Source organism: Candidatus Pelagibacter sp. (assembly GCF_052049835.1).
Lineage (GTDB): Bacteria > Pseudomonadota > Alphaproteobacteria > Pelagibacterales > Pelagibacteraceae > Pelagibacter.
Map to the genome: position 1 here is coordinate 172394 of NZ_JBNGZF010000002.1, position 56772 is coordinate 229165.

65 protein-coding genes and 1 tRNA gene (2 of these 66 only partly in view) are annotated in these 56772 nt (G+C 29.1%); 30 read left to right on the top strand and 36 right to left on the bottom strand.

Annotated elements, in window-relative coordinates; all coding sequences use genetic code 11:
* The 6 genes in view from ACTT9R_RS02420 to hemC are tightly spaced (at most 16 nt apart) and all read right to left on the bottom strand, a layout consistent with a single transcriptional unit that may run on beyond the window.
* Nucleotides 1–15, bottom strand: partial view of an FkbM family methyltransferase gene (locus tag ACTT9R_RS02420; RefSeq protein ID WP_440926479.1) — the 5' end (the start) only. Its footprint begins 663 nt before the window's first position; 15 of the gene's 678 nt are visible here — the first part of the coding sequence; it begins with the start codon at nt 13–15; its stop codon lies beyond the left edge, outside the window.
* A gap of 16 nt (nt 16–31) precedes the next feature.
* The gene (locus tag ACTT9R_RS02425; RefSeq protein WP_440926480.1) at nt 32–877 is read right to left on the bottom strand and encodes a bifunctional 5,10-methylenetetrahydrofolate dehydrogenase/5,10-methenyltetrahydrofolate cyclohydrolase; all 846 of its coding nucleotides are present in this window, start codon (nt 875–877) and stop codon (nt 32–34) included.
* Nucleotides 878–886: 9 nt separating this feature from the next.
* On the bottom strand, nt 887–1177 hold the full coding sequence (locus ACTT9R_RS02430; protein ID WP_023854572.1) for a YggT family protein: 291 nt from the start codon (nt 1175–1177) through the stop codon (nt 887–889).
* The gene (locus ACTT9R_RS02435) at nt 1174–2259 is read right to left on the bottom strand and encodes a mechanosensitive ion channel family protein (RefSeq protein WP_440926481.1); all 1086 of its coding nucleotides are present in this window, start codon (nt 2257–2259) and stop codon (nt 1174–1176) included. The genes ACTT9R_RS02430 and ACTT9R_RS02435 overlap by 4 nt, the downstream gene beginning before the upstream one ends.
* A 2-nt stretch (nt 2260–2261) precedes the next feature.
* Complete coding sequence (locus ACTT9R_RS02440; protein ID WP_440926482.1) at nt 2262–2960, bottom strand: uroporphyrinogen-III synthase; 699 nt, start codon at nt 2958–2960, stop codon at nt 2262–2264.
* A 1-nt stretch (nt 2961) separates the two neighbouring features.
* Nucleotides 2962–3879: a hydroxymethylbilane synthase gene (hemC, locus tag ACTT9R_RS02445; RefSeq protein WP_440926483.1), complete on the bottom strand. Its 918-nt coding sequence runs from the start codon at nt 3877–3879 to the stop codon at nt 2962–2964.
* A 54-nt stretch (nt 3880–3933) separates the two neighbouring features.
* On the opposite strand from hemC, the gene tsaD reads away from it, so the two are divergent.
* The 3 genes from tsaD to acs are packed head-to-tail and all read left to right on the top strand — an operon-like array spanning nt 3934 to nt 7574.
* The gene (gene tsaD / locus ACTT9R_RS02450; RefSeq protein ID WP_440926484.1) at nt 3934–5007 is read left to right on the top strand and encodes a tRNA (adenosine(37)-N6)-threonylcarbamoyltransferase complex transferase subunit TsaD; all 1074 of its coding nucleotides are present in this window, start codon (nt 3934–3936) and stop codon (nt 5005–5007) included.
* Nucleotides 5007–5420 (top strand): EVE domain-containing protein, encoded by a 414-nt coding sequence (locus ACTT9R_RS02455; protein ID WP_440926485.1) that lies wholly within the window; start codon nt 5007–5009, stop codon nt 5418–5420. Before tsaD ends, ACTT9R_RS02455 begins: the two co-directional genes overlap by 1 nt.
* 15 nt (nt 5421–5435) lie before the next feature.
* Entirely contained in the window at nt 5436–7574 is a 2139-nt protein-coding gene (acs, locus tag ACTT9R_RS02460) for an acetate--CoA ligase (RefSeq protein WP_440926486.1), read from the top strand.
* Here acs and ACTT9R_RS02465 read toward each other — a convergent pair.
* Complete coding sequence (locus ACTT9R_RS02465) at nt 7571–8194, bottom strand: esterase (protein ID WP_440926487.1); 624 nt, start codon at nt 8192–8194, stop codon at nt 7571–7573. The two genes, acs and ACTT9R_RS02465, sit on opposite strands and share 4 nt — an antisense overlap.
* A gap of 135 nt (nt 8195–8329) precedes the next feature.
* On the opposite strand from ACTT9R_RS02465, the gene ACTT9R_RS02470 reads away from it, so the two are divergent.
* The 6 genes from ACTT9R_RS02470 (at nt 8330) to purH (ending at nt 14682) form a co-directional block, all read left to right on the top strand.
* Nucleotides 8330–8590 carry a DUF4212 domain-containing protein gene (locus ACTT9R_RS02470; protein ID WP_271560210.1) on the top strand — a complete coding sequence of 87 codons (261 nt, stop codon included), beginning with the start codon at nt 8330–8332 and terminating at the stop codon, nt 8588–8590.
* Entirely contained in the window at nt 8587–10401 is a 1815-nt protein-coding gene (locus tag ACTT9R_RS02475) for a sodium:solute symporter family protein (protein ID WP_440926611.1), read from the top strand. The genes ACTT9R_RS02470 and ACTT9R_RS02475 overlap by 4 nt, the downstream gene beginning before the upstream one ends.
* Before the next feature lie 68 nt (nt 10402–10469).
* Nucleotides 10470–10820, top strand: a complete 351-nt coding sequence (locus tag ACTT9R_RS02480) for a hypothetical protein (RefSeq protein ID WP_440908504.1) — start codon at nt 10470–10472, stop codon at nt 10818–10820.
* 34 nt (nt 10821–10854) lie between these two features.
* Entirely contained in the window at nt 10855–11514 is a 660-nt protein-coding gene (rpe, locus tag ACTT9R_RS02485; RefSeq protein ID WP_440926488.1) for a ribulose-phosphate 3-epimerase, read from the top strand.
* A 4-nt stretch (nt 11515–11518) separates the two neighbouring features.
* Nucleotides 11519–13144 carry a heparinase II/III family protein gene (locus tag ACTT9R_RS02490; protein WP_440926489.1) on the top strand — a complete coding sequence of 542 codons (1626 nt, stop codon included), beginning with the start codon at nt 11519–11521 and terminating at the stop codon, nt 13142–13144.
* Nucleotides 13144–14682 (top strand): bifunctional phosphoribosylaminoimidazolecarboxamide formyltransferase/IMP cyclohydrolase, encoded by a 1539-nt coding sequence (gene purH, locus ACTT9R_RS02495; protein WP_440926490.1) that lies wholly within the window; start codon nt 13144–13146, stop codon nt 14680–14682. Before ACTT9R_RS02490 ends, purH begins: the two co-directional genes overlap by 1 nt.
* On the opposite strand, the gene ACTT9R_RS02500 is transcribed toward purH, so the two are convergent.
* The gene (locus tag ACTT9R_RS02500; RefSeq protein WP_440926491.1) at nt 14672–15016 is read right to left on the bottom strand and encodes a 4a-hydroxytetrahydrobiopterin dehydratase; all 345 of its coding nucleotides are present in this window, start codon (nt 15014–15016) and stop codon (nt 14672–14674) included. The genes purH and ACTT9R_RS02500 overlap by 11 nt on opposite strands.
* Nucleotides 15017–15025: 9 nt before the next feature.
* Nucleotides 15026–15100 (bottom strand) — tRNA-Gly (locus tag ACTT9R_RS02505).
* A 137-nt stretch (nt 15101–15237) separates the two neighbouring features.
* On the opposite strand from ACTT9R_RS02505, the gene ACTT9R_RS02510 reads away from it, so the two are divergent.
* Complete coding sequence (locus tag ACTT9R_RS02510) at nt 15238–15882, top strand: LON peptidase substrate-binding domain-containing protein (RefSeq protein ID WP_440926492.1); 645 nt, start codon at nt 15238–15240, stop codon at nt 15880–15882.
* A 1-nt stretch (nt 15883) separates the two neighbouring features.
* Here ACTT9R_RS02510 and ACTT9R_RS02515 read toward each other — a convergent pair whose 3' ends face one another.
* Entirely contained in the window at nt 15884–16960 is a 1077-nt protein-coding gene (locus tag ACTT9R_RS02515) for an FAD-dependent monooxygenase (protein ID WP_440926493.1), read from the bottom strand.
* A gap of 62 nt (nt 16961–17022) precedes the next feature.
* Here ACTT9R_RS02515 and ACTT9R_RS02520 point away from each other — a divergent pair, with 62 nt between their 5' ends.
* On the top strand, nt 17023–19107 hold the full coding sequence (locus tag ACTT9R_RS02520) for a DNA translocase FtsK 4TM domain-containing protein (protein ID WP_440926494.1): 2085 nt from the start codon (nt 17023–17025) through the stop codon (nt 19105–19107).
* Entirely contained in the window at nt 19107–19655 is a 549-nt protein-coding gene (locus ACTT9R_RS02525; RefSeq protein ID WP_440926495.1) for a LolA family protein, read from the top strand. Before ACTT9R_RS02520 ends, ACTT9R_RS02525 begins: the two co-directional genes overlap by 1 nt.
* Here ACTT9R_RS02525 and ACTT9R_RS02530 read toward each other — a convergent pair.
* From ACTT9R_RS02530 to hisB, 7 genes are read right to left on the bottom strand one after another with little or no spacing between them, the layout of a single operon-like run.
* A complete protein-coding gene (locus tag ACTT9R_RS02530) occupies nt 19652–20155 on the bottom strand; it encodes a GNAT family N-acetyltransferase (protein ID WP_440926496.1) in 504 nt (167 codons plus the stop codon). The two genes, ACTT9R_RS02525 and ACTT9R_RS02530, sit on opposite strands and share 4 nt — an antisense overlap.
* Nucleotides 20152–20517, bottom strand: coding sequence for a histidine triad nucleotide-binding protein (locus ACTT9R_RS02535; protein ID WP_440926497.1), 366 nt, complete (start codon nt 20515–20517; stop codon nt 20152–20154). Before ACTT9R_RS02535 ends, ACTT9R_RS02530 begins: the two co-directional genes overlap by 4 nt.
* Entirely contained in the window at nt 20514–20786 is a 273-nt protein-coding gene (hisE, locus tag ACTT9R_RS02540; protein WP_440926498.1) for a phosphoribosyl-ATP diphosphatase, read from the bottom strand. The genes ACTT9R_RS02535 and hisE overlap by 4 nt, the downstream gene beginning before the upstream one ends.
* Before the next feature lies 1 nt (nt 20787).
* Nucleotides 20788–21543 carry an imidazole glycerol phosphate synthase subunit HisF gene (hisF, locus tag ACTT9R_RS02545; protein ID WP_440926499.1) on the bottom strand — a complete coding sequence of 252 codons (756 nt, stop codon included), beginning with the start codon at nt 21541–21543 and terminating at the stop codon, nt 20788–20790.
* A complete protein-coding gene (gene hisA, locus ACTT9R_RS02550; RefSeq protein WP_440926500.1) occupies nt 21536–22261 on the bottom strand; it encodes a 1-(5-phosphoribosyl)-5-[(5-phosphoribosylamino)methylideneamino]imidazole-4-carboxamide isomerase in 726 nt (241 codons plus the stop codon). Before hisA ends, hisF begins: the two co-directional genes overlap by 8 nt.
* Nucleotides 22262–22888: an imidazole glycerol phosphate synthase subunit HisH gene (hisH, locus tag ACTT9R_RS02555; RefSeq protein ID WP_440926501.1), complete on the bottom strand. Its 627-nt coding sequence runs from the start codon at nt 22886–22888 to the stop codon at nt 22262–22264.
* 5 nt (nt 22889–22893) lie between these two features.
* Entirely contained in the window at nt 22894–23484 is a 591-nt protein-coding gene (hisB, locus tag ACTT9R_RS02560; RefSeq protein WP_440926502.1) for an imidazoleglycerol-phosphate dehydratase HisB, read from the bottom strand.
* A gap of 89 nt (nt 23485–23573) precedes the next feature.
* Between hisB and hslV the strand changes: the two genes are divergently transcribed.
* Both hslV and hslU read left to right on the top strand, forming a co-directional pair.
* Nucleotides 23574–24089, top strand: a complete 516-nt coding sequence (hslV, locus tag ACTT9R_RS02565) for an ATP-dependent protease subunit HslV (RefSeq protein ID WP_440926503.1) — start codon at nt 23574–23576, stop codon at nt 24087–24089.
* Entirely contained in the window at nt 24089–25462 is a 1374-nt protein-coding gene (hslU, locus tag ACTT9R_RS02570; RefSeq protein WP_440926504.1) for an ATP-dependent protease ATPase subunit HslU, read from the top strand. Before hslV ends, hslU begins: the two co-directional genes overlap by 1 nt.
* Here hslU and ACTT9R_RS02575 read toward each other — a convergent pair.
* On the bottom strand, nt 25452–25874 hold the full coding sequence (locus tag ACTT9R_RS02575) for a Smr/MutS family protein (RefSeq protein WP_440926505.1): 423 nt from the start codon (nt 25872–25874) through the stop codon (nt 25452–25454). The genes hslU and ACTT9R_RS02575 overlap by 11 nt on opposite strands.
* The gene (locus ACTT9R_RS02580) at nt 25875–26471 is read right to left on the bottom strand and encodes a Tim44/TimA family putative adaptor protein (RefSeq protein WP_440926506.1); all 597 of its coding nucleotides are present in this window, start codon (nt 26469–26471) and stop codon (nt 25875–25877) included.
* Between the two features lie 58 nt (nt 26472–26529).
* Here ACTT9R_RS02580 and ACTT9R_RS02585 point away from each other — a divergent pair, with 58 nt between their 5' ends.
* Nucleotides 26530–26955, top strand: coding sequence for an FxsA family protein (locus ACTT9R_RS02585; RefSeq protein WP_440926507.1), 426 nt, complete (start codon nt 26530–26532; stop codon nt 26953–26955).
* Nucleotides 26939–27361, top strand: coding sequence for a protein-export chaperone SecB (locus ACTT9R_RS02590; RefSeq protein WP_440926508.1), 423 nt, complete (start codon nt 26939–26941; stop codon nt 27359–27361). The genes ACTT9R_RS02585 and ACTT9R_RS02590 overlap by 17 nt, the downstream gene beginning before the upstream one ends.
* On the opposite strand, the gene dnaQ is transcribed toward ACTT9R_RS02590, so the two are convergent.
* From dnaQ to ACTT9R_RS02615, 5 genes are read right to left on the bottom strand one after another with little or no spacing between them, the layout of a single operon-like run.
* Nucleotides 27354–28019 (bottom strand): DNA polymerase III subunit epsilon, encoded by a 666-nt coding sequence (gene dnaQ, locus ACTT9R_RS02595; protein WP_440926509.1) that lies wholly within the window; start codon nt 28017–28019, stop codon nt 27354–27356. The two genes, ACTT9R_RS02590 and dnaQ, sit on opposite strands and share 8 nt — an antisense overlap.
* A complete protein-coding gene (gene coaE / locus ACTT9R_RS02600; protein ID WP_440926510.1) occupies nt 28016–28588 on the bottom strand; it encodes a dephospho-CoA kinase in 573 nt (190 codons plus the stop codon). The genes dnaQ and coaE overlap by 4 nt, the downstream gene beginning before the upstream one ends.
* Nucleotides 28581–29387: a shikimate dehydrogenase gene (gene aroE, locus ACTT9R_RS02605; RefSeq protein WP_440926511.1), complete on the bottom strand. Its 807-nt coding sequence runs from the start codon at nt 29385–29387 to the stop codon at nt 28581–28583. Before aroE ends, coaE begins: the two co-directional genes overlap by 8 nt.
* Entirely contained in the window at nt 29377–29967 is a 591-nt protein-coding gene (locus ACTT9R_RS02610) for a Maf family protein (RefSeq protein WP_440926512.1), read from the bottom strand. Before ACTT9R_RS02610 ends, aroE begins: the two co-directional genes overlap by 11 nt.
* On the bottom strand, nt 29957–30784 hold the full coding sequence (locus tag ACTT9R_RS02615) for a pyruvate, water dikinase regulatory protein (RefSeq protein ID WP_440926513.1): 828 nt from the start codon (nt 30782–30784) through the stop codon (nt 29957–29959). Before ACTT9R_RS02615 ends, ACTT9R_RS02610 begins: the two co-directional genes overlap by 11 nt.
* A 267-nt stretch (nt 30785–31051) precedes the next feature.
* Here ACTT9R_RS02615 and hemE point away from each other — a divergent pair, with 267 nt between their 5' ends.
* From hemE to ACTT9R_RS02665, 10 genes are all read left to right on the top strand, one after another.
* Nucleotides 31052–32056, top strand: a complete 1005-nt coding sequence (gene hemE / locus ACTT9R_RS02620; protein ID WP_440926514.1) for a uroporphyrinogen decarboxylase — start codon at nt 31052–31054, stop codon at nt 32054–32056.
* Nucleotides 32053–33048, top strand: coding sequence for a ferrochelatase (gene hemH, locus ACTT9R_RS02625; protein ID WP_440926515.1), 996 nt, complete (start codon nt 32053–32055; stop codon nt 33046–33048). The genes hemE and hemH overlap by 4 nt, the downstream gene beginning before the upstream one ends.
* Nucleotides 33049–33051: 3 nt before the next feature.
* Nucleotides 33052–33486: a protoporphyrinogen oxidase HemJ gene (gene hemJ / locus ACTT9R_RS02630; protein ID WP_440926516.1), complete on the top strand. Its 435-nt coding sequence runs from the start codon at nt 33052–33054 to the stop codon at nt 33484–33486.
* A 65-nt stretch (nt 33487–33551) separates the two neighbouring features.
* Entirely contained in the window at nt 33552–34820 is a 1269-nt protein-coding gene (gene rho, locus ACTT9R_RS02635; protein ID WP_440908537.1) for a transcription termination factor Rho, read from the top strand.
* Between the two features lie 29 nt (nt 34821–34849).
* On the top strand, nt 34850–36436 hold the full coding sequence (locus ACTT9R_RS02640; protein ID WP_440926517.1) for a tetratricopeptide repeat-containing sulfotransferase family protein: 1587 nt from the start codon (nt 34850–34852) through the stop codon (nt 36434–36436).
* An 89-nt stretch (nt 36437–36525) separates the two neighbouring features.
* The gene (gene mnmE / locus ACTT9R_RS02645; RefSeq protein ID WP_440926518.1) at nt 36526–37857 is read left to right on the top strand and encodes a tRNA uridine-5-carboxymethylaminomethyl(34) synthesis GTPase MnmE; all 1332 of its coding nucleotides are present in this window, start codon (nt 36526–36528) and stop codon (nt 37855–37857) included.
* A gap of 117 nt (nt 37858–37974) precedes the next feature.
* The gene (gene mnmG, locus ACTT9R_RS02650) at nt 37975–39846 is read left to right on the top strand and encodes a tRNA uridine-5-carboxymethylaminomethyl(34) synthesis enzyme MnmG (protein WP_440926519.1); all 1872 of its coding nucleotides are present in this window, start codon (nt 37975–37977) and stop codon (nt 39844–39846) included.
* Nucleotides 39846–40490, top strand: coding sequence for a 16S rRNA (guanine(527)-N(7))-methyltransferase RsmG (locus ACTT9R_RS02655; RefSeq protein ID WP_440926520.1), 645 nt, complete (start codon nt 39846–39848; stop codon nt 40488–40490). The genes mnmG and ACTT9R_RS02655 overlap by 1 nt, the downstream gene beginning before the upstream one ends.
* Nucleotides 40491–41285 (top strand): ParA family protein, encoded by a 795-nt coding sequence (locus ACTT9R_RS02660; protein ID WP_440926521.1) that lies wholly within the window; start codon nt 40491–40493, stop codon nt 41283–41285.
* The gene (locus tag ACTT9R_RS02665; RefSeq protein ID WP_440926522.1) at nt 41285–42127 is read left to right on the top strand and encodes a ParB/RepB/Spo0J family partition protein; all 843 of its coding nucleotides are present in this window, start codon (nt 41285–41287) and stop codon (nt 42125–42127) included. Before ACTT9R_RS02660 ends, ACTT9R_RS02665 begins: the two co-directional genes overlap by 1 nt.
* Before the next feature lies 1 nt (nt 42128).
* Here the strand turns inward: ACTT9R_RS02665 and holA are convergent, their stop codons facing one another.
* Genes holA through ACTT9R_RS02685 form a run of 4 tightly spaced genes read right to left on the bottom strand, consistent with a single transcriptional unit; the run spans nt 42129 to nt 46704 of the window.
* Entirely contained in the window at nt 42129–43112 is a 984-nt protein-coding gene (holA, locus tag ACTT9R_RS02670) for a DNA polymerase III subunit delta (protein ID WP_440926523.1), read from the bottom strand.
* Entirely contained in the window at nt 43113–43565 is a 453-nt protein-coding gene (locus tag ACTT9R_RS02675) for a hypothetical protein (protein WP_440926524.1), read from the bottom strand. It abuts the gene before it with no gap.
* Nucleotides 43562–46102 (bottom strand): leucine--tRNA ligase, encoded by a 2541-nt coding sequence (gene leuS / locus ACTT9R_RS02680; protein WP_440926525.1) that lies wholly within the window; start codon nt 46100–46102, stop codon nt 43562–43564. Before leuS ends, ACTT9R_RS02675 begins: the two co-directional genes overlap by 4 nt.
* Before the next feature lie 17 nt (nt 46103–46119).
* Nucleotides 46120–46704, bottom strand: a complete 585-nt coding sequence (locus ACTT9R_RS02685; RefSeq protein WP_440926526.1) for a DUF3576 domain-containing protein — start codon at nt 46702–46704, stop codon at nt 46120–46122.
* Between the two features lie 209 nt (nt 46705–46913).
* On the opposite strand from ACTT9R_RS02685, the gene ACTT9R_RS02690 reads away from it, so the two are divergent.
* Entirely contained in the window at nt 46914–47825 is a 912-nt protein-coding gene (locus tag ACTT9R_RS02690; RefSeq protein WP_440926527.1) for a porin, read from the top strand.
* 21 nt (nt 47826–47846) lie between these two features.
* Here the strand turns inward: ACTT9R_RS02690 and ACTT9R_RS02695 are convergent, their stop codons facing one another.
* Nucleotides 47847–48401: a thiamine phosphate synthase gene (locus tag ACTT9R_RS02695; RefSeq protein WP_440926528.1), complete on the bottom strand. Its 555-nt coding sequence runs from the start codon at nt 48399–48401 to the stop codon at nt 47847–47849.
* Between ACTT9R_RS02695 and ACTT9R_RS02700 the strand changes: the two genes are divergently transcribed.
* Nucleotides 48396–49055 carry a YggS family pyridoxal phosphate-dependent enzyme gene (locus ACTT9R_RS02700; protein ID WP_440926529.1) on the top strand — a complete coding sequence of 220 codons (660 nt, stop codon included), beginning with the start codon at nt 48396–48398 and terminating at the stop codon, nt 49053–49055. The genes ACTT9R_RS02695 and ACTT9R_RS02700 overlap by 6 nt on opposite strands.
* Here ACTT9R_RS02700 and ACTT9R_RS02705 read toward each other — a convergent pair.
* Complete coding sequence (locus ACTT9R_RS02705; RefSeq protein ID WP_440926530.1) at nt 49052–49546, bottom strand: L,D-transpeptidase family protein; 495 nt, start codon at nt 49544–49546, stop codon at nt 49052–49054. The genes ACTT9R_RS02700 and ACTT9R_RS02705 overlap by 4 nt on opposite strands.
* A gap of 12 nt (nt 49547–49558) precedes the next feature.
* On the opposite strand from ACTT9R_RS02705, the gene ACTT9R_RS02710 reads away from it, so the two are divergent.
* Nucleotides 49559–50122 carry a response regulator transcription factor gene (locus ACTT9R_RS02710; RefSeq protein ID WP_440926531.1) on the top strand — a complete coding sequence of 188 codons (564 nt, stop codon included), beginning with the start codon at nt 49559–49561 and terminating at the stop codon, nt 50120–50122.
* Nucleotides 50123–50223: 101 nt separating this feature from the next.
* Here the strand turns inward: ACTT9R_RS02710 and ACTT9R_RS02715 are convergent, their stop codons facing one another.
* The 6 genes from ACTT9R_RS02715 to ACTT9R_RS02740 all read right to left on the bottom strand — a co-directional run bounded on the left by ACTT9R_RS02715 (nt 50224) and on the right by ACTT9R_RS02740 (nt 56420).
* Nucleotides 50224–51153 (bottom strand): adenosine kinase, encoded by a 930-nt coding sequence (locus ACTT9R_RS02715; RefSeq protein ID WP_440926532.1) that lies wholly within the window; start codon nt 51151–51153, stop codon nt 50224–50226.
* A gap of 1 nt (nt 51154) precedes the next feature.
* Entirely contained in the window at nt 51155–51808 is a 654-nt protein-coding gene (gene nth, locus ACTT9R_RS02720; RefSeq protein WP_440926533.1) for an endonuclease III, read from the bottom strand.
* Complete coding sequence (gene dapB, locus ACTT9R_RS02725; RefSeq protein ID WP_440926534.1) at nt 51808–52584, bottom strand: 4-hydroxy-tetrahydrodipicolinate reductase; 777 nt, start codon at nt 52582–52584, stop codon at nt 51808–51810. The genes nth and dapB overlap by 1 nt, the downstream gene beginning before the upstream one ends.
* A 36-nt stretch (nt 52585–52620) precedes the next feature.
* The gene (dnaJ, locus tag ACTT9R_RS02730; protein ID WP_440926535.1) at nt 52621–53748 is read right to left on the bottom strand and encodes a molecular chaperone DnaJ; all 1128 of its coding nucleotides are present in this window, start codon (nt 53746–53748) and stop codon (nt 52621–52623) included.
* 29 nt (nt 53749–53777) lie between these two features.
* Nucleotides 53778–55703, bottom strand: a complete 1926-nt coding sequence (gene dnaK / locus ACTT9R_RS02735; protein ID WP_440926536.1) for a molecular chaperone DnaK — start codon at nt 55701–55703, stop codon at nt 53778–53780.
* A gap of 63 nt (nt 55704–55766) precedes the next feature.
* Nucleotides 55767–56420: a nucleotide exchange factor GrpE gene (locus ACTT9R_RS02740; RefSeq protein WP_440926537.1), complete on the bottom strand. Its 654-nt coding sequence runs from the start codon at nt 56418–56420 to the stop codon at nt 55767–55769.
* A 36-nt stretch (nt 56421–56456) separates the two neighbouring features.
* Between ACTT9R_RS02740 and rdgB the strand changes: the two genes are divergently transcribed.
* Nucleotides 56457–56772, top strand: the 5' portion of a protein-coding gene (gene rdgB / locus ACTT9R_RS02745) for an RdgB/HAM1 family non-canonical purine NTP pyrophosphatase (RefSeq protein ID WP_440926538.1). 287 nt of this gene lie beyond the right edge of the window; the window shows 316 of its 603 coding nt (coding positions 1–316); it begins with the start codon at nt 56457–56459; its stop codon lies off the right edge, out of view.

Genomic DNA, 56772 nt, shown 5'->3' on the forward strand with positions numbered 1-56772 from the left:
AAGATTGCTTAACATTAAATAATGTCAAATATTATAATTGTGATCTTTTAAAACAGTCGATCGTATTTTTAAGCAAACAAGCAATTGTCATTGGACCTACACCTCCTGGAACTGGTGTAAGTGCTTTTGCATTTTTTGAAACTTCATCAAAATGAACGTCACCAACTATGCCTTTGTCAGTTTTATTTATACCAACATCAATAACAATAGCATTTTTCTTAACCCAATCTCCCCTAACAAGCTCGGGTATACCTACAGCCGCAACAATTATATCTGCCTCTAAACATTCAGCTTTTAAATCTTTAGTTTTTGAATGAGTTATAGTTACGGTACAATTTTCTTTTAAAAGAAGTTGTGTCATTGGTTTACCATTTAAATTTGATCTACCCACAACCACAGCTTTTTTACCACTTAAATTAGGTTCAATTTTTTTTATCAACAAATAACATCCAAGCGGAGTACAAGGTATCGAACTTTCATAACCAGATGAAAGATTGCCTACATTCATTGGATGAAATCCATCTACGTCTTTTGAGGGATCAATAGCTTCTATAACCTTCTGCTTATCAATATGCTTAGGTAAAGGAAGTTGAACTAAAATTCCTGAAACAGTTTCATCACTATTTAGCTCTTGAATTTTTTCTAGAACAGTCTTTTCTTCAACTGAGTCTGAATATTTAATAACTTCAGATTTTAATCCTACCTCATTTGCTGACTTCTCTTTATTTCTTACATAAATCTGACTAGGTGTTAAATCACCAATAAGTATAACTGTTAAACCTGGTACCTTGTTATGTTTTGATTTTAACTCTGCAACTTCTTCCTTTAACTCTGCTCTTAATTCTGCAGCTGCTTTTTTTCCATCAATTAAAATCATATTTCTCTTTTAAAAAATCATTGGTGCAATGTACAGCTTCATACACATTTCGATAAACCAAATCAATAAAAGAAGAATGATTGGAGAAATATCTAGTGAACCTAAATTTGGCAAAAAACGTCTAATTTTATTCAGGAAAGGCTCGGTTAATTTGTAACTCAACTCTAAAATTGCATACACAAACCTATTTTGAGTATTAAGAACGTTAAAAGCTATTAACCAACTTACAATAACATTGGCGATTACAACATAAGAATACAATTTTAAAATTTGTAAAACTAAATAAAAAATAGCTATCATTTTTTCTCAACGTAGATCGACTGACTTGGGAAAGCAAATGAAGCACCATTTTTTTCTACAATTTGTTTAATCGCAATTGCTAATCTTTCTTTTACATCAAGCCAATTATTCCAACTTCCTGTTTTTGTAAAGCATCTTACATACATGTCTATGGAACTATCAGAAAATTTATCAACTCTTACCGCAACACCAATTGAAGTGTTATAATCTTCGCTTGAATTAATATGACTTTCGATTTCATCTCTAATTTTTTTTAACTGATCTACGGTAGTGTCATATTGAAGTGTAATAATCCAACTAATTAACCAATTTGAAGTTTCACTTACATTTACAACTGCGTTTTCGGCAAATTGAAAATTTGGGATAATAGCAAGAGATTTGTCAAACTTTCTAATCGTTGTTGATCTAAATCCAATCTTTTCTACTACACCTTCAATAATACCCTCAACAGCTATCCAGTCTCCAATTTTAAATCTCTTTTCAACTAAAACTAAAATTCCTGATATTAAATTTTTAAATAAATCTTGTGCTCCTAATGCTACAGCAACACCAAACAATCCAAGACCTGCAATGATTGGACCTATTTTAATTCCCCACAATTCTAAAACTGCTGCTAAACCTAAAATAAAAATTAAAATTTTTAGCGATTTAATTATCCAGCCAATAAGTTCTCTTGTTAACAATTTGTCTAAACCACTTAGTATGTATGAAATTGGTTCTATGATTTGATGAATTACCCAAAAAATTAAAATAGTGATCAAAGTTCTATTAATTGTATCTACCACTTCTCTTCCTTCTAGTGAGAAAGTCATGTAGTAGCTTGCAATAAAAAATCCTAATACAATTGGTAAAAATCTTGCTGGACCTACAAGTGATTGAACAAAAGTATCATCTAATTTATTCGTTGTTCTTTTCGAGATAATTTCTAATTTTTTAATAACTAATTTACTTATTAGACCTCTAAAAATTAAGAATAGTAAAAATATTCCAATACCAATTAAGATTTGAAAGATATCAACACCAAGAATTCCTTTATTCCATACTGATAAAAATATTTCCGAAAAATTATTAATTAATTCCATTTCTAAATTTTATATAACAAAAACTCTTCTTCTCCAGGATTAAAAAGAAAAATCTTTTTCCATTTGATTTCGTTCAGTATTGACGAGGTTTTTTCGCCTATACACATCAAATTTGTATTCATCCATAAATTTTCGGTTTGGTAAATCTTTATGAAATTTAAGAAACTTGACGCACTATTTTGAGAGTAAACATAGACCATATCAGGCATATTTAATTTTAATTCATTAACAAATTTCTCATCAAATTTTTGATTATGATCTACTCTGTAATTAATAATTCTTTTTACGTTAAAACCTTCGCTTAATAACTGTTGATCTAAATCAACCGATATTGTTTCACCACTAAAATAAAGTAATTCTTTATTTTTGGACTCATAACTTTGTATAATTAACTCCTTTAAGTTTGTAACATTTCCTTCAGCCGCAATTGTATTTTGAAAACCAACACTTCTTGCTTTATTTTCTGTAGCATTTCCAACACAAAAGCATTTAATATTTTTATCTAATTTTACTGTATTTAAAAATTTTACTGCATTTGCACTAGTAAAAACAATTCCACCATATTCAGAAAAGTTAATTTCTTCATAATTAACCTTTTCAATTCTTACTAATGGAAGATGAGAAACTTGATGTCCTAATGATTGAAATTTTAATATCATTTCAGAACAATCCTCTAGTGGTCTAGTTAACAAAATATGCATATTATCTTTTATATGTATTATTTGATTTTGTTTTTAAAAGTATTCCAATCTCTTTACCAATTTCTTTAAACTCATTCAAATTACCAACTTTTTTTTCATAAAACCTTTGTTTACCATCTAAAGAAAAAAGTTCAGCCTCCACTGTAATCCTATCTCCATCAACCACTGAATGAGCACCAATTGCTGTTTCGCAGTCTCCATCTAAAACTTTTAAAATATTTCTCTCAAGGTGAGCTCTTTTATATGTCTCTTTATGATTAATTTTATTTAAAATAGAAATGGTCTCCTCATCATTATCTCTGCATTGTAGAGCAATTACACCTTGTCCTGCGCTAGGAATTATTTCTTCAACAGAAAAAATTTCTGAGATTTCATTTTCAAATTTTAAAAATTTGATACCTGCATAAGATAATATAATTGCATCGTACATTCCTTCATTTAATTTTCTAATTCTAGTATCTACATTTCCTCTTATTAATTTACAGTTTAAATCTTGTCTAATTTTTTTTATTTGAAATTCTCTTCTGTATGACGAGGTACCAACAATTGACTTTTGATCTAAGTCTTTAAGTTTTTTTTTGTTCTTTGTAATTAAAATCTCTCTAGGGTCATTTCTTTCAAGGAAAAAGTCTGTTATTAATCCTTTTGTTTCATGAGCAGGCATATCTTTCAGTGCATGGACTGCAATATCAATATTTTTTAACTGAAGTTCTTTTTCAATATTACTAGAAAACAAACCTTTGCCACCAAGCTCAGATAATCTTATATCCTGTACTTCGTCACCTTTAGTTGTAATTGATTTAATTAAAATATCATCATTACCAAGGTCGGTATTTTCAATAATCTTATCTTTAGCTTGTTGAGCATAAAGTAAGGCAAGCCTGCTACCCCTTGATCCAATTATTATTTTTTTTCTCATAAAAAATTATTTCTTACTTGTATAAAGATTGTACAATTATTAAAAACTATTTGAATGAGCAAAAAACCCTTAATTCTTGGAATAGAGTCTAGTTGTGATGAGACAGCAGCTTCTTTAATAACTGAAAATGAAGAAGGATTCCCAGTAGTTTTATCTAACATTGTTTCTAGCCAAGTGGAGGTTCATAAGGAGTTTGGTGGTGTAGTTCCTGAACTAGCAGCACGTTCACACATTGAAAAAATTGATTGGATTGTCAAAAAAGCTATTGATGAAAGTGGGAAAAAAATTGAAGAAATAGATGCGGTTGCTTCTACCGCTGGTCCTGGATTAATTGTTTGTTTATCAGTTGGGTTAAGTTTTGGTAAAGCTTTCGCAAAAGCAATGAATAAACCTTTTATTGCTGTTAATCATTTAGAGGGACATGCTTTAAGTCCAAAACTAAATACAAATTTAAATTATCCATATTTACTTCTTTTAATTTCAGGTGGGCACTCACAATATCTGAGTGTTCAGAACCTTGGTAAATATAAAAGATTAGGAACAACTATTGATGATGCATTAGGTGAGGCATTTGACAAAACGGCAAAGCTTTTAGGAATAGAATTTCCAGGAGGACCGCAAATAGAAATTTTAGCTAAAAAAGGTGATCCAGAAAAATATGATTTACCAAAACCAATTTTCAGCAAAGGAGGATGCAATCTTTCTTTTGCAGGTCTAAAAACTGCCGTGTTGAAGATAAGTAAAACAATTAAATCAGAACAAGATAAATATGATCTTGCAGCATCTTTTCAAAAAACAATTGAGGAAATTTTATATAAAAAAACAAAGATTGCTTTTACTGAATTTGAAAAAATAAATGAATTAAATGAAAAAATTTTTGTTGTTGCTGGAGGAGTTGCAGCAAATAAAAAAATTAGATCTATGTTAATTAATCTATGTGAAGAAAATAATTATAAAAGTATTTTTCCACCTATAGAGTTTTGTGGAGATAATGCAGCAATGATTGCAATGGTAGGTTTGGAAAAATTTAAAATAAATCAATTTGATGATTTAGATTATCCAGCAAAACCTAGATGGCCTTTAGATGAAGATGCAGCTTTTCTCAAAGGTGCCGGAGTTCAATTGTAATGAAATATTGGTTGATAAAATCTGAACCAGATGTTTGGTCAATTGACCAACAAAAAAAAGCTGGAATTAAAGGTGCACCTTGGGATGGTGTCAGAAATTATCAAGCTGCAAAAAATTTAAAAAGTATGAGTAAAGGAGATCTATGTTTTTTTTATCATTCAAACATAGGAAAAGAGATAGTTGGAATAGTAGAAGTTATTAAAGAATCGTATATAGATAAAACAGACAAAACAGGGAGATTTGTTGCCGTTACTGTTCAATTTAAGTCTAAATTTTCAAAGCCTATAACGCTCGAAAGTATTAAAAAAAATAAGGATTTAAGCCATTTAGCTCTGATAAAGCAAAGTAGGCTTTCTGTAATGCCTGTTGATTATAAAAGCTGGAAAATTATAAATAACATGAGTAAGATTTAAAAAAAAAATTGTCCTATGCCAAAAAAAAAGAAGAAGAAAAGCAAGGTAAGAAAAAAAAAGTCTAAAGTTAGAAAAAAAACCTCAAAAAAGGTGAAGAGAAAATCTAAAGTTAGAAAAAAAACCTCAAAAAAGGTGAAGAGAAAATCTAAAGTTAGAAAAAAATCTTCTAAAAAACCAAAAAAAAAAATTAAAGCAAAAAAGGAAAATGGAAATACACCTCCTGAAGTTATTATTAAAACAAAACCAGAATGGGTTAAAAGTAGCTTAGCAAACAAAAGTAAATACCAGCAAAAATATTCTCAATCTATAAAGAGTAATGATGAATTTTGGAGAAAAGAAGGAAAAAGAATTACTTGGATAAAACCTTATAAAAAAATTAAAGACGTAAAATACAGTACAAAAGAAGTAAAAATTAAATGGTTTGAAGATGGCACTCTAAATGCTTCTGCAAATTGCATTGATAGACATTTAAAGGATAAAAAAGATAAAACTGCTATTATTTGGGTTGGAGATGATCCAAAAGATAGTCAAAAAATTTCTTATAAACAACTTCATCAAAAAGTTTCTAAAGCAGCAAATGGTTTAAAAAAATTAGGAATTAAAAAAGGGGACCGTGTAACAATTTATTTAACGATGATACCAGAGTTAGCAATTTTAATGCTGGCTTGTGTAAGAATTGGTGCAGTCCATTCAATTATTTTTGGAGGTTTTTCAGCAGAATCTATTTCGGGAAGAGTGAATGATTGTGAATCTGAATACATCATTACTGCAGATGAAGGAGTGCGAGGTGGAAAAACTATTCCACTGAAATATACAGTCGATGAAGCTTTAATGAGTTGCCCAAATGTTAAGAAATGTATTGTTGTTAAACGAACAGGTAATTACATCAACTGGGATCAAAATAGAGACGTTTGGTATCATGATTTAATTAAAGACGTTCCTAATCATTGTGAACCTGAAGAAATGAACGCAGAAGATCCTTTATTTATTTTATATACCTCAGGTTCAACAGGTAAACCTAAAGGAGTTCTTCATACTACTGGTGGTTATATAGTTTATGCTTCAATGACACATCAATATATTTTTAACTACAAACCAAAAGATATTTATTGGTGTACTGCTGATATTGGTTGGGTAACTGGACATAGTTATATTGTTTATGGACCACTTTCGAATGGTGCAACGACTATCATGTTTGAAGGAATTCCTAATTACCCTGATAGTTCAAGGTGGTGGCAAATAGTTGATAAATATAAAGTGAATACTTTCTATACAGCACCAACTGCAATTAGAGCATTAATGCGAGAGGGAGATAAACCAGTTAAAAAAACCTCCAGAAAATCCCTTAAGCTTTTGGGAACGGTAGGAGAACCAATAAATCCAGAGGCTTGGATGTGGTACTATAAAACTGTAGGTAATTCTAAATGCCCAATAGTAGATACTTGGTGGCAAACAGAAACCGGAGGTATAATGATTGCTCCTCAAACAGGTGCTATTCCTCTTAAACCTGGATCTGCAACAAAACCTTTTTATGGAATCAAGCCAATGCTTGTAGATAAAAACGGTAAAGAAATTAAAGGTGCTGGAGAAGGAAGATTATGTATAGCTCAATCATGGCCAGGACAAATGAGAACTGTTTATGGTGATCATCAAAGATTTATCGATACATACTTTTCTCAATTTAATGGAAAATATTTCACTGGTGATGGATGTCGAAGAGATAAAGATGGATATTACTGGATCACTGGTCGAGTGGATGACGTAATTATTGTTTCAGGGCACAATCTAGGAACTGCTGAAATTGAAAGTGCATTTGTTGCTCACCCGAAAGTAGCTGAAGCTGCTGTGGTTGGTTATCCCCATGATATTAAAGGTAATGGATTATATTGTTATGTGACCTTGAATGCAGGAGAAAATGAAACTGGCGAACTTGAGAGAGATCTTAAACTTTGGGTAAGAAAACAAATTGGACCTCTTGCAACCCCTGATCTAATTCATTTCACTCCAGGTCTTCCTAAAACAAGGTCAGGAAAAATAATGAGAAGGATTTTAAGAAAAATTGCTGCAAATGAACATGGTCAATTAGGAGATACAACTACTCTAGCAGATCCAAGTGTTGTTGATAGTTTGGTTGAAAATAGAAAAAATATTTAAAACTGAATTAAATCTTTAAACTCTTGTTTAACTACATCCCATTTTAAAATCATCGAATTTAAAACGATCTTTCGATCTAAAGTTTTTAATTCATCTGCAATCGGAGCCCATTTATATAAAGAGAGTGCACTAGGATTAAAAGGTAAGTCTTGATAATAAACATCCCAATTTATTTTATCCAATCTTTCGTCAAAACGTTTTCTAGCTTCATCAATAATATCTAACGGCATCTTATTAGAAATTTCGTCATCTAAAATTTTATTGAAAATTTCGTTTGCTTTATGAATATCCTGATAATCAAAATTAACCTTCAGATATGAAAAAGTAAAAAAAGTTAAATCTTGTAATGCAACTGAATAAATATTCCATTTAGCAAGATTTACTGATGACATAAATTCATCATTATCAAAATGAAGAACGTATCTTGTTCCCATTCTAGTTTTTAGATAATTATATAAAGTAACTTGAGTAGCCCAGGCAGATTTAGTTTGAATAAACTGCTCCAATTCATCTAAAGTTTTTATTTTTTTCTTTGGAATAAACGCCTTAAACATGGCGAATAAATATGTTTTAAAATCCTCGAGTTTTATGTCTCTCCAAGTTAATTTGTATTTTCCCATGTTAATTTGTAAGTGCGCCAATTATATCTTAAAAAAGTAAGTAAATAAGTACCTAATATGATCAATTTTTAGGGTTTTCAAAGCTCTCATAATGGTTATGGTTTCAACCAGTTATAACTAAAAAGAGAGGTATAAATGTCAAATCAACAAAAACACTGGGAAAAAACCAGAGGATTGTTATTTATAACATTAGCAATCTGGTTTGTTTTCTCAATTGGCATCTTTCTCTTTGGAGCTGAAATGAACGAGGTCACAGGACCTTTCGGTTATCCGTGGACATATTGGTTTACATGTCAGGGATCTCTTGGCGCTTTCGTAATCCTAATTTTCTGGTTTGCGAATAGACAAGAAAAAATCGATGAAGAGTTCGGCTTTAGCGAAAGAGAGGACGAATAATGAAAGGTAATTTCATAGATAATTTGCCTAAAGTTTACGGGATCTATACCGGAGGATTTATAGGTTTCATAATCATTATGGCAATTGCTGAACAGATGGGTATGACAGCTAAAGCAATCGGTATCGCTTTTGTTGCTTTTACAGTATTCATCTATGCATTAATCGGTTGGCTATCAAGAACAGCCCAAGCAGATGCATATTACGTAGCTGGTAGGCAAGTACCAACAGTCTTCAATGGAATGGCGACTGCAGCAGACTGGATGTCTGGTGCTTCATTCGTTGCAATGGCGGGTGGTATTTACTTTAAAGGTTACGGCTATATGGCTCTACTTGTAGGTTGGACTGGTGGTTACGTGCTTGTTGCATCTTTATTAGCACCATACTTAAGAAAATTTGGCTGTTATACAGTTCCAGATTTTATAGGTACTAGATACGGTGGTAATTTAGCTAGATTTAGCGCAGTTGTAGTTTTAACTGTTGCTTCATTTACGTATGTGACTGCACAAATTAACGCTACAGGTACTATTGCATCTGTTGCACTTGATATCCCATTCCAATACGCAGTTTATGTTGGACTAATAAGTATTTTATTATGTTCAATGTTAGGTGGTATGAGAGGGGTAACTTGGACACAGGTCGCACAATATATCGTACTGATTATAGCTTATCTACTTCCAGTATTCTGGATCAGTAACAAAATGGGTGCGGGTTTCTTCCCTCACTTTATGTTAGCTGACGAGGTAGCTAGAATTGGTGAATTAGAGCAACAGTTTGGTTTTGTTAAAAACGCAGCTGCTGATCTAAAATCAGTACCTAAAGGCTTAGCAGGAATAACTAAAGCTCACTCTGCAGTGAACGCTACACCTTGGGCATTTATTTCATTAGCATTAGCGATGATGATGGGAACAGCTTCATTACCGCACGTGATGATGAGATACTTTACTACTCCAAGTGTAAAAGCAGCTAGAAAATCAGTAGGTTGGTCATTATTCTTTATCTTCCTACTTTATTCTTCTGCTCCAATGTTAGCTACATTATCTAAGTTATCATTGATCGACCCGAATTTACCAACAGGTATTATCGGTAAGACATTTGCAGAAGTGGAAGCGATAGATTGGTACCAAAACTGGAATCAAGCAAACCTAATGTTTATCAGCGACTTTAACGGAAATGGAACTCTAGAATTAAACGAGTTCTTCATGGGTGGTAAAGCCGTTGTATTAGCAACACCAGAGATAGCTGGATTACCTTATGTAATTTCAGGTCTAGTTGCTGCAGGAGGTATGGCAGCTGCCATGTCTACTGCTGATGGTTTGATTCTAGCGATTGCAAACGCTATATCACATGATGTTTACTATAAGATCATTGATCCAAAAGCGGAAACTGCAAAACGACTACTTGTTGCAAGGGTATTACTTGTAATAATTGGTTTTGCTGGAGCAACTATTGCAGCAATGGAGATTCAAGGAATCTTAGGTTCGGTTATCTGGGCTTTTGATTTTGCGATGTCTGGATTGTTCTTCCCACTTGTACTTGGTGTATGGTGGAAGAGAGCTAATAGACAAGGTGCGATTGCTGGTATGCTAGGTGGTCTGATCGCCGGTGCTTGGTACTTAGTTTGGGTACGAACTGGTGGAAGTGGGTTCCTAGGAATTACACAGTTAACATTTGGTATCTTCGGATCAGCTGTAAGTTTAGTTTTAATGGTAGTAGTTAGTTTAATGACTGCAGAACCAGATAAAGCTACTCAAAAAATGGTTGACGATGTTCGTGTACCGAGTGGTAAATCAATACTTGGTAAATCACACTAAATAATCTTTTAAAGGGGCGATGAATTTCGCCCCTTTTATTTCAATACATTTTCCAATATAAAAATTAAATGTCAGCAAATTTTCATCCTTTAATATATTTTATTGATTATTTACTTGGGATTATAATGTGGACTCTGATTGGTAGAGTAGCAATGAATATTTTTCAAAAAGAGGATTCACAATTCTTTTTCATGAGAGTATTTGTTAAATATACCAATCCTTTAATAAAATTATTTAAACCAATCACACCTTCTTTTATTATTGGGCCATTAGTGCCTTTATATGTTGCTTGGTTTTTCTACATGATTAGATTTTATCTAATGCCTTGGATCTTGGGGTATTCAGTTATGGGAATGTTGTCATTTCCTTTGGAGAGTGAAATTTCTAGACAAATTTATCAATTTTTTAATTCATTTTAATTTTTAAAATTGATACTAGTTAATCTAGCAATCAATGAAAAATATACAAATTTCACCATCAATTCTTTCGGCTGACTTTAGTCAATTAGGTTCAGAAATTAAAAGACTCGAAGAAGGTGGAGCTGATATGATTCATGTGGATGTGATGGACGGTCATTTTGTTCCTAATTTAACAATAGGACCTCCGGTAATTAAAGCTCTTAGAAAACACTGTTCATTGAAATTTGATGTTCATTTAATGATATCACCAGTTCATAAATATATAGATGCTTACGCTGATGCAGGAGCAGATATTATTACTATTCATCCTGAGGCAACAGATAATTTAGAAAATTCAATTAAAAAAATAAAAGGAAAAAATAAAAATGCTGGGGTTTCGCTTAATCCCGAAACTAAAATTGATATAATAATAGATATATTAGATCAAATAGATTTGGTCTTAATTATGAGTGTAAATCCTGGATTTGGGGGGCAAAAATTTATGCCAGAAGTTTTAGATAAAATTAAAGAATTAAAAAAAATAGGAGAACAAAAAAAATTAGATTTTGACATAGAAATTGATGGTGGAATCAATTTTGATAACTGCAAAAGTGCAATTGATGCTGGTGCAAACATTCTTGTTTCCGGTACTACAGTGTTCAAAAGTAATGATGGAGATATAAAGAAAAATATTAATTTATTAAAATTAAAATAAGTTAATGATTAATACAAATTCCTTAGGCATTTTAGGTAAATTTTATTTTAATATAAGAGATAGTTTTAAATCAATATATCAAAATTCAAATTTTTATGAAAAAAAAATATCAAGAACTTTTGAAAATAGTTTTCAATATAAACCAAGTCCTCATTTGCTTTCTTCTATAATTAAATACCAAAACAAAAAGTATAAAATTGAAGACTTTGCTATTGAGTCCATTTGGCAAAATAATTTAATCTCTAAAGATTATGAGAAACTAAATAATTTTTTTTGGTTTTTTAGCTTAGATTTAAAGTCCTCAAAAAAAACTACACAGACAATTATAAAAAATTGGATTTCAAATAATGCTAAATATCAAAAAAAGAGTTGGGAATTTGATTTAACAGCAAAAAGAATTATTTCATGGCTATCAAATCACCAGCTCACTTATGAAGATAGTGATCAAGAATACAGATCTACTTTTGATCACATGATCCAAAAACAAACCAACCATTTATTAAATGAAATACAAAACTCAACAGAGGTAGAAAATAAAATGATAGGGTGTGCTGCAATCATTTTAACTGGATTAGCTTATAAAAATGAAAAACAATATCTTAATAATGGTTTAAATTTATTAAAAAATATCATTAAATCCTCAATTGACAATCAAGGCTTTCCAAAATCAAGAAATATCAGACAACTAATATTTTATTTAAAATATTTTATTATTATTAGAGAGTGGTTTAAAGAATCTCAGAGTTTAATTCCTGAATATATTGAAGAAAACATTTATTATTTAGGCTCAAGTTACGCTTTCATATGGCAAAATATTAAACAAGATATTTTTTTTAATGGAAATTATTCCTCTAAAAATAAAGATTTTGATCAATACTTAAAAAGATTTGGTTACACTTTTAAAAATCAAACTTATGAAATAGGGGGTTATGCAATACTTAAGAATAAAAAAATAATTCTTGCTGCTGATATTGGTTCTAGTCCTAACAAAACCTTTTCTAACGACTATCAGGCAGGTGCATTATCATTTGAAATATTCTCAAATGATCAAAAATTAATTTCAAATGCTGGTTATTACTCAGATAAAAATAATAAATTTAATAAATTATCAAAAAGTACATCTCTACATTGCGCTTTAACTATTGAGGATTATTCTTCTTGTAATTTTACTAAGCATAAGAAAAATTTGATTATAGATAGGGGGCTGAAAGTTTCAAAAAAAAATGTAGTTTTTGAAAATAATTTTTGGAAAATATCAGGTATGCACGATGGATATTTAATTAAATTTGGAGCAATTTATAAGAGAGAAATTGAGTTCTATCCAGAACAAATGAAATTTATTGGCTATGATAAGTTATTTAGAAAAGATCCAAGTAAAGAAATTAAATTTGATATTAGATTTCATCTTGATCCAAACTCAAAAGTAATGAAAACACAAGATAACAAATCAATACTAATTGAATTAGATGAAGAAGGTTGGAAATTTAGTTGTGATAACTTTGATATTAATATTGATAATGGTTTATATTTCGGTAATAAAAATTCATTTAAAGAAAACCAAAATATTTTTATCTCAGGTATGAATAATGAAAAAGAGCAGATAATTAAGTGGGAGATAAGTAAATTATAATGAAGAAGAAAATAAAAACAGCTCTCATCTCTGTATCTGACAAAAAAAACTTAAAACCATTGTTGAATATTTTAAAAAAGAATAAAATTAAATTAATTAGCTCAGGGGGTACTTATAAAGAAATTAAAAGATTAAAATTTAACTGTTTAGAAGTATCTGATTTTACTAATTCTCCTGAAATTTTGGAGGGTAGAGTAAAAACTCTTCATCCAAAAATCCATGCGGGGATCTTAAATAAAAGAGAAAAAAAATCTCACTTAAAAGATCTTGAAGATAATAATTTTGAGAATATTGATTTAGTAATAGTTAATTTTTATCCATTAGAGAACACTCTTAAAAAAACAAACAATCATCAAAAAATTATAGAAAATATTGATGTAGGTGGTCCCACAATGGTTAGGTCTGCAGCTAAAAACTATAATGATGTGACTGTAATAACCTCTTTAGATCAATATGAGGAATTAATTGAAGAATTAAAAAAATTCAAGGGATCTACTTCCTTAAGCTTTAGGGAAAAGCTATCAAGGATAGCTTTTACAGAAACAGCTTATTATGACTCTATTATTTCAGACTATTTTAATAAAAAAACAAATACCATTTTTCCTAAGAAAAAAATTTTGCATGGAAATCTTATAGAACAACCTAGATATGGAGAAAATCCTCATCAACAAAGTGCAATCTATTCAAGTAGTTCGAATACAAATTTAAAACAAATTCATGGAAAACAATTAAGTTATAACAATTATAATGACATATTTAGTGCTCTAACTATTTCAAAATCTTTACCAAAAGGTAAAGGAACAGTCATAGTTAAACATGCAAATCCATGTGGAGTTTCTGCTAAAAATGATCATTTAGAGAGTTATAAATCTGCTCTTTCTTGTGATCCCGTTAGTGCTTTTGGTGGAATAGTTTCTTGTAATTTTAAAATTAGTAAAAATTTAGCTTTAGAATTAACTAAATTATTTTTAGAAGTAATTATCGCAAATGGATTTGAAAGCAGTGCTATCAAAATATTAAAAGCTAAAAAAAACTTAAGATTGATTGATGGAACAAATTATATATCAAGAGAACTTTTTAAATTTGTATCATTCAACCAAAATATAATGATACAGTCAGAGGATTTAAATTTATTTTCAAACAAAAATTTTAAAGTCGTTTCAAAACGAAAACCAACATCAAAACAACTTAAAGATCTTATTTTTGCTTTCAATGTATGCAGGTATGTCAAATCAAACGCAATAGTGTTAGCATCAAACGAAACCACTGTTGGTATTGGTTCTGGTCAACCAAGCAGATTAGATAGTTGTCAAATAGCAATAAATAAAATGAAAAAATTTAATCTTCAGAGTGATAATTTAGTTGCTGCTTCAGATGCATTCTTTCCTTTTGTAGATGGTATTGAAAAATTAGTCCAATCTGGTGTTAGAGCAGTAGTTCAGCCATCTGGATCAATAAGGGATAAAGAAATAATTAACTTTGCAAATGAAACAGATACCGTGCTTCTTTTCTCAAAGACAAGACACTTTAGGCATTAGGTATTTGATCTATTTTTGCGGCAAGAATAAAATCACTCTCTGCTAGACCTTTAATTGCATGTGTGAATATTTTAATTCTAGCATAACCCCATCCAAACCACAGGTCAGGGTGATGACCTTCGGACTCAGCTATTTCTCCAACTTTATTTACAAATTCCTGACTTTTTAAAAAATTATCAAATTTAAAACTTTTTATTAAATGAAAACCATCAATTTTATCCTCTACAACTTCCCAACCATCAACTTTTTTTAGATATTTGTGTATTTCCTCAGAATTAAATGGAGGAATATTGCCTTCACAAGGAATACATTTTTTATTTGCTAAATCACTCATAATATTTTTTGGAGCGGGCAAAGGGGGTCGAACCCTCGACCTTCTCGTTGGCAACGAGACGCTCTACCACTGAGCTATGCCCGCTTGTTCTATAAGTATTAAAACTAGTGCCTTTTTTAATATTAAGCAAGAGACAAAATAATTAGAAAACAAAATTATTATTTTAGGTTTGTGACAAACTTAAACATTATTAAAAAATTAAATGTGTTATATTTCTAAATATGAAAAAAGAAGATCTTCCAAATAAAATCCCAGTATTTCCTCTGAGCAATTTTATAATATTTCCAAAAACTACTGTGCCATTAAATATATTCGAACCACGTTATATAGATATGATAAACGATAGTATGAAATCGAATAAACTAATTGGAATGATTCAACCAAAAACTTCGAATATTAAGCAGATTAAACCTGAATTGCATGAAGTTGGCTGTCTTGGAAAAATCACCAGCTTTAGAGAAACTGAAGATGGGAGGTTCTTAATTGAAGTTAAAGGTTTAATTAGGTTTAAAAAAATTGCTGAGCTGAGTACAGAAAATAAATACAGAGTTTTAGAAGTAAATTTTAAAGATTTCTACCAAGACTTAGAAGACAAAAAAGAGAATTTAAAATTTTCTGATCTTGAATTGATTTTTAAAGATTTAAAATCATTATTTGAAAAAAGAGGATTTATAATTAATTGGAAAGCCCTAGAGAAGCAAAGTCTTGATGAAACAATTAATGCGCTAGCTATGGCATCACCGTTTTCTTTAGAGGAAAAACAAGTGCTTTTAGAAGCACAAAATTTAGACAGTAGAAAAGAGAAAATTTCACAGATTTTAAGCACTTATACTTTTGATAATTTTGATAACACAACTATTCAATAATTTAAAAGTTTATCCCTTTATCAGCCACTTTGGTAAATAATTTATTTATAAAACGGTTTTTTCCCAAAATTTTCACGGATTTACTTAAAATATTATTATTAAATTTTCTCTCAAAATTAAAAAATTCTTGAATCAAATCGACACTATTTGAAAAAATATAATTTTTATGTTTTAAATTTTTTTCAAATTCATAATTTACAGAAATGTCGATAGGCAAACCTAAATCTATTTTATTTTTAATTATATTTATAAAAAGATTTACATCTCTGATTGTCATATTAAACCCTTGGCCAGCAAGTGGATGAATTCTATGCAGCAAATCACCAAAGGCTAAAATATTATTATGATAATAAGATCTTAAATTAAATGATTTTAGTTCAAAATTTTCAATTTTTTCAACTTTTTTTATTTTATATTTAATATTATTTTGATTTATTAAATGAATTATTTTTTTCCTATCAATATCTTTTGAATTATATATTGAATACACAATTGAAGTTTTATTTTTTGATAATGGTAAAAAAGCTAGTGGTCCAATTTTAGTAAATACTTGAACAGCAATTTGGTTTGAAATTTTTTCATGATTAATTACAGTTGTGTAGGCATAACTATTGTAAGATTTTTCAATTTTTTTACTGAAATATTTTTTTGTAAAAAAATTATTGTACTCGGTATTTACTATTAAATTGTATTTTTCTTGTTTTATTAATTTTTTTTGTGATTTTATTTTTTTAAAATATTTATTTTTAAATAAATTTTTATTTAAAACTTCGTATAATTGGAAGTTTTTTATTATTGAAAAAAGTTGTTCATTACTATTTTCAAAATTTAATATTTTTTCATTTTTATTTTTATCAGTATAAATTTCGATTTTTTTTAATTTCCAACTAATTTTTTCTATATTTGTTATATTTCTATTAAAATAATTAAAGTTACTCTTTGAAATACCTATCGTTCTAGAATGATTAATTTTATGATTTTTATTCGATGAAACTAAATCAACAAAAATATTTTGATTAACTAAAGCTTTTGCTAAAGTTAAAGCAGTTAAACCTGAACCAAGTATACAAACTCTCATATTATTTTTAATTTTAACAAGAAAAATTAGATGATACAAAGTGGTAAAATTGATTCATAAATATGGATATAAAAAAAACAGCTAATTCATTTGCTAATTTTACTATTAAAAGAATAGCAGAAATTTTTGGGATAACTGTTTTTTGTGGTGGGATTTTATTATTATTGGCACTGATAACCTATTCACCAGAAGATCCAAATTTCATTTTTCCAGAAAACACAAAAATTAAAAATATTTTGGGTTTTCAAGGAAGTTTTATTTCGGATGTTTTTTTTCAATCAATAGGCCTAGTTTCATATTTCTTCTCATTTACTTTAATTGTTACTGGCATCAACATTATCATAAGCAAAAAATTTTTTTTAATAATTGAAAATATATTCTTTGCAATAATTTATTGTATATTTGGAACTTTACTTTTTGCACATTTTTATTCAGAAGCGTTTACTCTGTATATAAATGGTAATGGTGGCTTTATAGGTGCTTATTTAAATCAAACATTTTTAAATTCGATAATTTTAATTAACGAGGTAATTTTTTATTATTTTTTAATTATTTTAAATTTTTTTTTATTTTTAATTAGTGTGAATTTTCACCCATTAAAATTTTATGAATTAATAAAAAGTTTAAATAAATTTTTTACAAAAAAAGAAAGAAAAAATTATACTGATAAAAGTGAAGTAATCAGAGAATACATCCCTCAAGAAGAAATAAAAAATCTTATTCAAGAGGATTTACCATTTATTAAAGCTGAGAATAAAAGTAAAAATACAACTAAATTTAAATTACCGGATTTTAATTTATTAAAAACTCCTTCTAAAAAAGATAGAGAAAATCATGAAAAAAGCGAAACACAAGATCCAGAATTTTTAGAAAAAATTCTATTAGACTTTGGCGTTAATGGTAATATCAAGAAAGTAAGCCATGGACCTGTAGTAACTTTGAATGAATTTGAGCCAGCAGCTGGTGTCAAGGTCTCAAAAATAATTAATTTATCTGATGACATTGCGAGAAATACCAGTTCAGAGTCTGCGAGAATAGCTACAATACCGGGAAGCAACACTGTTGGTATTGAACTGCCAAACAATGTTAGGGAAAATGTTTACTTAAGCGAAATTTTAAACAATCCTGATTTCAAAAAAAGAGACATTAAATTGCCGATCGCATTAGGAAAAAGTATTTCTGGTAAACCCATAGTCGGGGACTTATCATCAATGCCCCATCTACTTATCGCTGGTACAACAGGTTCAGGTAAATCTGTCTGCATCAATACTATTATTTTATCTCTTCTGTATCGACATACTCCTGAGAAATGTAAATTTATTCTAATAGATCCAAAAATGCTTGAGCTTTCAACATATGAAGGAATTCCACATTTATTGTGTCCAGTAATAACAGAGGCTAAAAAAGCTGCGTCTGTTCTTGGTTGGGTAGTTAAGGAAATGGAGAGCAGATATAGACTTATGACTAAAGAAGGAGTGAGAAACATCGATAGCTATAATACAAAACACAAACTTCCAATGCCCTATATTGTTGTTGTTGTTGACGAAATGTCGGATTTGATGTTGGTAGCAGGTAAAGAAATTGAAAATTATATTCAAAAATTATCACAAATGGCAAGAGCAGCAGGGATACACATCATTATGGCCACTCAAAGACCTAGTGTTGATGTAATTACTGGAACAATTAAAGCAAATTTTCCAACAAGGATATCATTTCAAGTTACTTCAAAAATTGATAGTAGAACAATTTTGGGTGAACAAGGAGCAGAGCAATTATTAGGTAAGGGGGATATGTTATACATGTCTTCAGCTAATCGTATCGTAAGAATTCATGCTCCTTTCGTGTCAGATAGTGAAATTGAACAAATAAACAATTTTTTAAGATCACAGGCTGAGCCTGATTATGTGGATGAAATTTTAAATTTTGCAGATGAAAAGGAAATGGGTGATAATCAAAATCTAGGTGATAAAGATGAGCTCTATCAACAAGCTTTAGAAATTATAAGAACAGAGGGAAAAGCTTCAACTTCTTTTTTACAAAGAAAACTCCAAATTGGTTACAACAGAGCTGCAAGAATAATTGATATGATGGAAGCAGATGGAATTGTGAGTAAAGCTAATCATGTTGGTAAAAGAGACGTTCTCTGATGTTAAGATTTTTTTTGATAATAATCTTCTTTTTTTTAACATTAAATTCGAATGCAGAAATAAAAGAGAAAATTATTCAAAACCTTAAGAATACAAAAAATTTAAATTTTAAATTTGAACAAAATGTTAATGGTAAAATAGAGAATGGTAACTGTACGATAGAATATCCAAAAAAAATATTTTGTGAATATGCGAGAAGTAACAACAAAATTTTAGTTTCGAATGGAAAAACTTTAGTTGTTAAAACTATTTCTAGCTATTATCGGTATCCTTTAGAAAAAACTCCCTTAAATGTTATTTTGGATAAAAGTATTCTAATCAAAAAAATTAAATCTTTAAAAGAAAGAAAAATCGATAATAATATTATTAATTTTACAATTTTAGAAAACAATAACGAAATAAATATATTTTTTGACAAACAAACGTATGATTTGATTGGTTGGCAAAATACAGACATGTATCAAAATTTTAATATTACCTTCATTTCATCTATTAGAAAAAATAGGATACTCTCTAAGAATTTATTTAATATACCTGCTCAAAATTAAATATTTAATATTTCAGTTTTAAATATTTTCATACCTCTTGAAATATAATTACTTAAAGCATTTTTGTGATCTAAAGAACAAGTATGTACCCAAACTCGTTTAGTATTATTTACAAAGGATTTTTTAATGGCCTCTGATAATAAAAAGGATCCTAATTTTTTATTTTGATATTCCTCTAAAATTCCAAAATATGCGATTTCCCTCTCATTATTTTCTGGATGAAAAATTAATTCAAAAAATCCTACTAAATCATCCTTATATTTTAAAACATATGTATTAACATTTTTAGAGGAAACATAATTAATCCATTTTTCTTCTGACCAAGTAAGTCTATCTACCCAATTGTGTTTTTTACCAATATTTTTATAAAAAAATTTATTTAGTTGAAAATTAATTGGATCAATTAAACTTAAAGAATAATCTTCAGATGGTTTATTTCCTTCAATTAGATCTTGAAGTGAATTAATTTCTAAGTAATTTCTTTTAACTTCTTTTGTCACTCCACCATTTTCCCAACTCGTTCTCCTCCAAATAAATGAAAATGTAAATGAGGCACTTCTTGACCACCGTGATCACTAATGTTTGCTAAAGCTCTATAGCCTTTGCCTGCTTCTGTTGAAATACCAAGCTTTTTAGCAACTATATTAATGCCTTTTAACAAACCAACCATTTCCTCAGAAGAAGCATTTAAACTAAAATCATCCAGATCAACATATTTGCCTTTAGGAATTACTAGTGCATGAATTTTTTTTTGAGGATTAATGTCATGAAACGATAAAACAAAATCGTCCTCATAAATTTTATTACAAGGGATCTCTCCACGTAAAATTTTTGCAAAAATGTTATTATCGTCGTAACTCATTTTTTTCTTTTTTCTAGCTCTGACATTACCTCTTCAATTTTTACATCATTAGCCTCTAAATACATTAGCAAGTGGTAAAATACATCTGCAGCTTCATGTAGCTTATTAGAATTTTTCTCTACAGCTTCAATTAATTCATCAACTTCCTCTAAAACTTTTGCTTTACTTAATGATTTATCTGCCAGCAGCTTATTAGTGTACGAACCTTCAACAGGTGAAGATTTTCTCTCTCGTGCAAGTTTAATTAAGTTTTCTAATGTGTTAAGCATATTAAATTCTAACAGGAATTCCTTTTGAATCCAAATACTCCTTAGCCTCTTTTATAGAATGTTTTCCATAGTGAAATATTGATGCCGCAAGAACTGCGCTAGCATTTCCTAATTTAATTCCATCTACCAAATGATCTAAGTTTCCTACTCCACCAGATGCAATAACTGGAATATTTACCATTGAAGATATCTTAGACATAAGCTCTATATCATAACCAACTTGGGTACCATCCCGATCCATAGAAGTAACTAGAATTTCGCCTGCTCCACTATTTTCCATTTTTTTTGCAAATTCTATGACATCAATTCCAGTATTGTTTCTTCCACCATGAGTAAATATTTCCCATTTGTCACCATTTTTTTTAGCATCTATTGCCACCACAATACATTGTGAGCCAAATTTTTTAGAGCTTTCTTCTACTACTTCCGGATTTTGAACTGCAGCAGTATTGATTGATACTTTATCTGCACCACAGTTCAGTAGTTTGTTGATGTCATCAACACTTCTAACACCGCCTCCAACTGTCAGAGGAACAAAACATTTCTTCGACGTTTTATCTACTACATCGTAAATAGTGTCTCTATTTTCATTTGATGCAGTAATATCTAAAAAACAAATTTCATCTGCTCCACCGTCTGAATAAATTTTAGCTTGTTCGACGGGATCACCTGCATCCTGAAGATCAACAAAGTTAATTCCTTTTACAACACGTCCATTTTTAACGTCTAAACATGGTATAATTCTGTTTTTAAGCATCTAATTCCTTCACTAATTCATCTAATTTAATATCACCATCATAGATGGCTTTCCCTACTATGATGCCTTCGATGTTCTTATTGTTAAATTCCTTAGCTTTTTTAATATCATCTATTGATGAAACTCCACCCGATATAATTACTGGGCAATTGGATGTATTGGCAATCTTTGCTGTCTCTTCAAAATTAGGACTTTGCTTCATTCCATCTCTATTAATGTCAGTATAAATCAACCTACTTGCACCATAATCATTTACTTCTTTTAAGTAATCTAGTGTTAGTTGTTTAGAATTTTCCTTCCAACCTGAAACCGACAAATACCCATCTTTAGCATCCAAACTTAAAGCAATTTTATTTGGAAATTTTTCACAAGCATCTTTTAGAAAATTTTTATCTTTTATAGCGGCACTTCCTAAAATAACTTTCTCTACACCAGCATCAGTATACTTCTGTATACTTTCAAAATTTCTTACTCCTCCACCAATTTCAATTTTAAGATCAAATTTTTTTACTATTTCTTGAATTATATCTAAATTAACTGTTTCACCTGTTAAAGCACCATCCAAATCAACTATGTGCAAGTTTTTAAAACCATGATCTTTGTATTTACCTGCTTGTTCAACTGGAGACAATTTGTATTCAGTTTTATTATTAAAATCTCCTTTGACTAACCTCACACATTTTTTATCTTTAATATCTATTGCTGGAAATATTTTCATTTATAAACTTATAAAATTATCTATTATTTTAAGTCCAGTTTTATCACTTTTCTCTGGGTGGAACTGTGTTCCAAAAATATTTTCTTTCTCAACAGAGCAAACAATATTTGATGAATAATCTGTTGTTGCTGAAATTACAGCTTTATCTTCAGGTATAAATTCATAACTATGCACAAAATACATGTGAGAATTAATTTTTATGCCTTTAAAAATTTTACTGTCTTTAACAATATTAATTTGGTTCCAGCCAATATGAGGAAGTTTGTATTTTCCATTTTGATTATCTATTTTTGACACTTTTCCAGAAATCCAACCTAGACCTTTAGTTTCTGTTTCTTCAAAACCGACATCTGCAAACATTTGCAATCCAACACAAATTCCAAGAAGCGGTTTTTTATTACTTATTACAAAATCATTTAATGTATCAACTAAACCACCGATATTATTTAGAGCATCAATACAACTCTTAAACGAGCCCTGCCCTGGCAAAACAACTTTGTCGGAAGATTTAATCTTATTTAAATCCGAAGTTACTTCGATATTTACTTTATCTTTAGCAACTTCCTTAAAGGAGTTTATTACCGAGCTTATATTGCCCGAATTATAATCAACAATTGTGACGTTCATTAAACTTATAATGAGCCTTTAGTGGATGGAATACTCTTTTTGTTTCTTGGATCCATCTCTAATGCAGCTCTTAATGATCTTGCTAATGCTTTATAACAAGACTCAATAATGTGATGGCTATTATCACCATAAATATTTTCTACGTGCATTGTAATACCAGCAGATTGAGAGAACGCTTGAAACCATTCTTTAAATAATTCAGTATCCATTTCACCTAGCTTCTCAACTTTCAATTTTACTTTCCAAATTAAATAAGGTCTGTTTGAAACATCGATAGCAACCCTTGTTAATGTTTCATCCATCGGGATAACTGTATGTGCATATCTTCTTATTCCTACAAATTTTTTAGCAGCTTTTTTTAAAGCTTCACCTATTGCAATACCGGTATCCTCAGTTGTGTGGTGGAGATCGATATGAGTATCTCCTTTAGCTTTAACTTTTAAATCAATTAAAGAATGCTTTGATAGTTGCTCAAGCATGTGATCTAAGAAACCTATGCCAGTGTCAATTTCGTACTTACCTTTACCATCAATATTTACTTCAACATTGATGCTGGTTTCTTTTGTTTTTCTAGATACTTTTCCTTTTCTAGCCATATATTTTTAATGGTATACATACATAATCCCTCTATATCAATATCAGTCTATACACTTGAAGTATCAAAAATAGTTACCATTTATTAGGTATGACAACAATTGTACTAGTTAGAAAAAATAATGAAGTAGTCGTTGCTGGTGATGGACAAGTTAGTATGGGAAATACTGTTGTTAAAAGCACAGCATCAAAAGTCAGAAAAATTGAAAAAAGAGATGTAGTAGCTGGGTTTGCAGGATCAACTGCTGACGCATTAACGTTATTCGAAAGATTAGAAGGTAAATTAGAAAAACATGCAGGAAACTTATCTAGAGCTGCTGTTGAATTAGCTAAAGATTGGAGAACAGATAAATATTTAAGAAGATTAGAAGCGCTAATGGCAGTTGGAGACAAAAGTAATAGTTATATTATTTCTGGGACTGGTGATGTTTTAGAGCCAGAGGGAGATGTAATTGGAATAGGCTCTGGTGGTAATTATGCATTAGCTGCTGGAAAAGTTTTAATAGAAGGCAACATGTCAGCCGAGGAAGTTGCTAAAAAAGCAATCAAAGTTGCTGCTGATATATGTGTTTTCACAAACGATAATGTTAAAATTGAAAAAATATAATGGATAATTCAAACGTTACACAACTACACCCAAAAGATAAGAATCAAAAAGAAGAGGCTTCAATAGTAAGTTCTTTATCTCCAAGAGAAATAGTTTCGGAACTAGATAGATTTGTGGTTGGACAAAATAAAGCCAAAAGAGCTGTTGCTGTTGCTTTAAGAAATAGATGGAGACGTCAGGCTCTTAAGGGTGAAATGAAGAATGAAGTTCTACCAAAAAACATTCTTATGATTGGGCCAACTGGTGTTGGAAAAACTGAAATCTCTAGGAGATTATCAAAACTAGCCGAAGCACCTTTTGTAAAAGTTGAAGCTACAAGATTTACTGAGGTTGGATATGTAGGAAGAGATGTTGAGCAAATAGTTAGAGATTTAATTGAAATTGCGATCTCAATGGAAAAGGTCAAAAAAAGAAAAGAAGTTTTTGCACAAGCCCAAAAAGCTGCTGAAGAAAAAGTTTTAGACGCTTTAGTCGGAAAAAAAGCGAGTTTGGCTACAAGAGAAAGTTTTAGAAAAAGATTAAGAAACGGTGATTTAGATGATAACGAAATTGAAATAGCTGTAAGCGATACTGGTTCTAGTGGTGCTTCTTTTGAGATTCCTGGTATGCCAGGTGCAAATGTTGGCATGATTAACATTGGCGAAATGATTGGAAAATCAATGGGAAATAAAGAGAAGAAAAAGAAAATGACAGTAAAAGAATCTCATGAAATTTTGATAAATGATGAGTCGGATAAATTAATAGAACAAGATAAGATTATTAAAGCAGCAAAACTTTCAACCGAAAACAATGGAATAGTTTTTCTAGATGAAATCGACAAAATCTCTGCAAGAACAGATAGGGTTGGTGGAGATGTTTCTAGAGAAGGTGTCCAAAGAGATTTGCTACCTTTAATAGAGGGAACTACTGTAAATACTAAACATGGTCCAATTAAAACAGATCACATTTTATTTATTGCTTCAGGAGCATTTCAACTTGCAAAACCATCTGATTTATTGCCTGAACTACAAGGAAGATTACCAATTAGAGTTGAATTAGAAGCATTAACTAGTGAAGATTTCAAAAGAATTTTAAGAGAGCCAGATTTTAGCTTGATAAAACAGTATGTGGCTCTTTTGAAAACAGAAAATGTTGACCTTGAATTTTCTGATGATGGTATAGATGCTATTGCCAATATTGCCTCCGAAGTGAACGCTACTGTTGAAAATATTGGGGCCAGAAGGTTACATACTATCATTGAAAAAATTCTAGATGAAATAAGCTTTACAGCTACTGACAGAGCAGGCGAAAAAATAATTATTAATAAGGAATATATTAATAAAAACTTAGATAATTTAGTAAAAGATACAGATCTATCTAAGTTTATCTTATAATTTTATTTTTTTTTAAAAAAACATAAAATGCACCTGCACCACCATCTTCTATTTTAGCATCTGTGATTTCATTTATCATATTCATTAAACTGGCATTTTTAGTAATAAATTCTGGAACAGAATATTTTAAGATACCAAAGTCTTTTGAAACATATGGATCTTTTTCATTTTTGGAATGAAGACCTTTTCCTGTAACAATAATTAGTTTATTGATATTTTCAGAAAAAGCTTTGTTTATAAAATCTTCTATAGTTTTATTTGCTTCATCTAAAGTATAACCATGCAAATCTATTGATCTTACTTTTAGATTTTTATTTTTTTGATTTTTAAAATCTTTGTTTGGTAATTTTTCAGTACTATTTATAAATTTGTGCCAATCTTTTTTATCTTTATCTGAAATACTATCGTTCAATTATGTTAATATATTTACTAACTGCCAATTAGGATTTGCTGACGTAGTATCTCTTGAAAAAATCCACGTATCATAAATTTTTTTAATCTTTTCAGGATCTCCAGAAACAATTTTTTTATCTTTATCTCTTATACAAGTTATCACCTCTGCTATAAAATCCACTGTTACGTTTAAAATATTTCCAATTTTTTTATGTTCCTTAATCTCAGCTTTATTAACTCCAATAAATGTTATTTCTGCGAAATGACCCCTTTTTGCTCTTTCTTTCAACGCATCATCAAATTGATTGTAAATGTCTTTATTTAACAGAGGTTTTGCATTTGTAATCTTATTATCATTATCACTGAAATCAGTAATAATTGTTTCATAAGCAATTTTTGCACCTTTTAAAAATTCTTTTTGAGCTTCATCATCAAACTTTTCTTTTGGTTTGACAGCTTGATCTACCTTTATATTTTTTAAAACTTCTTTAAATTGACCGGGTGATTTTCCCTCAAAACCAGTTCTTTTACCGAGAATTCCTCTTAATCTTAAAAAAATAAAACCAGCTATCATAGCAAGTAAAATTATATCTATGTATTCGAAACTATAATTCATAAATTGATAGTAATTACTCTGTTGATTAATTTCAACCAGCAATTTAGATTAAGGACAAATGAACTCATTACTATTATTAATTATTTTAGTCCCGATCGTAGAAATTTATTTATTTATAAAAATTGGATCACAAATTGGTGCGATTTCAACTATTTTACTAATTATCAGTACTGCAATAATAGGTGTTTACTATGCAAAGTATGAGGGGTTGAATACATTAAAATCGGGTTATGTTCAATTAAGCAAAAATAAAACACCAGCTTATGAGGTAATTTCAGGAGCGGCTATCGCCATTGCAGCTCTCCTATTAATAATTCCTGGGTTTGCGACTGATATTTTTGGGTTTCTTATAATTTTTCCCATCACTAGAAAATTTTTCTTCTCTATTTTTTCAAAAAAAATTAGCAAGAAAGAATATAAAAAAAATAATTTTATTGATGGTGAATATGAAGATATAGAGGATGATAATGACAAAAAAGTATGAAATTTTAGGCAAATATATAAAAGATTTATCTAGTGAAACTCGAGACGTTCAAACCTATTTATTTGTAAAAGAACATATAGGCAAATATCAATTAAATATAGATATCAACTCAAAAGCTTTAAAAAACAAACTCATTGAAATATGCACAACCTTTAAATTTGAAGACAAAGAACCTAATGAACTTAAATCTTACTTTGAAATTAACTTCGCAACTATAATTAGACCTGCTGATGAAATAAAAGAAAAAAAAGATTTAGAAAAAATTATTCTTTGTGATGTTCAAATTGAAATCTATCCAGATTTAGAAAAATCCTTTTTAAATGTTTTACACAATTCTGGTTACCCACAAATAAAATTTGAAAAAAAAATAGATTTTGAAAAACTTTATAATGAAAGACTTAATTAAAATAATTTTTTTTTAAAGAATTTTTTAAATAGTTTTCATGTTTTTCAATTTCTTCTTTTGTTGGTAAAACAATTTTTTTATAATATGAAACATTTGCGGTATTGTTTGCTGAGTCTTTAATATTCTCCTCTAAAAAATTTAATGTAGGTTCTTTCTGGTCAATTAAATTAATATATACTCTTGCTAAAAGATCACAGTCAATCAGAGCAGTATGCTGTTTTCTTCTTGAATTATCTATTCCATATCTTTTACACAATGAATCCAAACTTACTGAAGAACCTGGGAATTTTTCCCTAGAAAGACTAAGAGTATCAATAATTTCATTATTTATCTTATCTTTGCCAATTAATCTAAGTTCATTATTTAAATGTGCAAGGTCAAATTCGGCATTATGTATAATTAGTCTTTTTCCACTGATAAAAGATAAAAAGTCTTCAACAACTTCATTAAATTTTTTCTTATCAATTAAGAACTCATCTGTATAACCGTGTATTTCTAAGGCTTTCTCAGAAACTTTTCTTTCTGGATTAAGATAGCAATGAAATTTATTTTTTGTTGGAATTAGATTTTCTAATTCTATGCATCCAATTTCAACTATTCTATGACCCTCTTTCACAGATATTCCGGTAGTTTCTGTATCAAGAACAATTTCTTTCATTTTAGGATTTTATTTAGAATTAATCTTACACTTTTTTTTAATGTTTTTTTAGTAAAATCATTTTTAATAATGAAATCAGATTTATTCTTTTTATAATCAAGTGGTATTTGAACTTTTTTAAATAACTTTAATAAGTCATTATTAAAATTTTTTCTTTTTTTAAGCCTTTTTAAAATTTGAGATTTTTTTGAATCAACAAAGATTAATATATCCCTTTTTTGGTTAATTCTATTTTCTAACAGCAAAGGAATATCTAGTATTACTATTTTTTTATTTTTATTTCGATTAATAAAAAGCTTCATTTTTTTTCTAATTTCTATATGTACAATTTTAATAATTTTTTTTAAATTTGTTCTTTTTGAAATTATTGCTTTAGAAATTTCCTTTTTTTTAATTGGAAAAGTTGAAATGTACTTTGGAAGTTTTCTTCTTAATTTTAAATAAACTTTTCTATCTTTCTGGTATAACTTAGATACCTCTTCATCAGCATTGAATACGGGATATCCAAATGCTTTTGCAACAAAACTCTTTCCAGATCCTATATCTCCTAAAATTCCTATTTTAATCATTTTCTAAAAGTTTAAAAATCTCATTACTTATCTTTGGTTCTACCTCATGCCACAACTTGAATGCTTCTAGGGCCTGATAAACAAACATTAATTTCCCATTTTCTATAAGATTGCCGTTTTTTTTAGCATTTTTTAAAAAATTAGTTTCGGCGGGATTGTAAATTACATCATAAAACAACTTATCTTTTCCAATATTTGAAAAATCTAAATTTATATTTTCGTTATTTAGCCCTAAGCTTGTAGCATTAATTATCATATCAAAATATTCTATATTTCCCCACTCTATAGTTTTTAAATTTTTAAATAAGTTTTTCAAATTTTCTGCTTTTTGTCTGGTTCTATTACTGACAATTATCTGGTGGACACCCATTTTATTTAAAGCAAAAATAATTGATGGAACTACCCCTCCAGCACCTAAAATTAAAACTTTCTTTCCTCTCAAGTTATAGTCCAATCTTTGAATTGCTTTAGTAAAACCAGCAATATCGGTATTATGTCCGACTAAACTACCATCGTTAAATATTATTGTATTTACTGAATGGGTTTGCAGTGCCTCTGGGCTTAATTTATCTATGAAAGGTATTACTGCTTGTTTAAATGGAACTGTAACATTACAGCCAGTAATTTTTTGTTGCTTTATATCTTTAATAAAGTTTTCCAAATCATCTTCGTTAAGTTTAATTTTATCATATAAAGCATTAATATTATTCTCTTTTAACCAGTAGTTTTGTAGTTTGGGGGACAAAGAATGATCGATTGGGTTTCCTATAACAAAATATTTTTTTATTTTAGTTGTCATAAATCGCTAAATATTCCTTAATTTTCTTAATTGGTAATCCCATTATGGTGTCCTCATCACCAATTATGCTTTCAAATAAGTTTTTTCCTTCTCCTTCTATTTGATAAACGTTATAAGCATAAAGAGCCTGATCAGATATTTTAGATAAATATTCTTTTAATTCATCTCCAGAAAAATTTTTCATTTTTAATGTGGCTTTATCAGTATAATTCCAAATCATTGACCCATTTTTGGAGATACATACAGAGCTAATTAAATCATGTGATTTGCCATTAAGCTTCTTTAATATTGTCATGGCCTCTTCTCTGTTTTCTGGCTTTGATATTAATTCACCATTTAGATCTATTACGCTATCTGCTCCTAAAACAATTTCATTTGTTTGTTTTGAGCTTACTTTGTTTGCTTTTAATTCTGCTAAATTTTTTGATATAAGTTCTGGACTTGCTTTTTCTTTTAACAAGCTTAATTTGACAACATCTTCATCGACATTTGAAGGCATAACAAAACTTTTAATATTATTTTTATCTAAAATTTTTTTTCTAACATTGCTCTTTGAAGCAAGAATAATTCTATTTAGCATTGTTTAAGTATATTTCGTGGATTTTAATTATAGAAGCTGCTGTCTCTTCTACAGATTTTCTTGTTACATCAATAAGAGGCCATTTATATTTTTGAAATGTTCTTTTGGCATCTAATACTTCCTTTTTGATATTCTCTAGGTTTGTATACTGGATGTTTTCTGTCTCTTTCAAAGAATTCATTCTATTTTTTCTTAAGTCAGCCAGTCTTTCTGGTTCAGTGCTTAGTCCTACTACACAAGCCACTTTAGGATTTTTTTTAAGAGTATCGGGCAATGAATTTTCATTAACAAGAGGAATATTTGACGTCTTAAATCCTTTGTTAGCTAAATAGATAGATGTGGGTGTTTTGCTAGTTCTGCTTACACCTATAAGAATAATGTCAGATTTATGTACTTCATTTATTAAATTTCCATCATCATGATTCATTGTAAATTGAATTGCTTCTATTCTATCGTAATATTCTTCATTTAATATATGTTGGCCGCTTGGTTCATGGGTTGCTTTTTGATTAAGAATCTTTGAAAAATTTAAAATTAGATTTCCAAGAACTCCGAAACATGGGATTTTTTTTTCATCACTTACATTTGCTAAATATTTGGCTAAATTGTTGTCTACAATAGTGTATAAAATTATTGCGTTTGAATTTTTTTCTGCATCTTCTAAAATTCTTAAAATTTGGTTTTCTGTTCTTGTAAAAGAATAAGAATGAACTTTATATTCTATATTTAGAAATTGGGCCTTAAGAGCTAAAAATATTCTGTCTAAAGTTTCGCCAGTTGAGTCAGAAATTAAGTATATTTGATATGTATTACTCATGAATAAATTGTTAATAAATTTGTAATATTTTAATTAAATTACACAATTTAAAACTTTTTAAATTAACCTTGTAAAAACTGCTATTTATTAACATTAATAATAAATAGGGTAAAACAATCCACAAAAATTAATATGGTTAAAAAAGCTTCATTTTAAACAATTTTATTCAAATAACTTGTTGGTAAATTGTGAATATAATGTTTATAAAAATTAATCACCTTTATTCACAAGATATATTACAACTACAATAATTAATTATACTTATTTATGAGACCTTTAAACAAAGTAATAACTAACAAAGACACTTCGTTTAATCCCATTTGGATTATGAGACAGGCTGGCAGATATTTACCAGAATTTAGAGAAATAAGAAAAAAAAATCCTAATTTTATTAATTTGTGTTTAAATGACGATTTATCTTCAGAAATAACTCTACAACCATTAAAAAGATTTGATTTGGATGCTGCAATAATATTTTCAGATATTTTAATGCTTCCTTATGGATTAGGTCAAAAAGTAGAATTTGAAAAAAACTTTGGACCAAAATTAGGGGAACTAAATTTAAATGAAATTACTAACACTGATGAAATTGACTTTGTAGAAAAAATACACCGTGTGTATAAAGCATTAAAAAAAGTTAGCTCAGACTCTACTTTAAAAAATAAAAATACTATTGGATTTACTGGTGCTCCATGGACAATATTAGTTTATATGATTAATCAACAATCACCTAAAAATAATTTAAAAAAAGACTTTTTTAAAGACGAGTTTTTAATAAACAGAATATTATTAATTATTGAAAAATTTTTGAAAGTTCATATAAAAAATCAAATTGATAACGGTGCTAATGTAATTCAAATTTTTGATAGTTGGGCAGGTTTATTAGAGGAAAAAGATTTACCCAATTATGTTTATTCTCCAACCTTAAATTTAGTAAATTATGTAAAATCTTTAAATGTACCGGTTATATGCTTTCCTAGGGAAATTAAAAATTATAAAGAGTTTTGTGATATTGTTAAACCTGATGCTGTTAGTATTGACTATAATGTTGATCCAAAAAAAATACTTAGAGACATAAGCATACCTATACAAGGAGGTTTAGACCCAAAAATTTTGTTAACAGATAAAGAAACAATGAAAAAAGAAGCATTTACTTATTTAGAAATTTTTCGAGATCACCCGTATATATTTAATCTCGGTCATGGTATTTTGCCTGAAACAAATCCAGAAATGGTTGAAAACTTAATTAAAATTGTAAAAGATTTTAAATGATTGAAAAAGATCACCCACCCATAAAATACGGTAACACAGGAGTACTTATAGTTAATTTAGGCACACCTGATTCTACTAATTGGTTTGATATAAGAAAATATTTAAAAGAATTTCTTTCTGACAGAAGAGTAATTGAAGTAAATCCTTTAATTTGGCAAATAATTTTGAATTTGTTCATTTTAAATTTTAGACCCTCTAAAACTGCCAAAGCTTATAAAGAAATTTGGATGAAGGATGAAAATATATCGCCACTTCTTTATTATACAAAAAAGCAAAGTGAGAAAATTTCAAATTCACTATCAAAAGAAAATATTATCATAGATTTTGCTATGAGATATGGAAATCCGAGCATCAAGAGCAAAATTCATAAATTGCATAAAATGGGTTGTGAAAATTTGGTAATATTACCACTTTATCCTCAGTATGCAGCACCCACAACAGCAACTGTTTGTGATGAGGTATACAAAACTTTGATGAAAATGAGATGGCAACCTTCCCTAAAAATAATTCCTCATTACGAATCTGATCCACTTTACATTGATGCTCTCGTTAATTCGGTTAATAAAAAGATAAAAGAAATTAGCTGGAAACCAGACCTAATTATAGCCTCTTATCACGGGATACCAAAAAAATATTTTGATAAAGGTGATCCTTACCATTGTTATTGTCATAAAACGACAAGACTCATTTCAGAAAAATTCACTTCAATTAAAATTAAAACCACCTTTCAGTCGAGATTTGGCCCACAAGAATGGCTTCAACCATATACTGATAAGACTTTAGAAAATTTACCCAAAGAAGGTGTTAAAAAAGTTCTTACAATATGTCCAGGATTTGCATCAGATTGTGTAGAGACTTTAGAAGAAATACAAATTCAAGCTAAAGAAAGCTTTTTAAAATCAGGAGGAGAAAATTTTGATATGGTTCCCTGTTTAAATGACAACTATGATCATATCATTTTACTAAAGTCCTTAATTGAAAGAAATATTTGATACATGAATTCGTATTTATTATTTAAATCTTTACATTTAATTGCTGTCGTTTCTTGGATGGCTGGTCTTTTATACCTTCCTAGAATTTTTGTTTACCATGTTGAAAATAAAGAGAAAAAAGAAGCAACCGATATATTTGAGGTGATGGAAGAAAGATTGTTTTTTTACATTATGCGACCCGCGATGATTTTTACTTGGGTTTTTGGACTAGCTTTAATTTATTTAAATGGAATAGATATTTTTTCTCAACTTTGGTTTCAGATAAAGATTGTCTTAGTGATACTATTGTCAGCATATAACGACTATTTAGGAAAGTGTCTTGTTGCCTTAAAAAATTCTTCAAATACAAAATCTGCAAAATTCTTCAGAATAATTAACGAAATACCAACGGTTATCTTAATTGTTGTTGTATTTTTAGCTATTTTTAAGCCAATCTAGGGTTGAAATTTCAATTGTAGTATATATATTTATTACGTTGATAAGTTCTTATCAAATAAATAATCATGAACATTCAAGAATTAAAACTCAAATCATCTGAACAGCTTATTACGCAAGCAGAAGAACTTGGCATAGAAAACGCTAGCACATTAAGAAAACAAGAAATACTTTTTGCTATTCTTAAAAAAGTTGCTGAAAAAGAAGAAATCACTGGCGTAGGTGTTCTGCAGCTATTACAAGATGGTTTTGGTTTTCTAAGGGCCATGGAATCAAATTATCTTCCGGGACCAGACGACATTTATGTTAGTCCAAGTCAAATAAGAAAATTTGGACTAAGAACCGGAGATACCGTTGAGGGACCAGTAAGGGCCCCTAAAGAAGGAGAAAGATATTTTGCATTGTTACAAGTTAGCAAGATAAATTTCGAAGAACCAGAAAAAGCTAGACACAAAATTGCATTTGATAACTTGACGCCTCTATACCCTGATAAGCAGTTGGTGATGGAAGTTGAAACGACAAAAGTAGAAAAAAAACAAGACTTAACTCCAAGACTAATTGATCTAGTTAGTCCAATTGGTAAAGGACAAAGATCGATTATTATATCACCACCCAAAGCTGGGAAGACAATGATTTTGCAAAGCATTGCAAACTCCATAGCAAAAAACTATCCAGAGTGTTACCTTATGGTGTTGCTAATTGATGAGCGACCAGAAGAAGTAACAGACATGCAAAGAACTGTTAAAGGTGAGGTAATTAGCTCTACTTTTGATGAACCAGCACAAAGGCACGTTGCAGTAGCTGAAATGGTTATTGAAAAGGCTAAAAGATTAACCGAACACAAAAAAGATGTTATTATATTATTAGACTCGATAACAAGATTAGGGAGAGCATATAATGCAGTAATACCAAGTTCAGGTAAAGTTTTAACTGGAGGTGTAGATGCTAACGCACTTCAGAGACCCAAAAGATTTTTTGGTGCAGCAAGAAATATCGAAGAAGGTGGTTCATTAACAATTATATCTACAGCTTTAATTGATACGGGTAGCAGAATGGACGAAGTCATATTTGAAGAATTTAAAGGAACAGGTAATAGTGAAACAATACTAGATAGAAAAATAGCAGATAAAAGAATTTATCCGGCAATTGATATCACAAAATCAGGAACAAGAAGAGAAGAATTGTTATTTGATAAAAATGATTTACAAAAAATGAATGTGTTAAGAAGAATAATTGCTCCAATGGGAACTATGGATGCGATTGAGTTCATAAATTCTAAACTTAAAGATACTAAAAATAATGCTGAATTTTTTAATTCAATGAATAAACCATCTTAAGGTGTGTTTAATTTTTAAATATTTTTTTCATGGATTTAGTAGAAAAAATTAAGATTCTCAAAAATCATTTTAATGCTAAAAATTATAAGAAGGTGATAGAGGGAGCATCGAAGCTACTTAAAAAAATTCCAAAAAATGATTACTTGCTAAATTTAACTGGCATGGCTTATCAAGGATTGTCTCAACACAATAACTCAATAAAATATTTCAGCGAAGCATTAAAACATGCACCTAATAATGTGGCTGCCATGAATAACTACGCAAATGCTTTAAAAGCCACTGGCAAATTTGAACAATCACAGAATCTTTATGAAAAAATTTTAAAGATAAATCCAAATTATATTAATGCCTATAATAATTATGCTAATTTAAAAACCCTAATTAACGATTATGAAGGGGCCATAGTTCTTTATAAAAAAGCTCTTGATCTAGTTAAAATTAATAAAAACATACCACAATCCAGTATTGTGAACTTTTTATTTTCTTTGGCTGTTGCTTACCAAAGTGAAAATAAAATTGAAGAGACAAAAAAAACTGTTGATGAGATATTTTCGATTGATCCAAATCACGTTGGGGCTCATAAATTAACAAGTTCATTGTTAAAATATACTAAAGAAAATAAAGATAGCTTAGATCATATTAATAAAATGGAAAGTATCTACAGGCAAATTAACAACAATGATTATGAAAAAAAAGTTGATTTGTCTTATGCTTTAGGCAAAGCGTATGAAGATATTAAAGATTTTGGTAGTGCTTATCAATTTTACGAAAAAGCAAACGAGCTAAAATTTGATAAATTTGGATCAAATATAGATGCTGAGAAAAAAGCAATTGATAATATCATAAAAACTTTCAGTGATATCAATCTTGCAAAATCAAATCAGGGAATCCAAAAAAAAAAAATTATATTTATTTTAGGCATGCCAAGATCAGGTACAACATTGATGGAACAAATTATATCGTCACATAGCGAGGTTTATGGTGCTGGGGAATTAATTTATCTTCAGCAAGTACTAAAAAATAATTTTGTAAATGACTCCAAATATAACAAGCAATTAATTGTTGATTATCAAAATTCATCAAAAAACATCGTTTTTTCTGAATATATAAATTATTTTAAACTGTATAATTTTGAAGAAAAAATAATTACTGATAAAGCTCCTCAAAATTTTCGACTAATAGGATTTATTAAATTATTTTTCCCTAACAGCAAAATTATACATTGCTATCGTAATCAAAAGGATAATTGTTTGTCTTTGTTTAAAAATACTTTTGCTTCAAATACAATGAACTGGACAAATAAAGCAGAAGATATAGCCAAATATTATAATTTATATTCTAAAATCATGAAATTTTGGAAAACAAAAATTCCTGATTTTATTCATGATGTAGAATATGAAAAACTTGTCACCGATAAAGAGAAAGAAATTAAAGAAATTTTAAATTTTTGTGAATTAAATTGGGATGAAAAATGTTTAAATCCAGATAAAAATAGTAAAACACCAATTAAAACAGTTAGTATTGCTCAAGCAAGACAACCCATTTATAAATCTTCAGTAAATAGCAGTAATAATTTTGATAAGTATCTTGAAAAAATGTTCAAAATTCTTGATTAAAAGTGTTTTTTTTAAAAGTTAGACTGAATTTTTTTCATTTTAATTAAATTTTTTTCATATACTTTAATTTAAGTATCATAGATTTAATTATGAATATTTATGCTCTTTCTACTGGCCCAGGCATCTCTGGTATAGCTGTTATAAGAATTTCAGGGGGAGAAACCTCTAAGATTATTAACATTTTAACCGGTAAGCCTGTTCCCAAGCCAAGAGTAGCAACTCTCAGAAAAATCAATAAAATCAACACTTCTGAGCTGATAGATGAGGGTTTAATTCTATGGTTTCCTGCTCCTGAGAGCTACACTGGTGAGGATATGGCAGAAATACATATTCATGGTAGTAAGGCCGTTGTGGATGCTTTGCACTCCTCTCTTTCAGATATAGAAAATTGTAGATTAGCAGAACCTGGTGAATTTACAAAATTAGCATTTCAAAATGGAAAAATAAATTTACTTAAAGCCGAAAGTATTGCTGATTTAATTTCATCGGAAACTGAAATCCAAAGACAACAAGCAATAAAAATTATGAATGGAAAATCAGCAGATCAATTTAATTCTTTAAGAGAGAAACTTTTAAAAATTTTATCACATGTTGAAGCTAAAATAGATTTCCCAGATGAGGATTTGCCAACTAATATTTTAAATGAAATAAAAAATAGTTCTGATGAAGTAATAAATAAAATTAAAAAAATATTAAATGATCAGAAAGTTGGAGAAAGAATTAGAGAAGGTTTTAAAATTGCTATTCTTGGTCCAACAAATGCTGGAAAATCTAGCCTGATGAATTATTTATCTAATAGAGATGTAGCAATTGTTTCCGAAATTGCTGGTACAACTAGAGACGTAATAGAAACACATCTCAATATAGATGGTTATCCAGTAATAATATCTGATACAGCTGGGATAAGAGACTCAAAAGATGAAATAGAAAAAAAAGGTGTTAAATTATCTCTAAAAAGAGCAGAAGAAGCAGATTTAAAACTTATTGTGGTTGATGCAAAAAGCCTTGATTTTACTGATGTTTTAAAGGGTTTTTTAGACGAAAATGCTATATTAGTTATAAATAAATCTGATCTTTTAGAAAATGATATTGATCCAGAAATAAAAAAAACAGATCATATTTTAATTTCAATTAAAGAAAATAAAAATATCGAAGAATTAATTTTAAAAATAAAAAATAATTTAAAAAATAAATTTATTTCAAGTGATGATATTTTAATTACAAGAGAGAGACACAGACAACATTTACAACAGTGTTTAGATTATTTAAAAAATTTTAATCAAAAAAAAGAAACCGAAGATTTTGATAAAGCTGCAGAAGATTTAAGATTAGCTACTAGACATTTAGGTATGATAGTTGGAAAAGTAGATGTAGAGGAGATATTAGGTAGCATTTTCAACGATTTTTGTATCGGCAAGTAATACCCCATTTTGCTGGTTTTTTGAACCTTTTTTATCAAAAAACGTTGATAAATAGAGTTTATTTACAAAAAATTAAGCCTATCTTGTAAATTATATAATCACATATAGATTTGGATTATGAAAAATGATTTGTCATTTGATGTAGTTGTAATTGGAGGAGGCCATGCTGGATGTGAAGCTGCAGCAGCTTCTGCTCGTCTTGGAGTCAACACTGCCCTATTTACTCATAAAATAGAAACTATCGGTGAGATGTCTTGTAACCCGGCAATAGGAGGCTTGGGTAAAGGTCATTTGGTTAGAGAAATAGATTCCCTTGATGGTGTTATGGGAGATGTAGCAGACAAATCAGGTATACAATTTAGATTATTAAATAGAAGTAGAGGGCCTGCAGTCAGAGGACCCAGAACTCAATCAGATAGATCGCTTTATCGTAAATATATGCAAGAAAAATTGCTAAACTATTGTAATTTAAGCGTTTTTTCAGATCCTGTAATTAGGTTTATTTTTGATAAAAATTCAATAAGTGGATTTGAAACTAAAGAAGGTAAGAAAATTCTATCTAATAAGATAATACTCACAACAGGCACTTTTTTAAATGGTTTGATACATATAGGTGATGAAAGAACTCCAGCGGGTAGATATGACGAAAAACCTTCTACAGGTTTAAGTGAACAATTGGCAAAATATAATTTTAAAATTGGAAGATTAAAAACCGGAACACCGCCAAGGTTAGATTCAAGGACAATTAATTTTGAAAACTTAGAAGAACAATTCGCAGATGATGATCCTTATTTTTTTTCATTCTTAACTAAAAAAAATTTAAATAAACAAATATCTTGTCGAATGACTTATACTAATGAGAAGGTTCATAACATTATAGAAAAGAATTTATCAAAGAGCGCTATGTACTCGGGTAGTATAAAAGGAGTAGGTCCAAGATATTGTCCATCTATAGAAGATAAGATAGTAAAATTTGCAGATAAAGTACGTCACCAGATATTTTTAGAGCCAGAAGGCCTAAATGATTACACAATTTACCCAAATGGTATATCGACATCACTACCTGCTGATGTACAACAAGAAATATGTAATAATATCAATGGTTTAGAGAATGTTACTATACTAAGACCAGGATATGCAATAGAATATGATTATATAGATCCACGTGAACTATTCCTAACTCTTGAAACCAAGAAGATAAGCAATCTTTATCTTGCCGGTCAAATTAATGGAACAACAGGATATGAGGAAGCTGCCGCACAAGGCCTTATAGCCGGAATAAATGCTGCCTTGTCTGTTAAAAAATTGGAACCATTCATACTTGATAGATCCGACGCTTACATTGGAGTAATGATAGATGATTTGGTGACCAAAGGAGTAGCTGAGCCATACCGTATGTTTACATCAAGAGCAGAATATCGATTAAGTTTAAGATCTGATAATGCTGATCAAAGATTAACTGCAAAGGGAATAGAAATTGGCCTTATAGGTAATGAGAGAAAAGCAATATATTTGAGTAAATTTGAACAAATTAGACAAATAAATTTAAAAATGAGAAATTCCAAGATTTCACCTTCTAAAGCTGAGAAATTTGGAATAAAAATAGCAAAAGACGGAATATTGAGATCATCTAGCGAAGTTTTAACTCAAAAAGGGGTAAATATGAGAAAAATTAGGGAAATATGGTCCGATATACCCTTTTATAGCAATGAAATTGATGAACAGGTAGAAATAAATGCTCATTATAGGGGTTATTTAAAGAAGCAAAAAGCAGATATTTTAGCATTTAAGAGGGACGAAAACCTAGTTATTCCAGATAAAATCAATTATGACGGGCTATCAGGTTTATCTAATGAGGTAAAAGCTAAATTCAAAGAAATAAAGCCCAAAACAATGGGTCAAGCCCTAAGAATTGACGGAATAACTCCTGCCGCTGTATATATTTTGTTGTCACATGTCAAAAGAAAGTCTATTAAGCATATAGCTTAATGGATCAGAAAATTTTAAATTCTTATTCTAGAATTAATCACTTAAATGTTTCACGTGAAACATTTTTAGACTTTGAAAACTACATATCCATGATTCTTGAAAAAAATAAAAAAATCAACATAATTAGCCAAAATACAGCGTCAAAAAAGGCTATAATTGAACGTCATATTATAGACTCTGCACAAATAATTGATTTTGTTGATTTAAATAGCAATACAACCACAGATATAGGTTCAGGAGGGGGTATGCCAGGTATAATCGTGGCTATTATACTAAAAAATATGAAAAATAATATGCATGTGCACCTTTATGAAAAAAGTTACCATAAAAGCCATTTTTTAAAGGAAGTTTCAAAAAAATTAAATTTAAACACAAAGGTTTTTCAAAAAAATATTTTTGAAATAAAAAATTTAGAAACAGGAACGATAATGTCCAGAGCATTTAAACCAATGCCAGTAGTTTTAGAATTAGTATATGAAAATTTTTCAAAATATAAAAATTTAATTTTTTTTATGGGGAAGAGTGGAAAAAAAATTTTTGAAAATTCTAAAAAAAATTGGGAGTTGGAGTATATAGAAAAAAAAAGTTTAACAAGTGTAGACTCATTTTTAATAAATATTAAAAAAATTAAAAAAAAAAATTAAATGCAAATTATTTCAGTAATAAATCAAAAGGGTGGGGTTGGAAAAACTACTACGGTGATTAATCTTGCAGCAGGTTTATCTCAAATAGATAAAAAAATTTTAGTAATTGACCTAGATCCACAAGGGAATGCTACTACAGGTCTAGGATTATCGAATATGGATAACTCAAGTGATACAATTTATGGAGTATTGAATGGAACTAGTGAAATTAGTGAGGTAATTAAAAAAACAAAGTTTGAAAATTTAGATATTATTACATCTAATGTAGATTTATCGGGTTTAGAAGTAGAGACGGCTGATGACAGCAATAGGGCTTTTATACTAAAGACTAAATTAACCGCATATTTAAACGATTCTAAAGGATCATATGATTATGTCTTGATCGATTGCCCACCTTCGTTAAGCTTGCTAACTGTAATGGCACTTGTAAGTTCAAATTCTCTGTTGGTACCACTTCAGACTGAATTTTTTGCTTTAGAGGGTTTAACGCAGCTAATGAAAACTATAGAAAGAATAAAAGTAAGTTTAAATCCAGATTTGAAAATCAGGGGTATACTTTTAACTATGTATGACAAAAGAAATAAGCTTTCATCTCAAGTTGAAAAAGAAGCTAGGGATTATTTTAGTGAAAAAGTTTACTCGACTGTCATCCCAAGAAATGTGAGACTATCAGAAGCACCATCCCATGGAATGCCAGTTTTAATTTATGACAAATCTTGTCCAGGTAGCAAATCATATTTTAGCTTCACTGATGAATTTATTAATCAAGAAACATCAATTGGGAGTGCTGCTTAATGGATAAAATTAAAAAAGGATTGGGTCGGGGGTTATCATCATTGATTGGTGAAACTAAAGTAGAATCTCAAAAAAATCATTTATCTATAAGCGAACTTACACCTAATAAATACCAACCGAGAAAAGTTTTTGATGAAGATAATTTAGAGGATTTAACTAATTCAATAAAAGAAAGAGGAATGATACAGCCGATCATTGTTAGAAAATCAAATGATGATAGCTTTAAATTTGAAATTATTGCAGGTGAAAGAAGATGGCTTGCAGCTCAAAGAGCTGGCCTTCATAATGTACCTGTTGTTGTAACAGAGGCTGATGATTTAAAGTCTTTGGAATTTGCAATTGTAGAAAATGTTCAAAGGCATGACTTAAACCCACTAGAGGAAGCGCAGGGATATAAAAGACTTATTGATGAATTTTCATACGATCAGGATAAAGTATCTAAATTTATTGGAAAAAGTAGAAGCTATATTTCAAACTCCTTAAGATTATTAACCTTACCAGATGATGTTATCAAATTAATAGAATCTCAAAAAATAACTGCTGGTCACGCTAAAATTTTAGTTGGTCTTGAAAATGCAAGTTTTGTAGCATCAAAAATTATAGAAAAAAAACTCTCTGTAAGACAAGCGGAGAATTTTGTTAAAATTTTTAAAAATAAAAAACAAAAATCAAGCATAACAAAAAATAGCAATATTATTGCTCTTGAATTATCTATCTCAAATAAAATTGGATTAAATGTTGATATTCAGAATAATAAAAGAAATAAAGGAAAAATAAGTTTTGAGTATAAAGATTTAGATCAATTGAATAAAATCATAGAAATAATAAAAAAAAATTATTAATTCAAATTGCTTCATTTAAAATAAAATCAGTAGTAACATTAATTGAAATACTAGGATTTCTTTTAATTATCAATTCTATTTCATTTGTTTTTTGAAAAAGTTCTTTAGTTTTTTTAAGATTTAATATTTTTATTTGCTGTTTTATTACTTCTTTATCTTTCCAAAATATTGGAGGTTTATATGAAGATAAAGCTTTTTCGATATTTATCTTAATATTAGGATCTAAGTGCAGGGACTGAAGTCTTTTTAATTTTGATAAAAAGATTCTTAAAATCAATATGCAATCCTCTTGGTTAAAATTGTTTTCATTTAATATTTTATTTAATTTTTTCTTATTTTTAGATAAACAACTATCTACTAATTCACTCAAATCATAATTTTCAGACAAATTACTAAGTTTTAAAATTTCATTAATACCAATATTTTTTTTTCTAAAAGAAAAATTTACAATTTTTTCTAATTCATTGTATAGATTTTTTCTATCTCCTTTTGCTCTTTCAGCTAATATGTTTAAATCTTGCTGTGAAATATTTATTTTTCTTTCTCTTAGAAATTTTTGAGCTATCAAGCATAACGTTTGAATATTATCTTCATAAAATGCGACACAAATTGTACTTTTAGATTTTTCAAAAAAATTTCGAACTTTTGATCTCTTTTCCAATACATTAGCAACAAATATTATTGATACATCGTCGATATTTTTATGAACTAATTCTTCAATTAACTTAAAAAGTTTATCGGATGTTCTCTTAACAATTATTAATTTTTCATTATCAAAAAAAGATTTATTAACAAGTTTTTCTTGAAAACTATTAATATCATCTAATATTTCTTTTTCTTCGTAAGAAAAAATATTTTTTGGCAATATTGGTTTAAGTGAAGTTTTTATTGTTTCTTCAATTAATCCTTCGTTTTTTCCATAAAGTAAAAAAAAATTTTTGTCCTTTATAATATTTTTTTTTAATTCGAAATATTTAACAATCATTTAGTAGATTAGATGAATTATTATATCGTCCACAATTCCGTTTATTAAATTTTCTTCTATTTTGTTCTGATACTCTTTAAATTTAAATTTATTTTCATCGGAATTATATGAAAAATTCTTTTGTATTACTTTTTGATCAATAACATCCTCATTATTATTTAATATAAGAATTTTTACATTTATAGTAGTTCTATAAGATACAGCTTGTCCTTTTGAATTTTTAGAGGTTATTTTGATTTCTTTATTACTTTCTAATGAAAGTTTATTTAAGTTCTCGTCATTTTTTACTAGAACAAAAGGAAGTTTTGAATAAATCTTATCATTAATTTTTCGATCTCCTGAATAAATTATTTCATTGATATTTATATTTTTTGTATTTTCATTGGCTTTGTAAATCGGCTGATATCCACAAGTAGTTAAAATTAAAAGAAATACTATAAGAATTTTTTTCATGGTTTAATAATTAAATTTAATATTTTATCCTGAACATAAATAGTTTTAAAAATATTTTTTCCCTCAATATATTTATCTACTAACTTATCATGTTTTATTTTTTCTAATATTTTTTTCTCACTCAATCCTTTTTCAACTGAAATAACAGATCTTTTTTTCCCATTTATCTGTATAACGATATTGCTTTTATCATTTTTAATAAATTTGTTATTTACATTTGGCCACTTAATGTCACTATTTTCATTAATTTTTTCAAGACATTCATTAGCAAGGTGTGGAATTACCGGAAGCATGACAATTAAAATTTTTTTATAATTCTCTTTAAGATTTGAGTAATTCGAATTAGTCTCTATGATTTTATTAAAGAATGTATAAATTTCATGAAATATCGCAATAATTACATTGTACCTAAATTTCTCTAGAGCAAAATTTATTTTTGTAATTGCCTGATTAACAAATAAATCTATTTCTTCGTTAGAATTGACTTTATTATTATTTAAAATTAAACAAATTTTTTCATTTTGTGACCAAAACTTTTGAATATATTTAAATGAGGAATTCATGCCAGTTTCTGACCATTGAATATCTTTTTCAGGTGGACTGTCAGACAATATAAAAAATCTTACTGAGTCAGCACCATATTCATTAATCATTTTTTCTGGATCAATTGTATTTTTTTTTGATTTAGACATAGACTCAGAGGGACCAACTTTTACATTCTCCTTAGGTCTATCTTTAATAAAATAATCTTTTCCATTTTCTGAAAAAACTTCGTCTGGACTTAACCATTTATTATCTTTATCTTTGTAAGTTTCATGACAAACCATTCCTTGAGTGAATAATCCTTTGAAAGGCTCTTTTAGGTTAAAAGTTTTATTATTAAGCTCTATAGCTCTCACAAAAAATCGAGAATATAATAAATGTAATATTGCATGTTCAATACCCCCAATATATTGATCTACAGGCATCCAATAATTAATATCTTCTTGGCTGAATGGAAAATCCTCATTTTTAGCAGAACAAAATCTTAAAAAATACCATGAAGAGTCTACAAAGGTATCAAGCGTATCAGTTTCTCTTATACATTTTTTTCCATCGATCGTGACTGATTTCCAGTTTTCTTCACTATCAAGTGGGTTTCCATCAGTATTAATTTTTTCAATATTGGGTAGAGCAACAGGAAGATTTTTTTCAGGAATTTTTACAACATTATTATCTTCATCATATGCAATTGGAATTGGACAGCCCCAATATCTCTGCCTAGAAATACCCCAATCCTTTAATCTATAGTTTATTTTTTTGTTTCCTAAATTATTTTCTTCAAGATATTTTATTGTTTTAGATATAGATTCTTCTGGAACAGATAACCCATTTAAAAATTTTGAGTTGATTATTATACCAGTCCCTGTATGAGGTTCTGAGTTTACTTCAAAATTGTCACTTTCATTTAAAGGTTTTACAACTGTTGTAATTTTTAATTTATATTTTTTTGCAAAATCAAAGTCTCTCTGATCGTGTGCTGGGCATCCAAATACAGCTCCAAATCCGTAGTCCATTAAAACGAAGTTTGCAAAAAAAACAGGAACTTTATTATTTTTATCTAATGGATTTATTGCCAACAAGTTAGTCTTAAAACCAATTTTCTCTGCTTGAGCAATAGACTCTTCAGTTGTTCCTGTCTTAGAGCACGTTTCTTTAAATTTAATAAATTCAGGGTCCTTTTCGTAAAATTTTGATAGAGGGTGGTCAACTGAAAGTGCTAAAAAAGAAAATCCAAAGAGTGTATCTGGTCTTGTAGTGTAACATTTTATTGAATTTACGTTATCTAAACCTTCAATTGGAAAGTCTATTTCACAACCATAAGATTTTCCAATCCAATTCTTTTGCATAGTTTTTACTTTTTCTGGCCATTCATTTAGTTGGTCTAGATCATTTAGCAATTCTTCAGAAAAATGTGATATTTTAAAAAACCATTGATTTAGTTTTTTTCTTTCAACAACAGCACCAGACCTCCATCCTTTTCCATCAACAACTTGTTCGTTTGCTAAAACTGTTTTATCAATAGGGTCCCAATTTACATAACTTTCTTTCCTATAAACTAATCCTTTATCATAAAGATCTAAAAAAAGTTTTTGCTGATGTTTATAATATTCAGGTGAACAAGTTGAAATTTCTCTATCCCAATCAATTGAAAGTCCTAGCTGTTTTAACTGATTTTTCATTGTTTGAATATTTCCTTCAGTCCAATTTTTTGGATTCAAGTTGTTTTGTCTAGCTGCATTCTCGGCCGGCATTCCAAATGAGTCCCAACCCATTGGATGGAGTACATTGTAACCTTGAAGTGATTTGTATCTAGCTAATACATCGCCTATAGCGTAATTTCTAACATGACCCATATGAATTTTTCCAGAAGGATACGGGAACATTTCTAAACAATAAAATTTTTTATGTTTTGATACAGAAGACTTAAATGATTTATTATCTTGCCAAAAAGTTTGCCATTTATTTTCGATTGTCTTAAAATTGTATCTTTCCACAAATTATTTCTTTTTGATTAATTTCTATCACTTGGAGCAAGTACAGAATTCAAACTTCTTTTCGGATTTGAATCAATAATATCCTTTTTGTATTTAGCGGCTCTTTTTAAGATTGCAACTTTTAACTCATTTTCTATTTTAGGATTACTCTGGGAAATTTTGCAGTTAACAGTCCTCTCACATTTTTTACTGAAGACATTAATTTTTAGGGCATCAGCTCTAATTTCATTAGACAAAAATCTAATCGATATTTTGATTGAATCGTTAACATTACTTTGATCGCTATACCAATCTGTTATAATTAATCCCCCTCCATAATCAGCTGAAGTAAGAGGCATGAAATCCAAGATATCTAAACTCGCTCTCCACATTTCATTAGATGTTGCAAAGTCAAAATCACCACCACCTTTTTTATTCATTTGCCCCATAATTGTAAAACCCCTACCTTCTTCTAGGTTTTTTTTTATTCTTTTTTCTGGTTCTGGCGGATAGTCTCTCGCGCTTACAGGACGATAAATGCCACAAGAATTTAAATTTATTAAAATCAAAAATAACCCTGTGAATTTAAATAAAATATGTTTAATTTTTATTTGAGAGAACATAAAAATTACTCATATATAGCAATAATTGTATAAAGAGTAATATTTAGTTTAAAAAAACCAGAAAAAGACTATATTTTCTTATGTTTATTTGTTGCAAATATGCAACAAATTTTAAAAAAAATTGAAAAAACCTCTAATTTAAGCAAATTTTTAACCAAAAATGATAATTATTCTATGTTTATAATTATAAATAACAAATAGGAGTAAATATGAACAAATTAGCAAAAGTAGGATTGACTGCATTAGCAGGCTCTCTTGTTGCTACATCAGCTTTCGCTGGAAGTATGAGCGTAAGCGGATCTGCTAAGGTGACTTACGGATCAACAGGTAGTGAAAGAGTGACTGGAAACCCTTTCAGCAATTCTAAAGGAATTACATTTTCTGGTTCAGGTGAACTAGACAATGGTTTCACAGTAAGCACTGGTTACACAATGACTAATGCTGCGTTCTCATCATCATATGTATCATTAGATATGGGTGATGCTGGAACATTAAGCTTAATGAACTCAACAGCATTAGCTGGTATCGATAAGTTCGATGACGTTATGCCAACAGCTGGTGAAGAAGTTTGGGATGATGTTGACGCTGATGACAATGGTGTTGTAGGAACAACTTCTGCAAACGCTATTGGTTATGAAGTATCTGCAATGGGTTTAACTATTTCAGCTTCATACGCTAAAGAATCAGTTGGAACTGCAAACTCTATAGTTCTAATTGCTGATGACTTAGTGGATGGTTTGCAAGTAGGTTATGGTACTGGTAAAGCAGCAGTAAGTGCATCTGTTGAAAATGATCATTCAACAGCTTGGGCTAAATACACTGCTGGTATGGCTACTGTAGGTATCCAAACTTCTTCTATCGACGCAGCTTCTGCTGATGAAGATAGATTAGGTATGGCAATATCTTTAGCAGTTAATGAAAACATGAGTGTATCTTATGGTGTATCAACTGTAGACTTTGAAACTGCTTCATTAGATGATGAAGAAAGTTCAGGTTTCTCAGCATCATATACTATGGGTGGAATCACTATTGGTGCAGTAATGAACCAAACTGATTCAGTAGCTGGTTCATCTGGAACTGACTACTCTAAGAAAGAAATTTCAGTAGCATTCGCGTTTTAATTAAACGTAATTTAAATTATATCAACGGCCCCAATATGGGGCCGTTTTTTTTTGAAAAAAAGTAATACCAGCAAATCCTATACAATTTATTAATTTAAGTTTTTTTAAATTTTTATCTGATATACCTCCAAGTGCTACAACTTTTCTATTAGTTAAATTAGCTAGAAGTTTAAATTTGTTTACACCCAAATAATTTTTATTTCTTTTAAATAATGATGATAAAAATAAAATTTTTGTGCCTTGTTTCTCTTTAATTTTTATTTCTTTATTATTGTGAGCTGATCCGACGATTAAAAAATTTTTTTTTATTGAAAATGATAAATGATTTAGTTTTTTATTAAATGAAGGAATGTACGCTCCATCTAAATTTAATTTGATAGCTAATTTAATATTATTAGATAATAAAAACTTAAAGCCAGCTTTTTTACAGTATTTCTTGAGTTTAATAATAGTTTTTAAATTATGTTTTGAATTGTAATTTCTATAGATAATACTTGTGGTTGTTGTTAGTTTGTCTAAACTTTTTGTATCAAATTTATTAATAAAGTAATATTTTTTTAAATTATTTATATGCATAGCACGGTTAAAAATTTGTTAGATATACAAGACACTATAAAAGTTAAGTTAAACGAAATAAATATTAATAATTATCCAAAAATTATAGCTGTTTCAAAGACATTTAAAATTAATCAAATATCACCTTTAATAGATCACGGACATATTGATTTTGGTGAAAATAAAGTTCAGGAAGCTATTGAAAAATGGACAGAAGTAAAAAAAATAAATCCAAAGATTCAATTACATATGATTGGAAAATTGCAAACAAATAAAGTTAAATTTGCTGTAAAATTATTTGACTATATTCATTCAGTAGACAGTGAAAAACTTGCAAAAAAAATTGCTGATGAACAAAAAAAAATAAATAAAAATCTTAAAATATTCTTGCAAGTTAATATCGGTGATGAAGCTCAAAAAGCTGGAATTAATAAAAACGAGCTTAAACTTTTAGTTAATTACTGCAAAGAAATTAATTTAGATTTAATTGGCTTAATGTGTATTCCACCTGCTAATATTAATCCTGAAGTTTATTTTGATGAAATGAAAAAATTAAATAGGTCCCTTGGTTTTGAAGAGCTTAGTATGGGGATGTCTTCAGATTTTATTATAGCTGCCAAATATGAATCAACATTTATTAGGATTGGATCTAGTATTTTTGGTCAAAGGTCCTAAAAAATTTTTATTTTTGAATCTTTATTTATTAATTTAAGCAAAATCAAAAAATCCTTTTCCTTTAAAGCAATGCATCCAGCTGTAGGCTTATAATTTTTAGTAAGATGAATAAAGATACAACTACCCATCCCAGTGATAGGTTTTTTAAAGTTGTATTTAATTGGAATTAATAAATCATATTTGTTGTCTTTTCTTTTTAATTTTTCATGACTGATCTTTTTTTCAATTTTAATAAGTTTGTTATATTTTCCCGGATAACTAATGTCATCACACCAACCCATATCTTTTTTTATTTTGATACATTTTAGTAAAGTTAAAGGTTTCTTAATGCGATCTTCTCTAAAATAAAGATTCTCAATTTTAAAAATACCTTTTGGTGTTTTTTTATCTCCCTCTTTTTTGTTGCTAGTTAAACCTTTTTTTCCAATACAGCACTTTAATTTAAATTCATCTATTTCAAGAGTGTGTTTATTTTTTACAAAAATTGTCATATTCTATCTCTAGTGAGCAGCCAGAATTTAATAATATATAAGTTTAAAGAATTATATCAAATCCTTCAGGAACTTGGAGCAGATTTAAATTTTAATATTGTATTTGAAGATAGAAAGGATTTTTTAAATGAAAGAGTAAAAAATTTGAATAATTATTTAATTATACCAAATAAAAAATACTCAGATATTCAAAATCAATACGTTTTAGATAGCTTACCAATTAATCTATTTAAATTAATTGAAAAGATAAATATTGAATTTTTAAAATTGCAATTTAACAGCCAATCTGAGGTGAAAGTAAATAATTATACTATTGATCTAAATTCTAGAGAAATGTTAACAAAAAATATTAAGCTTAAGTTGACTGAAAAAGAAATAAATACAATTACTTATTTATCTAAATCGGAAAAACCAGTTGGAGTCGATGAGTTACAAGAAAAAGTTTGGAGTTATCAGTCTGAAATAGAAACTCATACTGTTGAAACTCATATTTATCGATTAAGAAAAAAAATTTTAAATACATTTAATGATAAAAATTTTATAATTAGTGAAAAAAATGGCTATCAAATCAAATAAGAAGAATCCTATAGCTAAAGATTTATTTACCAAAAAATACAAACCAAAAATAGTTAGGCCCAAAAAAGGGAAGGGAAGTTTTAAAAGAAAGAAAATTTAAGTTAAAGTCGTGCCCCAATTTGCTGAATTATTTTAGATGACATTTCAGTACCTTTTTCGAGACACTGTCTTGTAGATAATTTTTTAATATACGCATGTAAAAAACCAGCAGCAAAAAGATCACCTGCACCTGTAAGATCAATAATTTTTAGATTTTTTTGTATATCACTTTCAACGACGTCATCACCATTAACTGCAATTGCACCCTTTTCTCCTCTAGTTACAATTACTAATTTACCAAGTTGTTTTGAAAAGCTTATAACTTCATCAAAATTTTTCGCTTCAATTAATGACGTAATTTCTTGTTCGTTAGCAAAAGTTATGTCAAGTTTGTTTTTTACTAAGTTTAAAAAATGAGGTTTGTGCCTATCTACGCAAAATAGATCTGAGAGCGACATTGCAACTTTGTTTGCATTATTAATAGCTTTATCAAACGCTTTCTTGGGCTCTCCTTCATCCCACAAGTAACCCTCTAAAAATATTATTTCACTTTTTTTAATCGCATCTGAACTAACATCATTTTCATTTATTTTTCCCGCTGTTCCCAGAAAAGTACACATTGTTCTTTCAGAGTCTGGTGTTACCAATATTAAACATGTTCCAGTTGGTAATTCTTCTTTTTTTTTTGAATAAAAGTATTCTACATTTTCTTTTTTTAAACCTTCCTCGTATTTTACTCCAAATGCATCATCAGAAACTTTACCTATAAATCCAACTTGATTTCCAAGTTGAGATAATCCAACAATTGAGTTTGCTACAGAGCCTCCAGAAACAGTTTTTTCAATTTTAAGATTTTTTAATAAATTTTTGAACTCATTTTCATCAAAAAATAATTTCATTGTGCTTTTTGTCAGATTATTTTGATCAATAAAATTGTCATCTACTTTACAAATGACGTCGACTATTGCATTTCCTATTCCTAAAATTTTCATATTAAGCTTTTTTTGTAGTAACAGGTTTTTTTCTATTTGGATAGCATGTAGTACATATTTTACATGTTAAGCCGTAACAATCTCTTGCCTTACAATATTCTCTGCCATAAAAAATCATCTGTAAGTGAAGTTTAGACCAGGTTTTTTTAGGAAATATTCTCTTCAAATCTTTTTCAGTTTGAACTACATTTTTTCCATTGGTTAAACCCCATCTCTGTGCAAGTCTATGAATATGTGTGTCAATAGCAAAAGCTGGATACCCAAAGCCTTGGGACATTACTACACTTGCTGTTTTATGACCTACACCAGGCAATTTTTCGAGTTCTTCAAATGTTTTAGGTACCTTACCCTTGTGTTTTTCTAAGACTTGTTTCGACATCAAATAGATGCTTTTTGCTTTGATTCTAAAAATTCCAATTTTTTGTATTAATTTTTCGATTCTTTTTCTTCCTAATTTTACAAAGTGTTCTGGTTTATAGTATTTTGGATAAATATTTTTTGTTACATTATTAACGTTTACATCAGTGCATTGTGCAGAAAGTAGTACAGAAATTAATAGAGTGAATGTATTTTTGCTTTTTAAAGGAACAGGCGCTTTAGGGTAAATTTTATTTAGAGTGTTAATGATGATTTTTGCTTTCTGTTTTTCATTCATTATGAAAAGTTAAGCAAATCTCTCATGGAATATAATCCTGGTTTTTTTTTCATTAACCATTTAGAAGCAGTTAAAGCCCCATCTGAATAAAGGGCTCTATCAAAAGCCTCATGGTTTAATGTAATTATTTCTTTGCCACTTGAGAATTTTACTTCATGTTCCCCAATAATTTCACTTTTTCTAATCGAATTAAAATTAATTTTTTTTCCATAAGGGAAAGATTTTTTATTTAAGAATTTTTTACCAATTAAATTATATAAATTTTTATTTTTTCCATTAGCAATTCCTTTACCTAGCATTAATGCAGTACCAGATGGGTAGTCTTTTTTATGTTTGTGATGTACTTCAAATATCTTACTTAAGTATTCATCATTTAATGATTTTGATGCAATTTCAGTTAAATACATTAATAAATTTACACCTAAGCTCATGTTGCCTGCTTTTAGAATAGGTATTTTTTTTGAGAATTTTTTAATCTGGTTTTCTTGATTTCTCGTAAATCCAGTAGTGCCAATTACTACTTTTTTTTTTAATTTTGATGCTATTTTAAGTATATCAAGTGTGCAATTAGGTACTGTAAAATCAATAATTACATCAGTTTGTTTAAAGGCTTTATCAGAATTTAATTCAGGTTTAATTCCATTAAATTTTTTGTTCACTAATCTATTCTCTGTAAGTGTAACTAATTTAAAATTTTTATTTTTCTTTGCAGATTTTATGAGTTGTTGACCCATCCTTCCCATGCATCCTGAAATAGCTAAATTAATTTTTTTCATTTAGATAATATTAACCTTTTTTAAAAGATTAGTCTTTTAGTTTTTCCAGAAATCTTTTGCTTTTTGAAAAAATTTTTTAATACTTGGATTTGATTTATCGTTTTCAATTTCTCTGAATTGCTCCAATAATTCTTTTTGTTTTTTATTTAAGTAAACGGGCACTTCTGTTTTAACTTGAACATATAAGTCACCAAAATCACCCCTTCTCATAAATGGCATACCTTTACCTTTTAATCTGAATTGTTTTCCATTTTGAGTACCATCGGGAATTTTTATTTTTGCTTTTCCACCATCAATAGTAGGAATTTCAACCGTTGTTCCTAAAGCTGCATCAGCTAAGGAAAGTGGAAATTCAAAAAATAAATTTTCGTCTGATCTTTTAAATAAGTTATGTGAATTAATATTAATAAACAAATATAGATCTCCTGTTGCGCCACCCCTTGTTCCAGCTTCACCTTTTCCTGCTAATCTAATTCTTGTTCCATCATCTACACCTTTTGGAATTGTTACAGATATTCTTTTAGATGCTTGTTTTTTACCCTGACCATTACAATCATTACAGGGATTAGTAATTTCTTCACCATTTCCATTACATTGAGGACAGGTTTGTTGTACAGTAAAGAAACCTTGGTTAGACCTTATTCTTCCATTACCTCCACAGTATGAACATCTATCAGGCGAATAACCTGGTTTAGATCCGTTACCTTTGCAAGTTCCACATTGTTCTGATGTAGAAAATTTAATGTCTTGTTTTTTTCCGTGGTAAGCATCTTCTAAAGAAATAGTTAAATCATATCTAAGATCGGATCCTCTATTGTTTGATTTTCTACTCCTTGATCTCCCACCTCCTCCAAAATCTCCAAAAAAATCTTCAAATATGTCTGAAAAATCTGCGCCACTGAAACCACCAAAGCCACCACCTGATCTACCACCACCGTTTTCAAATGCAGCGTGACCAAAGTTATCGTAGTTTTGCTTTTTTTCTTTATCGGAAAGTATTCCGTAAGCTTCACTTGCTTCTTTAAATTTTTCTTCTGCTTTGGAATCTCCTGGATTTTTATCAGGATGATATTTAACAGCTAGTTTTCTATATGCAGATTTTAATTCCTCTGGGCTTGCGCTTTTGTTAACGCCTAGGACATCGTAATAGTCTCTTTTAGCCATCAAATTACCCCAGACAATTAAATGTCAGTTTAAGCGCTTTTTTCTTTATTCTCGTCTTTTACTTCTTCGAAATCAGCATCAACAACATTCTCGTCTTTTTTACCTGCATCATCACCACCATCATCCTTTCCAGACTCTGGTTTTGCAGTTTGTTGTGATTTATAAATTGCTTCACCAAGTTTCATTGAAGCTTGAACTAAAGTTTCAGTTTTTTTCTTGATATCTTCAATATCATCACCTTTTAAAGCTTCTTTTACAGCAGTTGACGCATCTTCAATTGCTTTTTTCTCTGCATCAGAAATTTTAGAGCCATGCTCTTTTAAATTCTTTTCAGTAGAGTGAATTAGAGTGTCTGCTTGGTTTCTAACATCAACAGACTCTCTTTTCTTTTTATCAGCTTCTTTATTAGCTTCTGCATCTTTAACCATTTTTTCAATTTCTTCATCACTTAGTCCGCCTGAAGCTTGGATTTGAATTTTTTGTTCTTTACCAGTTCCTTTGTCCTTAGCTGAAACATTTACGATACCATTGGCATCAATATCAAATGTAACTTCAATTTGAGGAACTCCTCTTGGTGCCGGTGCAATACCTACTAATTCAAAATTACCTAAGGCTTTATTGTCAGCTGCCATTTCTCTTTCACCCTGTAGAACTCTAATAGATACAGCAGGCTGATTGTCTTCAGCAGTTGAAAATACCTGACTTTTTTTAGTTGGTATTGTTGTATTTTTATCAATTAGCTTAGTTGAAACTCCTCCAAGTGTCTCGATACCAAGTGATAGTGGAGTTACATCTAACAGAAGTACATCTTTAACATCACCTTGTAAAACTCCCGCCTGAATAGCAGCACCCATTGCAACTACTTCATCTGGGTTTACACTTTTGTTAGGATCTTTCCCAAAAAAGTTTTTTACTTCTTCAATTACTTTTGGCATTCTAGTCATACCACCAACCATAACCACTTCATCAATTTCACTAGCAGTTATTCCAGCATCTTTTAGAGCTGTTTTGCATGGGGGCATTGTTCTAGCAATTAAGTCCTCAACCAAAGCTTCAAGTTTTGCTCTAGTCATTTTTAAATTAATATGTTTTGGACCTGTTTTATCTGCAGTAATAAAAGGTAGATTTATATCTGTTTGTTCTGCAGAAGATAATTCAATTTTTGCTTTTTCAGCAGCTTCTTTTAATCTTTGTAAAGCAAGTTTATCTGACTTAAGATCAATTCCATTATCTTTCTTAAATTCAGAAATTAAGTAATCAACAACAGCATTATCAAAATCTTCACCACCTAAAAAAGTATCACCATTAGTTGATTTAACTTCAAATACACCATCGCCTAACTCCAAAATAGAAACATCAAAAGTTCCACCTCCTAAATCATAAACAGCAATTTTTTTATTTTGCTTTTTATCTAAACCATATGCAAGTGATGCTGCAGTCGGTTCGTTAATAATTCTTAAAACTTCTAACCCAGCAATTTTCCCCGCATCTTTTGTTGCTTGTCTTTGTGCATCATTAAAATATGCTGGTACTGTAATTACAGCTTTGGTTACAGCTTGGCCTAAATATTTTTCAGCTGTTTCTCTCATTTTTTGTAAAATGAATGCAGATATTTGAGAAGGTGAATATTTTTCTCCTTTAGCTTCAATCCAAGCATCACCTTTTTCAGAGTTAATTATTTTAAAAGGCGCAGCCTCTACATCTTTTTTTACAGTTGGGTCGTCAAAATTTCTTCCAATTAATCTTTTTACCGCGAAGATAGTATTTTCTGGATTTGTAACAGCTTGTCTTTTTGCTGGCTGTCCAATTAATTTTTCGTTTTCATCTGTAAATGCAACAACTGATGGAGTAGTTCTTGCTCCCTCAGCATTTTCTAAAACCTTAGCTTGTGTTCCTTCCATTATGGCAACACATGAATTTGTTGTTCCTAAGTCTATTCCAATAATTTTACTCATAATATTAATGTCTCTCTTTCGTCATATAGGGTTTAAATGTGAAACTACAAGTTGATCTCATAATTATTTATTTTCTGGATTTTCCTGATTTTCCTCAGTTTTTTCTTCCTTAATTGTAACTTTTTTTGACACTCCTACCAATGAGGGTCTAAGTAATCTGTCTTTTATAGTAAAGCCCTTTTGAATTTCCTGAATTATTGTTCCAGGTTCTTTCGTATCGTCCTCAATTTCCATCATTGCTTGATGAAAGTTTGGATCTAGTTTTTTGTTAAGGCTATCAATTGGTTTAATGTTATTTTTTTCAAATATTGAGATTAGATCTTTTTTAATAATATCTAAATGCTCTAGCGTCTTTTTTAATGCTTCAGTTTCTTTTAATTTATCGTCGCTTTCAAGAACATGTTTGGATCGATCTAAGTTATCAATCAAATTTAATGCTTCTTTCGCAAAACTATAACCACCATATTCAAAAGCATCTTCTTTTTCTTTTTCAAATCTTCTTCTTTGATTTTCCATTTCAGCAAAAGTTCTTGCCACTTTATCTTCCAGTTCAGCAATTTTTTCTTCTGGAGTTGGCTCTTTAACTTCTTCTTTAGGTTCTTGTTCTGTTTCTTGTTTATTTTCTTCGGCTAGATTTTCTTCAGGTTTCTCATTTTCTTTTACAATATCCTCTTTTTGATCTGCAGAAGTGTTATTTTTGATTTCTTCTTTTTCCATAGTCTCTTATATGGTAAGGATTTTAGTAATTTCTAGATGTATAAACAAAAAATTAATAAATTATTAATAGGTACTAATAACAAGGGTAAATTACGTGAAATCAAGAGTTTATTGCCTAAAAAAATTAAAATTTATTCTACATCTACTTTTAATCTTAGAAGCCCAGTTGAAAATGGTAAGACTTTTAAAGAAAATTCACTGATCAAATCTAAATATTTTTCAAAAAAGACAGGATTGTTATGTTTAGCTGATGACTCAGGTTTGGAAATAGATTTTTTAAATAAAAGTCCTGGGATTTATTCTGCAAGGTGGGGAGGAAAGTATGGGGACTTTAGTAAAGCCATAAAAAGAG

Coding starts and splice junctions, on each gene's coding strand:
- ACTT9R_RS02425 (WP_440926480.1), bottom strand. CDS start 877: ATGATTTTAATTGATGGAAAAAAAGCAGCTGCAGAATTAAGAGCAGAG.
- ACTT9R_RS02430 (WP_023854572.1), bottom strand. CDS start 1,177: ATGATAGCTATTTTTTATTTAGTTTTACAAATTTTAAAATTGTATTCT.
- ACTT9R_RS02435 (WP_440926481.1), bottom strand. CDS start 2,259: ATGGAATTAATTAATAATTTTTCGGAAATATTTTTATCAGTATGGAAT.
- ACTT9R_RS02440 (WP_440926482.1), bottom strand. CDS start 2,960: ATGCATATTTTGTTAACTAGACCACTAGAGGATTGTTCTGAAATGATA.
- hemC (WP_440926483.1), bottom strand. CDS start 3,879: ATGAGAAAAAAAATAATAATTGGATCAAGGGGTAGCAGGCTTGCCTTA.
- tsaD (WP_440926484.1), top strand. CDS start 3,934: ATGAGCAAAAAACCCTTAATTCTTGGAATAGAGTCTAGTTGTGATGAG.
- ACTT9R_RS02455 (WP_440926485.1), top strand. CDS start 5,007: ATGAAATATTGGTTGATAAAATCTGAACCAGATGTTTGGTCAATTGAC.
- acs (WP_440926486.1), top strand. CDS start 5,436: ATGCCAAAAAAAAAGAAGAAGAAAAGCAAGGTAAGAAAAAAAAAGTCT.
- ACTT9R_RS02465 (WP_440926487.1), bottom strand. CDS start 8,194: ATGGGAAAATACAAATTAACTTGGAGAGACATAAAACTCGAGGATTTT.
- ACTT9R_RS02470 (WP_271560210.1), top strand. CDS start 8,330: ATGTCAAATCAACAAAAACACTGGGAAAAAACCAGAGGATTGTTATTT.
- ACTT9R_RS02480 (WP_440908504.1), top strand. CDS start 10,470: ATGTCAGCAAATTTTCATCCTTTAATATATTTTATTGATTATTTACTT.
- rpe (WP_440926488.1), top strand. CDS start 10,855: ATGAAAAATATACAAATTTCACCATCAATTCTTTCGGCTGACTTTAGT.
- ACTT9R_RS02490 (WP_440926489.1), top strand. CDS start 11,519: ATGATTAATACAAATTCCTTAGGCATTTTAGGTAAATTTTATTTTAAT.
- purH (WP_440926490.1), top strand. CDS start 13,144: ATGAAGAAGAAAATAAAAACAGCTCTCATCTCTGTATCTGACAAAAAA.
- ACTT9R_RS02500 (WP_440926491.1), bottom strand. CDS start 15,016: ATGAGTGATTTAGCAAATAAAAAATGTATTCCTTGTGAAGGCAATATT.
- ACTT9R_RS02510 (WP_440926492.1), top strand. CDS start 15,238: ATGAAAAAAGAAGATCTTCCAAATAAAATCCCAGTATTTCCTCTGAGC.
- ACTT9R_RS02515 (WP_440926493.1), bottom strand. CDS start 16,960: ATGAGAGTTTGTATACTTGGTTCAGGTTTAACTGCTTTAACTTTAGCA.
- ACTT9R_RS02520 (WP_440926494.1), top strand. CDS start 17,023: ATGGATATAAAAAAAACAGCTAATTCATTTGCTAATTTTACTATTAAA.
- ACTT9R_RS02525 (WP_440926495.1), top strand. CDS start 19,107: ATGTTAAGATTTTTTTTGATAATAATCTTCTTTTTTTTAACATTAAAT.
- ACTT9R_RS02535 (WP_440926497.1), bottom strand. CDS start 20,517: ATGAGTTACGACGATAATAACATTTTTGCAAAAATTTTACGTGGAGAG.
- hisE (WP_440926498.1), bottom strand. CDS start 20,786: ATGCTTAACACATTAGAAAACTTAATTAAACTTGCACGAGAGAGAAAA.
- hisF (WP_440926499.1), bottom strand. CDS start 21,543: ATGCTTAAAAACAGAATTATACCATGTTTAGACGTTAAAAATGGACGT.
- hisA (WP_440926500.1), bottom strand. CDS start 22,261: ATGAAAATATTTCCAGCAATAGATATTAAAGATAAAAAATGTGTGAGG.
- hisH (WP_440926501.1), bottom strand. CDS start 22,888: ATGAACGTCACAATTGTTGATTATAATTCGGGCAATATAAGCTCGGTA.
- hisB (WP_440926502.1), bottom strand. CDS start 23,484: ATGGCTAGAAAAGGAAAAGTATCTAGAAAAACAAAAGAAACCAGCATC.
- hslV (WP_440926503.1), top strand. CDS start 23,574: ATGACAACAATTGTACTAGTTAGAAAAAATAATGAAGTAGTCGTTGCT.
- hslU (WP_440926504.1), top strand. CDS start 24,089: ATGGATAATTCAAACGTTACACAACTACACCCAAAAGATAAGAATCAA.
- ACTT9R_RS02580 (WP_440926506.1), bottom strand. CDS start 26,471: ATGAATTATAGTTTCGAATACATAGATATAATTTTACTTGCTATGATA.
- ACTT9R_RS02585 (WP_440926507.1), top strand. CDS start 26,530: ATGAACTCATTACTATTATTAATTATTTTAGTCCCGATCGTAGAAATT.
- ACTT9R_RS02590 (WP_440926508.1), top strand. CDS start 26,939: ATGACAAAAAAGTATGAAATTTTAGGCAAATATATAAAAGATTTATCT.
- dnaQ (WP_440926509.1), bottom strand. CDS start 28,019: ATGAAAGAAATTGTTCTTGATACAGAAACTACCGGAATATCTGTGAAA.
- coaE (WP_440926510.1), bottom strand. CDS start 28,588: ATGATTAAAATAGGAATTTTAGGAGATATAGGATCTGGAAAGAGTTTT.
- aroE (WP_440926511.1), bottom strand. CDS start 29,387: ATGACAACTAAAATAAAAAAATATTTTGTTATAGGAAACCCAATCGAT.
- ACTT9R_RS02610 (WP_440926512.1), bottom strand. CDS start 29,967: ATGCTAAATAGAATTATTCTTGCTTCAAAGAGCAATGTTAGAAAAAAA.
- ACTT9R_RS02615 (WP_440926513.1), bottom strand. CDS start 30,784: ATGAGTAATACATATCAAATATACTTAATTTCTGACTCAACTGGCGAA.
- hemE (WP_440926514.1), top strand. CDS start 31,052: ATGAGACCTTTAAACAAAGTAATAACTAACAAAGACACTTCGTTTAAT.
- hemH (WP_440926515.1), top strand. CDS start 32,053: ATGATTGAAAAAGATCACCCACCCATAAAATACGGTAACACAGGAGTA.
- hemJ (WP_440926516.1), top strand. CDS start 33,052: ATGAATTCGTATTTATTATTTAAATCTTTACATTTAATTGCTGTCGTT.
- rho (WP_440908537.1), top strand. CDS start 33,552: ATGAACATTCAAGAATTAAAACTCAAATCATCTGAACAGCTTATTACG.
- ACTT9R_RS02640 (WP_440926517.1), top strand. CDS start 34,850: ATGGATTTAGTAGAAAAAATTAAGATTCTCAAAAATCATTTTAATGCT.
- mnmE (WP_440926518.1), top strand. CDS start 36,526: ATGAATATTTATGCTCTTTCTACTGGCCCAGGCATCTCTGGTATAGCT.
- mnmG (WP_440926519.1), top strand. CDS start 37,975: ATGAAAAATGATTTGTCATTTGATGTAGTTGTAATTGGAGGAGGCCAT.
- ACTT9R_RS02655 (WP_440926520.1), top strand. CDS start 39,846: ATGGATCAGAAAATTTTAAATTCTTATTCTAGAATTAATCACTTAAAT.
- ACTT9R_RS02660 (WP_440926521.1), top strand. CDS start 40,491: ATGCAAATTATTTCAGTAATAAATCAAAAGGGTGGGGTTGGAAAAACT.
- ACTT9R_RS02665 (WP_440926522.1), top strand. CDS start 41,285: ATGGATAAAATTAAAAAAGGATTGGGTCGGGGGTTATCATCATTGATT.
- holA (WP_440926523.1), bottom strand. CDS start 43,112: ATGATTGTTAAATATTTCGAATTAAAAAAAAATATTATAAAGGACAAA.
- ACTT9R_RS02675 (WP_440926524.1), bottom strand. CDS start 43,565: ATGAAAAAAATTCTTATAGTATTTCTTTTAATTTTAACTACTTGTGGA.
- ACTT9R_RS02685 (WP_440926526.1), bottom strand. CDS start 46,704: ATGTTCTCTCAAATAAAAATTAAACATATTTTATTTAAATTCACAGGG.
- ACTT9R_RS02690 (WP_440926527.1), top strand. CDS start 46,914: ATGAACAAATTAGCAAAAGTAGGATTGACTGCATTAGCAGGCTCTCTT.
- ACTT9R_RS02700 (WP_440926529.1), top strand. CDS start 48,396: ATGCATAGCACGGTTAAAAATTTGTTAGATATACAAGACACTATAAAA.
- ACTT9R_RS02695 (WP_440926528.1), bottom strand. CDS start 48,401: ATGCATATAAATAATTTAAAAAAATATTACTTTATTAATAAATTTGAT.
- ACTT9R_RS02705 (WP_440926530.1), bottom strand. CDS start 49,546: ATGACAATTTTTGTAAAAAATAAACACACTCTTGAAATAGATGAATTT.
- ACTT9R_RS02715 (WP_440926532.1), bottom strand. CDS start 51,153: ATGAAAATTTTAGGAATAGGAAATGCAATAGTCGACGTCATTTGTAAA.
- nth (WP_440926533.1), bottom strand. CDS start 51,808: ATGAATGAAAAACAGAAAGCAAAAATCATCATTAACACTCTAAATAAA.
- dapB (WP_440926534.1), bottom strand. CDS start 52,584: ATGAAAAAAATTAATTTAGCTATTTCAGGATGCATGGGAAGGATGGGT.
- dnaJ (WP_440926535.1), bottom strand. CDS start 53,748: ATGGCTAAAAGAGACTATTACGATGTCCTAGGCGTTAACAAAAGCGCA.
- dnaK (WP_440926536.1), bottom strand. CDS start 55,703: ATGAGTAAAATTATTGGAATAGACTTAGGAACAACAAATTCATGTGTT.
- ACTT9R_RS02740 (WP_440926537.1), bottom strand. CDS start 56,420: ATGGAAAAAGAAGAAATCAAAAATAACACTTCTGCAGATCAAAAAGAG.